Below are 57,671 nucleotides of genomic sequence, written 5' to 3'. Positions count from 1 at the left end.
TATCAGGTCATGGTTTCTGCCAGAACACTGGCAGATGCCACGACACTGGCCGCGTCGCTGGGATCACTGGCCTCCGCAGGGACACCCGCGCAGGCGGCGGCTTTCGGGTCAATCGTTGTTCTTGCTGTTCCCTATGGAGCCATTCCGGCTCTGGGGCGTGATCTGAACAGAACACTGACCGACAAGGTCGTGATTGACGTCGCCAACCCTTATATCGGGCGTGATGGATGGATTGCAGATGTGGCATTGCGGGATGGGGCAGGCGTTACAACTCAGCGCTACTTTCCGTCCGCACATATCGTGCGGGCCTTTAATTCCATCGACATGGTCTCGCTGCGTGCCGAAGCGCACCGGCCAGACCCGAAACTGGCCGTTCCCATCGCAGGGGACGACACAGCGGCAGTATTGCAGGTCAAAGACCTTGTTTATGCCGCTGGACTTGATCCAGTTGTGACAGGTGGTTTGGCCACAGCAAAACTGTTCCAGCCGGGCAGCACGGGCTTCGAACTAGAACGTGATGCTGCTGGTCTTCGAAGTGCACTGCACCTTCATCATTAAGAGACGCTGAAAACATGCGCGCCTGACGAAAGAAAATCCGTTACGGTCGCGCCGTGTCCAGTCCTATTCACACTGACGATCCTTTTCTGCCTGAGGAAAACACGTTCTTTCCCGCGTCAGAAGACAGTTATCCGCCTGTTTCTGGGCTGGAGCGGATCATGGCACAGCAGGGACGTCGCCTGTTCGGGTGGCTTCCGGTCGTAATGGTCCTGGGCGCTCTTGCTTTTCTCATGTCCCGTTTCACACCGCCAGTCTGGCCTGCTTTGATCGGCTTCATGATGGCGGGAGCAGGAGGGTGGTTTTTCCGGACCCAGCCTCTTTTCCGTTTTGGAGCGTTTCTGCTTCTCGCGCTCACAGGTGGGTATCTCGATGCCGCATGGCAGACGAAATGCCAGTCACCAATGCCTGCCCTTCCCACACGCGCTACAATTCTCACCGGGCGCGTTCTTGCTCTGGAAAGTCTCCCTCCCCATTCCGATGACGACGAAGGAGGGCGGCGGATCATTCTGGCTCACGCCACATTCGACACGTCCGTAGATGCCGGAATGGCACCGCTTAAACGAACGCTCAGGCTGAAACTCCGGGACGATGATCCTGCCTCTCCCCAACCCGGAAGCCTCATCCGGATCCGGGCCATGCTCCGGCCTCCATCCCCACCCTCTTTCCCCGGAGGACGCGACCTTCAGCGGGAAGCATGGTTTTCCGGGACCGCAGGAAGCGGGTATGCGCTCGGGCAACTAAGTATTCTGAACAGTCAGTCTTCATCCCGTCTGGAGACACTCCGGGAAAAGACCGCTGCCCGAATTGAAGCGATACTTCCCGGTCAGACGGGCGCCATCGCTGCCACTCTTCTTGTCGGCGAAACCGGGCGCATCAATGCAACAACCCGGCAGGAATTTTCCGCTTCGGGTCTGGCCCATCTTCTTGCCGTTGCAGGCCTGCATCTGGGGCTGGTCATGGCCGCCGTTACAGTGTCTGTCCGTGCCCTTTTGACGGCATCCGAACGCCTTGCCCTCTATTGGCCCTGCCGTGAAATCGCGGCTTTGGCAGGGCTGACAGTGGGCGTTGGGTATGTCCTGCTGACTGGCGCGCACCTTCCAAGCGTCCGGGCGCTGGGCATGGCGGTTCTGGTTACGCTGGCTCTGCTGACGGGGCGGCGCGTTCTGTCCATGCGGTCTCTGGCTATCATCGCGCTCGCCATTCTGCTGGTCTCGCCGGTATCGGTGCTGGATGTGTCCTTCCAGATGTCCTTCGCTGCCGTGATGGGTCTGATCGCGGGATACGAAGCCCTTCGCGAACCCCTCACGAGGCTAAGAGGCGAGGGAGGAGCAGGGCGTGTCATCCTGTCGCACCTGACCGCACTGTCCCTGACAAGTCTGCTCGCAGGGTTGGCAACGCTCCCAGTCAGCATGGCGCATTTCGGGGCCTTCCAGCCGTGGTTCGTTCTGGCAAATCTTCTTGCGGTCCCAATGGCGGCCGTCTGGATCATGCCTGCCGGATTGATCTCCCTGCTGCTTATGCCGATCCATGCCTCCGCGCTCCCATTGACCATCATGGGGTGGGGCATCCAGATCGTTCAACGCATCGCCAGAACCGTCGCCGCGTTTCCGCTGGCGCATGAACCCGTGCCTCATATGCCCGGCTGGGCACTGCTCACCGTTCTCTTAGGGCTGTGCCTGCTCTGCCTTTGGAAAGGACGCGCGCGCCTCGCTGGACTTGCGCCAATTACAATAGGATTGCTCTCAATCTGGCTGGTGCCTCGACCGGACATTTTGGTCTCGTCTGATGCTGGCCTGATCGCTGTTCGGGCAGACGGCGTTTTGCAAGCTGGCCCTCATAGCAGTCTGGAACGCCTGACCTTGCAGGACTGGCAGCAGGCTCTTGCACTTCCGGCGGAGAGCTTGCCGCCAGATTGCCTGAACGGCCTTTGCCGCCTGACCGTCAAAGGACAGACGGTTCTTCTGCGCGCCAAGGATACCTCAGACGGTGCAACTCTGCCTTCTGCACAAGACTGTCAGGGCGTGAGTCTGTTCCTCAGTGCATCGCCCGCCCGGAATGCCTGCCCCGGCGTCCCGTTCATTGACCGTTTCTCCGTTTGGAGAAATGGTGCCTATGCCGTGTATCTCCGCCACGGCGCGCCTGTCCTGATTTCGGATCGAAGGTGGCGGGGAAACCGTCCATGGGTGCCAGTCATTGGCTCGCATGGAATGCCCAATCTGCCGCTGGCTCAGGCAGAATAAACTCGCATCAGGCGGCTTCTTTGGTCCGTGGTGGTGTCAGACGCTTGTCCGGATACAGGCACCACTGAGTGGCCGGGCAGCGCCAGCACTCCGGTGCACGGGCTTTGCAGACATAACGCCCATGCAGGATCAGCCAGTGATGAGCCGGTCGCAGCATATCCTTGGGAATACGCGCGACCAGACCATCCTCCACCTGCCGCGTCGTTTTCCCCGGAGCCAGCCCAGTCCGGTTCCCGATGCGAAAAATATGCGTATCGACAGCCATGGTATCGGCCCCAAACGCAACATTCATCACCACGTTGGCCGTTTTCCGCCCGACACCCGCCAGCGCCTCAAGAGACTTGCGATCCGCAGGGACCTCCCCGCCATGTCGCTCCAGAAGCTGCTCGCACAGCAGAGCCACGTTATGCGCCTTCGCGCGCCATAAGCCGATTGTCTTGATGTAGTGCGTGATCCCGGCTTCCCCGAGTTCCGCCATGCTTTCCGGATCGGGCGCGTGTTCAAACAGCCCCTTGGTCGCCTTGTTGACGGACTTGTCCGTCGCCTGAGCAGACAACACTACACTCACCAGAAGCTCGAACGTATTGCGGAAGATCAGTTCACTTTCCGCATCCGGATTGGCTTCGGCCAGAGCGGTAATGAAAGCCTTGGCCGCGGCCTTGCTCATGGGTCTGGGGGCGTCTGTCATGGCTGAAACTCCGCGCGGGCTGTTGCGTCTGATCCGGACTGTCCGGCAAGATACGCCAAACATCTGAAAATTTCATGCCATCAGGCCGTTGTCCTTGAGGGACAAAACGGCGGAGCTCTTCGTGTCCGATACTTCTACGCACCTTACCGGCCAAAAACAGGAAGGCCGGAAAATCGACGTTTCCTTTACAGAAGTCCTGTCCTTTGTCTGCCGCCGCTGGCTGGCACATCCGATCCTGCTTGCCTGGACACTGGCCGGTGTGGCCCTCGCCACACTGGCAGATGTCGTCACACCGATTCTGGCGGGCCGTCTCGTCTCGGATATTTCCAAACATGCCGCCGGGCCGACGATTCCAAAAACCGATGAGCTTCTGAACCTGCGCAACGATGCGTTCCTGATGGTTGGTGGGCTGATCGCGCTGGGCCTGATCGGTCTGTACGGGCGTCGTTCCTCCTTCGTCGGGATTTCGCACCTCACGCTTGCGATCATGCACAAGGTGCTCAATCAGGCCTTCGAGCGTGTGCAACGATTCTCGACGGACTGGCACGCCAACACCTTTGCTGGCTCAACCGTCCGCCGCCTGACCCGTGGCATGTGGGCGATTGATACGCTGGACGATACACTTCTGCTGATGATTGGTCCGGAAGTCATGGTTCTCGGCGGCACAACCGCCGTTCTTATGTTCCGCTCACCGCTCATGGGCTCTGTTCTGGCGGTGTCCGTCGTTCTGTTCGCATGGCTCTCGATTACCCTCACGCTCCGCTACGTTGCACCCAGTGCCCGTGCCTCGAATGAATGGGACACCAAAATGGGGGCAGCTATCGCAGATTCCGTGACCTGCAATCCAGTCGTCAAAGCTTTCGGTGCAGAACTCCGCGAAGAGAAACGGCTGGATACGATTGTGCAGGGCTGGCGGGAGCGCACGCTCCGTACATGGCTCCGGGGCACCAACAGCGCCAACATTCAGGCGCTGGCCTCTCTCGTGATGCGGATGCTCATGATCGGTCTGGCCGTCATGCTGTGGTGGCAGGGCAAGGCCGGTCCGGGTGATGTGGCCTATGTGCTGACCATGATGTTCCTCGTGCAGGGCTATCTGCGTGATCTGGGGCAGCAGGTCAGTCAGGTGCAGCGTTCCGTCAACGAGATGGAAGAGCTGATCGCCATTTTCCGACGTGATTCCGCCATTCAGGACGCGCCCAATGCGGAAGAAGCCCGCTTCACGCAGGGTGAAATCCACTTTGAGCACGTCATGTTCCAGTATCCAGGGCAGGACAAGCCGCTTTATCAGGATCTCAACATCGATATTGCGCCCGGCTCCCGTGTGGCCCTCGTTGGACCCAGCGGATCAGGCAAGACCACCCTGACCAAACTCCTTCAGCGCCTGTATGACGTGAACAGCGGGCGCATCACGGTGGATGGTCAGGATATTGCACAGGTCACGCAGTCTTCCCTGCGGTCTCACATTGCCATCGTGCCGCAGGAGCCTGTCCTGTTTCATCGGACGCTCGCGGAAAATATTGCTTATGCCCGGCCCGGTGCGTCTCTGGAGGAGATCAAGGAAGCAGCCCGTCAGGCCAATGCGGCGGCTTTCATTGAGCGTCTGCCGGAAGGTTACAATACGATGGTGGGTGAGCGCGGCGTGAAGCTGTCTGGTGGCGAGCGTCAGCGCGTCGCTATCGCCCGTGCGTTTCTCGCTGACGCGCCAATCCTGATTTTCGATGAGGCGACGTCCAGTCTGGACTCGGAATCGGAATCTCTCGTGCAGGAGGCCATGCGTCGCCTCATGAAGAACCGGACTGTCATCGTCGTGGCGCATCGTCTTTCAACCGTCATGGAACTGGACCGGATCCTGGTCTTCAGCCGTGGCGAACTGAAAGAAGACGGCGCGCATACCGAACTCGTGGCAAAAGACGGGGGCATTTATCGCCGTCTGTTCGAGCTTCAGTCGCTCGAAGGCTGAAGTTTCGCTCACATCTTCGCCCTCACATCTCCGAGAGTGTGAGCGTCTTTCTTGCATGACAGAACGTTTCCCCTCAGCCTGACTGCTGTTGAGGGAAACACATCATGATACTTCGTTCCGCCTTTGCCGGACTGCTTCTGGCTACGCCAGCCATATTTCTGGCACTTCCCGCACAGGCAGAACCCGTGGCGTTCGATCATGCCCGCCTGATTGACGGAACGGGCGACCCGGTTCGCGAGAACGTCACGGTTGTCATTAACGACGGGCGCATCGTGTCCGTTGGAAGTCTCGCTCCCGCAGAAGCACAGCATGTCGATCTGAGTGGCAAAACGCTTTTACCCGCTCTCATCAGCGATCACAGTCATGTCGGCATCATCAAGGGAACGTCTGGCGGGAGCGACAACTATACCCGTGAGAACATTCTCGCAGCCCTCAAAAAGTATAGTGACTACGGTGTCCTGACCGTAACGTCCCTCGGTCTGAACCGCTCTCCGCTTTTCGACGATCTGCGCAAAGAGCAGCATGCCGGAAAAAATCCGGGAGCCGATCTGTTCGGCGTGGATCAAGGAATTGGCGCGCCAAATGGTGCTCCTCCGGCAGCAATGGTCAAAGGTCTTGGTCCCGATCAGGTCTATCGCCCCTCAACGCCGCAGGAAGCCCGTCAGGATGTGGATCGTATGATCGCGGAACATACGGATCTGGTGAAACTGTGGGTGGATGATTTCCGGAATGGCGTTCCGAACGGCAAGACGCTTCCCAAAATGTCGCCGGATATCTATCGCGCCGTCATTGACCAAGCCCATGAACACAACACCCGCGTCGCAGTGCATATCCACGATCTCGATATTGCCAAGGCCGTCGTTGATGCCGGGGCCAATATCCTTGCCCATGGCGTCCGGGATCAACCAGTCGATCAGTCGCTCATCAGCGCCATGCAGGCAAAAGGTGTCTGGTACATTGCGACGCTGGGCCTGGATGAGGCGAATTATCTGTTTGCCGAGCATCCGGACCTGCTCAATATTCCCTTCGTTGCCGCCGCGATTGACCCTGCTCTCATGGCTCAGCTTTCCAATGCTGAATGGCGCCAGAAAACACTGGCCAATCCTCTGACCGCGGCGTCTCACAAGGCTGTCGCCATGAACCAGAAGAACCTGCTTGCCCTTTACCGGGCTGGTGTAAAAATTGGCTTTGGTACGGATTCAGGCGCTGCCCCGACGCGCCTGCCTGGCTTTGCCGAACATCGTGAACTGGCTCTGACAGTAGAAGCGGGTCTGACCCCCTTGGAAGCTATTCATCTTGCAACGGGGAATGCCGCGGAACTTTTGGAGCTGGACGACCGTGGCGTGATCCAGCCGGGGCGTCGGGCCGATCTGCTCATCGTGCGAGGCGCACCAGACAAAACCATTGCCGATATCGATCAGGTGGATCAGGTCTGGCAGCGCGGCGTTCTGGTCAGTCATGGTCCTGTGCATTGAAGGACATTCTGTCCGACTTTGAACGGACCAGAAGCCGCTCTCACATGGATCATCAGGAATAACGATTGCGTAGAAATGTCATTAATCTTCAGTAAGAATCGTTACAGGAGCACCTTTTACGGTAGCAGTGTTCTGTTTTATATCCCTCGTTGCCGTTTCCACTCCGGGACGGCCTCGTTTCTGCGGAGTGGGCAAGACCCGGATGCTGGCTGAGAATGACAGCCTTCCATCGGATAACCTTACCCATGATCTGCAACAGAACTGTCACCGGTCTGAGATTTGCGCACTCGACCGCAAGAAAAAGCCATATCCCCTATGGCTTGGAAAGAGCGCATGCCTGCTATCGAACACTTAACGCCTGACCCTGACCTCCATCTTCTTCTGGAGGATGGAGCCCTTATTCGTCCTGCCCGCTGGCAGGGACATCATGCTCTGTTCATGCTTCCCGAAGTTCCTCCGCGCCTCTGGATCCTTTCCCGATTGAACAGTGGTTTCAGCCGGTTTGAGGGCCGTGGGGTGCTGATAGGGGACCTTACTTTTTATGATGGGTTTGGTGCCCATCGTCTCACCAAGCATCTCACCTCCTGCCCTGTGGATGGGTGGGGGCAGCAGCAAGGCCCTCTGGCGCGCTGGACCAATGGCAAAGCCCTGCTGGAGTTCGACTGTCCTCCCAGCAGCACAGCCGTCATGATGTCTATGGAGATCTGTTCAGAAGGCCCCTATCGTTTGTGGCCTCACGAAGAGCCCCAGTCTTCTGTTACATAGAAGGCGGTTCAGCCTTCTACGCACTCTTTTAGAAACAGCTCAAAAGCGCGGCCACGATGGCTGAGGGCGTTCTTTTCGTTCTCAGCCATCTCAGCAAAAGTCCGCGTTTCGCCTTCCGGTACGAACATGGGATCGTAGCCATGCCCCTGTTCCCCGCGCGGAGGCCAAACCGTCTGGCCATGACACTCACCGACAACCGACTGCGTTTCTCCATCCGGCCATGCAAGACAGAGGGCCGCGACGAAAGACGCACCATGATCGGTCGTATCGCCCATTTCCCGATGCACCCGCTCCATGGCAATGCTCATATCCTTGGTCGGTCCACCCCAGCGTGCTGAATAGACGCCGGGCTGGCCGCCCAATGCGGAAACACAGAAACCGGAATCATCAGCCAATGCGGGCATGCCAGAAGCTCGCGCCGCAGCAAGAGCCTTGATTTCGGAATTACCAACGAAGGTATCAGCCGTTTCTTCCGGTTCCGGCAGGTTCAGTTCCCCAGCAGACACGACCGTAATGCCGCTTTCTGCCAGAAGGGTAGAGAATTCACGCAGCTTCCCGGCATTGTGGCTGGCAAGAACAATTTTTGATCCACGGGACAGACGACGCATCACAGGGTCTCCAGTGCAGCATTCTGGGCTTCGAACAGTTTGGCTGTGCCAAGACGTGCAAGGCGCAGCAGTTCAAAAAAATCATGGTCCTGAAAGGGAGACGTTTCCGCCGTACCCTGAATTTCCACGATGCCACCCTCGGCCGTCAGAACAAAATTCGTATCGGCCTGTGCTGCGCTGTCTTCAATGTAATCCAGATCCAGCACGGCCCCTGCCTCTGTCAGCCCGCAGGAAACAGCAGCGACCTGTGATGTGATGACGGAAGACAGTTTGGCTTTCCGCAGCGCCAGGGAAAGCGCCACCCACGCACCGGTAATGGACGCACACCGCGTGCCACCATCAGCATTCAGGACGTCGCAATCCAAAGTAATCGTCCGTTCGCCCAGCTTCTTGAGATTGACGCACGGTCGGAGGGAACGGGCGATCAGCCGCTGGATTTCCTGTGTGCGGCCTGACTGCTTGCCCTTGGAGGCCTCTCGATGCCCACGTTGATGCGTGGCGCGGGGCAACATGCCATACTCGGCATTGATCCAGCCCTGTCCCTTGTTGCGCAGGAAAGGCGGCACTTTGTTCTCGATCGACGCCGTGCAAAGCACTTCCGTTCCACCAACCCGGATCAGCGCAGACCCTTCCGCATGGCGGGCGAAGCCTGGCTCAATGGATACGGGGCGACCTTCGTCGCTGGCGCGGCCAGACGGACGCTTTGTCATGCGAAAAAATCCTCTCTCAGAAGCGAGCCCTGCCTCTAGCGCGTTTGACGAGAACGCTTCCAGCCCCGACATACAGTTTTACCATGATCAGACCTGACCCCTCCTTCTTTCGCATGTCGAACTCCTTTCCGTCCGGGCTTGGGGACAGGGAAGCTGCGATCCTGCGGGAAATCGTCGAGGAATATGTCGAAACAGGTGCGCCGATCGGCAGCCGAACGCTGGCACAGCGCCTCAATCCAGCCTTGTCCCCTGCGACGATCCGCAACGTCATGGCTGATCTCGCACGGGCTGGCCTGCTGTTCAGCCCTCACGTCTCCGCAGGGCGCCTGCCAACAGAAAAAGGCGTCAAACTCTTCGTAGAGGGTCTTCTTCAGTTTGGTGCCCTGACGGAAGAAGACCGAGCCAATATCGACAGTCGTCTGGACATCCACGGTCGCTCCTATCAGGAGACGCTGGCGGAAGCGTCCTCCATGCTGTCCGGCCTGTCATCTGCGGCAGGGTTGGTGCTTGCTCCCAAATCGGATGCCACTCTCAAGCATATCGAGTTCGTTGCCCTCGGTCCGGGCCGTGTGCTGGTCGTGCTCGTGAGTTCTGACGGGCAGGTGGAAAACCGGATCATCGAAACACCGCCAGGCCTTCCGCATTCCGCCTTGGTTGAAGCGGGAAACTATCTGAACGCCCATCTTGGAGATTTGACGCTCGGAACGCTCAGGGAGCGGGTCAGCAAGGAAATGGATGCCAACCGTCATGAACTTGATGCTCTGACGGCCAGCGTGATTGAGAGCGGCCTCGCCACATGGGATGCGGATGGCGGCACCCTGTTCGTGCGTGGTCAGGGCAAGTTGCTGGCAGACATCACCGAAATCGAGCGCCTGACAACCATCCGGATGTTGTTCGACCATCTGGAAACGCAGGAAACCATGCTCCAGCTTCTGCAACTCGCAGACGCGTCGGAAGGGGTGCGGATCTATATCGGTAGCGAAAGCGGCATGTTCGGTATGTCCGGCGTGTCCATGATTGTGGCCCCCGCCCGGAACGAGGCCCAGAAGATCGTGGGTGCCATCGGGGTCATCGGCCCGACACGCCTGAATTACGGACGGATTGTTCCCGTCGTCGATTACACAGCCCGGATGGTCGGACGCCTGCTGGGATAGTTGACTGCAACCCTTCCGCCTTTGCGTTGTTGAATCCCGCGTCCATCGGAAAGGAAAGAGTCCATGGCTACGATTGACGCAAAGAAGTCCGGTACGTTCCTCATTGGTGGTGACCTCAAGGTCCATCGCCTCGGATTTGGTGCCATGCGCATCACAGGCAAGGGTATCTGGGACGAGCCACCAGACCACGAGGAAGTGGTTCAGACCCTCGAAAGCCTTCCAAAATTCGGTGTGGATTTCATCGACACAGCGGATTCTTATGGTCCCTTCGTTTCAGAAAACCTGATCCGCGAAGTGCTGTATCCCTACAAGAAGATGGTCATCGCCACGAAAGGCGGCCTGATCCGACATGGCCCGGATATCTGGAAACCAGTCGGAAATCCGGACTATCTGCGACAGTGTGTCCTTATGTCCATGCGACGACTGGGCGTAGAACGCATAGATCTCTGGCAGCTTCATCGCATTGGGCCGGACTGTCCGGCAGAAAAGCAGTTCGAGGCGATCGCCAAATTTCGCGAGGAAGGCCTGATCCGGCATGTCGGCCTGTCGGAAGTAAGCGTGAAAGACATCAAACTCGCGCAGAAATACTTCCCGGTCTCCACCGTTCAGAACCGTTTTAACCTTGTGGACCGTAAGTCCGAAGACGTGCTGGATTTCTGCACCAAGGAAAACATAGGGTTCATCCCGTGGGCACCTCTGGCTGCCGGAGAACTCGCCAAACCGGGCACCGACATGGACAAGATCGCCCATCGGCATCGTGCGGATGCGGGCCAGATTGCCCTTGCCTGGCTGCTCAAACGCTCGCCAGTCATTCTGCCTATTCCGGGGACAGGCAGCAGAGCACATCTGGAATCCAATGTCCGGGCAGCGTCCCTGAAACTCAATGATGAAGAGTTTGCTATGCTGGATCGGCAAGGTAAGGACGTCTGGCAGAAAACCGCAGCGTAACCACAATGATCACGAGCCGCTGAAAACCGTCACAAAATGACCCTTTTCAGCGGGGGCGACGAACGGCTCGTTTCAGTGCTATGCAGATTTCATGACGCGCCGTTTCATTCGCTCCCGTAATCCGCAGGACCCCAGGGCCAGTATGCCCCGTGGGCCACGTTTCCGTCGTTTCCGCCAGTCTCTTGCGATTGTTGCCGGCGTTGGGCTGGTTGGCATTGCGGGCGTGGGTGTGCTCGGCTGGACCACATACGCCAAACTTGTGGCTGATCTGCCAAGCGTGGACAGTCTGCGGGCCTACCAACCGCCTACAGTCAGCCGCATCTATGCGTCCGACGAGCGGCTCATGGCCCAGCTTGCCAACGAACGGCGGATTTTCGTTCCGATTGATGCCATTCCCGACAAGGTGAAGCGCGCCTTTCTGTCCACGGAAGATCACAACTTCTACACCCATGGCGGTGTGGACGTGATGGCCATTGCCCGTGCCGGCATGACGGACGTGTTCGCCCGTCACGGACGTCGCCCGCTTGGTGCCTCCACCATTACGCAGCAGGTCGCCAAGGTCATGCTGCTCAACAGCAACGTCCTGACCATTGATCGCAAGATCAAGGAAGCCCTGCTGGCGATGAAGATGGAGCAGGTCCTGTCCAAGGACAAGATTCTCGAAATCTACCTGAACGGCATTTACCTGGGGAATGGTGCCTTCGGTGTTGCAGCCGCCGCCCAGACCTATTTCAACAAACCGCTCGATCAGCTGGATGATGCGGAAGCTGCCTCTCTGGCTGCTCTTCCCAAATCCCCGACGAATTATAACCCGTTCCTGCACCCGCAAACGGCCCTGATGCGCCGGAACATCGTGCTGGATCTGATGGCCGATAACGGCGTCATCAGCCGGGAGCAGGCGGAGCAGGACAAGAAAGAGCCTCTGGTTCCGCAGCAGAAGCAGCGGTTCGGGCCTCTTCCGGATTCCGAATGGTTCGGCGCGGAAGTTCGCCGCCAGTTGATTAGCCAGTATGGCGAAGACAAGGCCCTTCAGGGTGGCCTTGAGGTTCATACAAGTCTGGATCAGCCGCTTCAGGTGTCGGCCACGAAGCTGCTGCATGAAGGGCTGATGAATTATGACCGCAGCCGGAGCGGCTGGCGCGGCCCTGTTCGTCATCTGGACGGAATTGACGCTGAAGGGTGGGAAGACAGCCTGAACAGGGTTTCGTCCCCAGCCGGAATGCTGCGTGAGTGGCGTCTGGGCGTTGTTTTGCCAGGAGGCTCCAAAGTCGGCTGGATCGAAGAGGGTGTCTCAAAGACCGGTCCGCTTCTGGCGACGGATCTCTCCTGGGCCAGACGGATGCACCCGCTGCGTGCTGGCGATGTCATCATGATCGAACCGCAGGAAAGCGGTTCCGCCGCCCTGCGTCAGATTCCGCAGGTTGAAGGCGCTGTCGTGACGATGGACGTCCGCACCGGGCGCGTGCTGGCCCTTGTCGGTGGCTGGTCCTTCCACGAAAGCCAGTTCAACCGTGCGACACAGGCGCTGCGTCAGCCGGGTTCGTCTTTCAAGCCCTTCGTCTATCTGACGGCCATGGAGCAGGGGATTTCCCCTTCCGAGAAGTTCGATGATTCGCCGGTGTCTTATGGAGACTGGCACCCTAAGAACTACGAGCATGACAACTGGGGCCCCACGACCCTTCATGACGCGCTGCGTGAGAGCCGCAACCTTGTGACGATCCGTGTCGCTGCCCATCTGGGTATGAAGGCTGTGGCGGATACGGCCATCAAGGCAGGTCTCGTGGATCAGATGCCGCATGTGCTCCCCGCTGCTCTGGGCGCGGTCGAAACGACAGTGCTCAAGGAAGCGGCAGCCTATGCCAGCATCGCCAATGGCGGCCATGTCGTGACCCCTACGCTGGTGGACGATATTCAGGACCGTCTCGGCAATATCGTCTGGCGCGCACCCGGTCTGACACTGGGCACAACATTGCAGGCCCCTCCTGCGCCGCCGGTTGACCCGGCATCTCCCACGGTCACGCCGACAGCGCCGGATGGCCAGCCTGCGACAGTCCCGCCAACCTCGGCCGTGCCTGCACAGCCTGTTCCGGGAAGCGTGTCCGTGCCGTCGCTCACCGATACGCGTCCTGTTCTTGCAAGCGAAGCCAGCACCTATCAGATCACGGCCATGCTTCAGGACGTGATTGCCCGTGGTACGGGCCGCATGGCGGGCGTCGGGATTGATCGCCCCATCGCAGGCAAGACGGGCACCAGTCAGGACTTCCATGACGCATGGTTCGCAGGCTTTTCGCCGGATATCGTGACAGTCGTCTGGGTTGGCTTTGATACGCCACAGACTTTGGGTAAAAATGCAGATGGCGGCCGTATCGCTGGCCCGATCTGGAACAAGATCATGAAAGTCGCGCTGGCCGATCGTCCAAGGCTCGATTTCCGGGTCCCGGCAGATATTACGCTGGCGTCCTATAATACGGGTCGCATCACGGCAACGGACGGATTCAAGGCGGATCAGGTTCCGGGCGCCTCTGTGGCTCTGCATGGCTTCGGCGCTGGCACGGAAGCGCTGACAGCAGCGGATACGGGAGCTGATGCCGTTATTTCCGATTCCGAGAGCGATATGGGGGATGCTGGTCCGCAGAGTGCTGGTCCGACGTCCAATCCCAAGGCGCAGGCTCAGAAACCTGCTCCCTCTGATGGTGACATTGGTGTAGGTGGTCTGTACTGAGTGCAGCCATATCACCTCGATGGAATGGAGGAATTATTATGTCGGCCGAGACTGAAGCGCTCTCCGAACAGATCAAGCAGTCGGTGGCACTGCTGAGGAGGCATCTTTAACTGGGATGTCGCTACAACACGCCTCGCGGAACTGAACCACCGCGCGGAAGACCCAGACCTTTGGAATGATGCGGATGCTGCCCAGAAGCTGATGCGCGAGCGGACAACGCTTGCCAATCAGATCGAGGGTGTCCAGCAGATTGAACAGGATGTCGAAGGCACTCTGGAACTTGTCGAACTCGCTGAAATGGAGAACGACACGGATCTGGTGCAAGAAGCCATCACAACCCTGCGCGGACTGGCCGCAGAGGTTCAGAAGCGCGAAATCGAAAGCCTTCTCTCTGGCGAGGCAGATTCCAACGACTGCTACGTTGAAGTGAACGCCGGCGCAGGTGGAACGGAAGCCCAGGACTGGGCGGAAATGATCCTGCGCATGTACACGCGCTGGGCCGAACAGCACGGCTACAAGGTCACCTTCATTGAAAGCAGTGAAGGCGAACAGGCAGGAATCAAGTCCGCCACCATCCAGATCAGTGGCCACAACGCCTATGGTTGGATGAAGACGGAAGCTGGTGTGCATCGCCTCGTGCGGATTTCACCGTTTGATGCTGCTGCCCGTCGTCAGACGTCCTTCGCCTCTGTCTGGGTCTATCCGGTGGTCGATGATTCCATTGAAGTGGAGATCAACGATTCGGACCTCCGTGTCGATACCTTCCGGGCCTCTGGCGCGGGCGGTCAGCACGTGAACAAGACCGACTCGGCTATCCGTATTACCCATATTCCCACCGGGATTGTGGTGGCCTGTCAGACGGACCGTTCCCAGCATCGTAACCGTGCCAAGGCAATGGAAATGCTGAGAGCCCGGATGTACGAGGCCGAACTGCAAAAGCGTGAAGCCGCGGCTGCCCAGACAGAAGCTGCCAAGACAGATATCGGCTGGGGCCACCAGATCCGTTCCTACGTCCTTGCCCCGTATCAGCTAGTCAAAGATCTGCGCACAGGTGTGGAGAAAGGCAATCCGGACGCTGTTCTGGATGGCGCGCTGGATGATTTCATGTCAGCGTCCCTCGCCCAGAGAGTAGGGGCCACACGTTCGGAAGCAAGCGCATCGGCCCAGTAAAGGTCTGCGCAATAATATGAAACAAAAGACTGGTGTGGCGTAATGAATGTGCTGCCCAGTCTTTTGTATTATAATTCTGTTACAGGCCTTGAGAATTTTGATTTTTTCAGGGCAAAAAAGAAGCAGAAAAGTGTACTTTTCTGCACCCTCCCGCGCATTGATTAGTGGCAAACGATCGAAAGATGAGAGTTTTTCGTTTCGGGAAGGGCAATAATCAGCTTGACACCATGGCCTGAAGGCTGCCCAATCAGCATATCGGGTATGTTCTCACGACATGCGACGAATCACACGTCCGTGAGGTGAGGGAACTCGATGCAAACACAAGATCGAGATTTCACACTCTTGAGGTGTGGATCGATTGTCGGTGTCAGTGAGGGGTAAGAAGGTTACGACATGAAGAGCTACGCCGCACAGCAGCGCAAGCCGACGGACTACATTGTCGCGATCGTCGTGGCCGTGCTGGCTATGGGCGCGGTAATCTATGCGCTCATGAGCGGTGCTGTGGGCAAACTCGTCCACGAAAAGCCGCCCATCAAGACGGAAGTGATCAAGGAGCAGCCCAAGCCGCCTCCGCCACCTCCGCCGCCGCCACCGCCGCAGATGGAGCAGCCGCCGCCGCCGTATATTCCGCCACCGAAGATCAGCGTTCCGCCGCCGCCAAAGGCGATCCAGCGGGTCACGCATGCCAAGCCGCCGCATCCGGTTCCGCCGAGCCCGACGCCTGCACCTGAGCCCGTCCCGGCTCCTCCGCAGGGCCCGCCAGCTCCGGCAGTTCCAGATCACACGGCTGGTGCGTCGCCGATCAACGGTGCAAAGCCGGAATATCCGGAAGAAGCACAGGAAGAGAACCGCGAAGGTAAAGTCACGGCTTCCTGCGATATTCTTCCGAACGGTCACACAGCGAACTGCTCGATCGTCAGCTCAACGGGTGGTCACGAGTTTGTGGAAAGTGCGCTCGACTTCCTTCGTCGGGCCCGGTACCAGCCTGCCGTCGTTAACGGCGCTCCGGTCACCGAGCATCACCACATTCTGCACGTCGACTTTACGATGGGCGACGAGTGATCCGTCAGCCAGTAGTCTAAAATAAGATTGTCCTTCCGGTTTCCCAGAATCCGGAGGGGCTCAGGAAAGGGCCGGTCCCCATATGGCCGGCACCCCAGACAGCTCCGAAAACGGGCATCTCTAACGAGGATATGGAGTTCATGACCAGACTGTTCCGCCTTCCTGCTCTTGCCGTTCCGACGAAGGCGCGCGCCGTCCGGGCCAGCGCCATGGCCCTGACGCTGGCCCTGGCCTCGGGTGCGATCGCTCCGGCTATTGCTTACGCCCAGCCAGCTCCTGCTGATCAGAGCGCACCGGCTGACCCGTCCGCCACGCCGCCGGCTGCTCCTTCAGACCCGTCTGCTGCTCCGGCTGCTTCCGCACCGACCGATGCTGGCGCCCCTGCTGCAACGCCAGGCGACGCTCCGGCTGCTGATTCGTCGGCTCCGGCAACGGCTCCTGCTGACCAGACGCCTGCTGCTGCTGCGACCCCGGGTGAAAGCGCCTCCGCTGCTCCGGAAGCTCCGGCTCCTCAGGGCAACCCTTATGGCCTCGGCGCCCTGTGGGCCAATGGTGACGTGATCGCTCGTGGCGTTCTGATCATCATGGTGATCATGTCCGCTGGTACCTGGATCATCATGGTCATGAAGTTCCTGGAGCAGGGCCGTCTGTTTGCGGCTTCCAAGGAAGCATCCCGTGAATTCTGGACCAAGCCTTCCGTCCAGCAGGGTGCAGCTTCCCTGAAGGCGTCTTCTCCGTTCCGCTACATTGCCGAGACCGGCATTGTTGCTGCTGAACATCACGAAGGCTCCATGCGTGATGCCATCGACCTGCATTCCTGGACGGAAATGTCCATTGGTCGTGCGGTTGATACGATCAACACCCGTCTGCAGGGCGGCCTCGCCTTCCTTGGTACGGTTGGTTCCACGTCTCCGTTCGTTGGTCTGTTCGGTACGGTTTGGGGTATTTACCACGCTCTGACAGCTATCGGCATTGCCGGTCAGGCTTCCATCGACAAGGTTGCTGGCCCGGTTGGTGAGTCCCTCATCATGACGGCTATCGGTCTTGCAACGGCTGTTCCTGCTGTTCTCGGCTACAACCTTCTGGTTCGCCGTAACAAGGGCGCCATGGACCGCGTTCGCAACTTTGCTGCTGACGTCCAGTCCGTTCTGATCGGTGGCTTCCGTCACGGTGTTGCTCCGGAAGATCACACGCCGACCACCATCACCACCAGCCAGCGGGTCTGATACTATGGGAATGAACGTCGGAGGAGGCGGCGGTGACGACGAAGTGGTGTCGGCAATCAACACCACTCCCCTCGTCGACGTCATGCTGGTGCTGCTGATCATCTTCTTGATCACCATCCCGGTTGCCACACACTCAGTGAAGGTCAAGCTGCCGGTTGATGCGAATCAACCGACACAGACCAAGCCGGGGAACGTTGTTCTGGCTGTGACCTCAACAGGTCAGGTTTACTGGAACACCACCCCGGTCAAGACACACGATGATCTGCTGAACCGCCTCGTTGAGGTGGCCAAGCAGAAGCCGCAGCCGCAGGTTCAGATCCGCGGTGACGGCGCTGCCAAGTATCTGGCAGTAGGCCAGGTGGTCGCTACCGCTCAGGAAGCCGGTATCGCCCATGTGGACTTTATCACCGAGCAGCCTCACTCGAACTGAGGTTTTGCCGGTCCGTCTGAAAACGGGCCGGCACCCTCTTTTACGTCACCCTTTTGGAGAACCGCCGTCATGGGCATGAGCGTCGGATCGGACAGCACGCACGAAGACGAAGGTATCGTCGATATCAACACCACGCCGCTGATCGACGTGATGCTGGTGCTGCTGATCATGCTGATCATCACCATCCCGCTGCAGACTCACTCGGTGGCCATTGATCTGCCCCAGGGCAATCCTCCGCCATCCACCGAGCAGCCCAAGCTGGTTACAGTCAGCATTGGCTACGACAACAGCATTTCCTGGAACAGTGAGCCGGTTACGTCAGAAGCAGCACTGCAGGCCCATTTTGAAGCCGCAGCTGCAGAAGGTGACCAGCCTGAAGTCCATATTCACCCTGACCGTCTTGCAGACTACAAAACAGTTGCCCACGTCATGGCTGATGCACAGCGTCTTGGCGTGACCAAACTGGGTATCGTTGGTCTGGATCAGTTCATGGAAGGACAGTAATTCGTGTTTTTGTCCCTTAACCGCCGTCTGGGCGCCCGCTCCCTTCTGCTGGCTGGCGCTATTGGTACCGCTCTCATTGCTGGGCCTGTTGCCCATGCAGACGATGTGCTGGGTCAAGCTGTCGGCAAGGATCTTCAGCAGGCGCAGAGTGCTCTTGCCTCGAAGAGCTACGATAAGGCCATGGCTGCGGTAGATGCTGCAGATGCGGTCAAGGGCAAGACGGATTACGAGTCTTACACGATTGCCCAGATGCGTGCGGCAGTTGCAGCTCAGTCCGGTAATGTGGACGCTGCGACGAAAGCGTATGATGTTCTCATCAACAGCGCCCGCACGCCGAAGGCGGCTAAGGGCCAGATGCTGATGGCTCAGGCGACGATGGCCTACAGCGCCAAGAAATACGCCGCTGCCATCCCGCCGACAGAGCGTTACCTGAAAGAACATGGTCCGGATCCCCGCATGCAAACCATGCTGATCCAGTGCTATTACTTGCAGAGCGACTGGAAGGGCACGGCCAAGGCGGCTCAGGAGCAGGTGGATGCCACGATCAAAGCTGGCAAGACGCCCGCTGAGAACCAGCTTCAGATGCTTGCTACGGCCTACACGAATCTGAAGGATGCGGACGCAAAGACGCATGCCTATGTTCTTCTGGCCAAATACTATTCCAAGCCTGATTATTGGGCTGTTCTGATCCATGATCTGGTGGCGAACCCAAATCTGGCCCCCCCGCTCGTGTTCTATGTTGAGCGCCTGCGTCTTGCGACTGGCGTCCTGAAAGATCCGTCCGATTATCAGGATATGGGCGAGCGCGCTGTACAGATGGGTCTTCCCCAACTGGCACTCAACCTGCTCAATCAGGGTTACGCCAACAAGTCTCTGGGGAATGGCCCATCAGCTGCAGCTGATGCCAAATTCCACGCTTTCGTTGCTCAGCGTGCTGCAGCTGATCGCGCTCAGTTGGCGCAGGCTGCCGCTGCGGCTCCTACAGCTCCAACTGCAGGTCCAGCCCTGACGACGGGGTACAATCTTGTGCTGAATGGTCAGGCGGATCAGGGCCTTGCTCTGATGAAGACTGGTCTTGGCAAGAACCCGCGCTATCCGGATCTTGCACAAGTCGAATACGGTATGGCGCAGATGGATGCTGGGCAGAAAGCCGAAGCCATTAAGACGTTTGAAAGTGTCTCGAGTAATGGTCCTGCAAAGGACGTTGCAGAGCTTTGGGCCCTTCTGTTGTCTCGTCCTGCTGCTCACTGACGACAGTTGCGATCTTGGGTCATGGAAAGCGTCGGGAGGAATCCCGGCGCTTTTTTTGGTTCAGAATGGCAAGATTGAATCCATGACCTGCTGTCCGTAACGCGGAGTCTGGATCTGGGTGATGGTGCCCCGGCCGCCGTAGGAAATCCGTGCCTCTGCCATGCGGTCATGGGTTACGGTATTGTCGGCCGTAATATCCTGTGGTCTGACAATGCCACTCACGCCGAGTTCCCGCAGTTCGCTGTTTACCCGGACTTCCTGTTTGCCCATTACCACGAAGTTTCCGTTTGGCAGAACCTGCGTAATGGTTCCTGCCAGACGCAATGTGACCGTCTCGTTGCGGATGATCTTGCCTGTCGCACTGCTGTCGCTACTGCTGGCTGTGTTGAGACTGTCGGCACCCGTTACAGCGCTGATAATTTTTCCCTTGATACCAAACAGATTCGGGATTCCGAATTTCTCATCAGCCGCTCGGTTTGCTGTCGTACCATTATTGAAGGCAGCATTATCAGTAATGTCCACAATGATGGTGACCAGGTCTCCAACCTGGGAAGCCCGTTGATCTTTGAAGAAGGCGCGGCTTCCACTACGCCACAGACTTGAAGCTTCCGGTGGGGGGGCTCTCAACGGAGGCATGGGCATCGTCACAGGGCGATAACTGGCTGCCAATGTGGGATCGCTGATGGACGTCATTCTGGGTGGTCGGCCTACTTCCGACAATTGAGCCAGAGAATTGCAGGCAGACAGTGCCGGGAGCAGGCTCACTAGGCCCAGACAGCGCATAACACTACGAGATGGAAGCAACATGTGTGGGATAATTCCGCCTGTTCCGAACAGAAGTATCCAACCATAAGCTTTGTAAAAAACAGGTTAACTCGAGAGGATTTCAGCCTCTAAGTCGCGTTTTTTGGGTATTTGTGAAGATGTAAATATCCACATTCAATATCCGTATCGAAAACGATATTCCCCGAAAAAAAATCGTTTCTGAGCAACTGAAGGCAGGCTGTTTGGGGTGCAAAAACTCCAATTGGGAACCGGGAGCATGACAGACCGTTTCTAAGGCTTCAATTCGCTCTGCGGAGGATGACCTAAGTGCGTAAATCAATTCTGCTTCTTCTTGCTCTGTCTGTGTCCTGTGTCACACTGACGGCTTGTGAACATCACCGGACGTTTGGTGAAAAAGTACGTGACACTGTAGACCCGCCAAAGGGGCCGATCGAGAAGGCAGGGCGTTCAGTTGACCGGACGCTTGGAAACTAAGCTCTTTTAATGGGCTGGAGCTTGTCTCTTGCCCATTTGCGGAATGTGGTCGAAAGAAGGGGGATGGCGGAACGGCCGTGCCCCCTTTTTGCTGTCGTCTGGTCGCCCGCAAAGGAGAATGATCCATGCCGTCCGTTCTGAAAAAACCCATTTTGATAACTTGTAGAGCGATCCGTTTTTCTCCTGGGCAAGGATGAAAGCGGTTATGCGTATTCTGCTCACTGGTGGTCATGGGTTCGTCGGAACGCACCTGAAAATACGTCTGAAAGAGCGCCTTCCAGATCATGTGCTGATCGAGGGGCAAATGGATATTCTGGACCGCCAGGCTGTAGAGCGCGTTGTTCAGGATACCCGGCCGGACGCCTGCATCCACTTGGCGGCAGTGTCATCCGTTCTGGAAGCCAGTCAGGATACACGTCATGCCTGGCAGGTGAATCTTGATGGCACCATGAATCTTGCTGAAACATTTCAGCAGCATGCACGGCATATCCGCTTTGTTTTTGTGTCTTCCGCCGAAATTTATGGAGCGTCTTTTGCAGAGGATAAACCCCTGGATGAGACAGCGACAGTCGCACCGCTGAACACCTATGCCGCAAGCAAGGCAGCGGCTGATATGGCTGTGGGGATGCTCGCGAAGGAAGGTTTGCATGTTGTTCGGATGCGTCCCTTCACCCAAGCGGGGAGTGGGCAGGATGCGAATGCTATTCTTCCATTTCTGGCGGCTCAGGTCGCGCGTATTGAAGCGCATCAACAGTCTGAAATCGTTCTTGGCCATCCAAATGCTGGTTACGACATCCTGAATGTCCGCGATGCCTGCGATGCTTATATTGACGCTCTGGCACTCTCGGAACCACCGCTTGATGGTACGGTGCTGAATATCTGTAGTGGTCAGACAAGAACTGCCAGTTCTATCCTGAGTGATCTGATGGAGTTGGCGGATATAAAATCAGAGATCCGGATTGACCCGACGCATCCTGTGCCTTCAGGTCTGGAAAACATGCAGGGTAATCCGCAGGAAGCGGAACAGCTTTTAGGATGGACGCCTCAGATTTCGTGGAAAAATACGCTTGAGGAAGTTTTGAACGACTGGCGGTGGCGCATTCGATCCTGAAGTCTCAGGGCAACAATTCCATCGTCCAGTCGAGAAGAGTTTTTTCCGACGTGACCTGATAGGCCGGCATGCCTGCGGCTGCAGCGGCCTGAAGATCGGTTTCCTGATCGCCGATCAGGAAACAGTCGGCAGGATGGACATCCCATTTCATCAGCAAATCCTGAATCATTCCTGGGGCAGGTTTTCTCCACTCACTGTCCTGTCGATAGTGTTCAATCGCTGCGGTGGGATGGAAAGGGCAGTATCGCCAGTCATCAATGGTGGCCCCTTCTGATCGGATAGAGGCAATAGCCCAACTCATCAGGCTTTTGACGTCATCTTCGCTGTAATATCCCCGTGCCACGCCAGACTGGTTGGTAACGATGAAAATATGGTGCCCACTGCGGGCAATTCGGCGGAGAGCGGAAAACGTGCCGGTAATCCATTCAAAGCGTTCCCGCGTGCCAATATAACCATGATCGTAGTTCAGCACTCCGTCCCGATCCAGAAACACCGCAGGACGGTGTAGGGGATAGGCGGAGAAGGGAAGGGTGTCCGGCGACAGAACCGGGGACGCTACGGAAATCGTCTCACTGTGTGTGTGCAGCAGGCTCATAAGGGAGTCTGAGGGAGGCACAGTTCTCAGTGTGCGCTGGTTCAGAAGCGTCAACGCTGGTGTTCCATTCGGGTCCACGATACTTCGTGGCGTCTCCAGATGTGCGGTCATCAGTGGGAGCAGCGGGAAGACAGCGCCATCGCAAAGACGGTCCCCTCGTGCCAGAAAAAACGTCTCCGGCAGCAGAGGGGCAACCTGCTGCAAGGCTTCAACCGTGAAGGTTGGAAGGATGTATGTTGTCAGAGTCCCCTGTAGAGGAAGTTTCTCATAGAGGCATGGGAGAAAGTCTGACGTTCCCGTCGTTGTGAGCAGTGTAACATCAGTTATGCCGAAGCGCTGATAATCCCGGAGAACGCGAAAAAGAAACGACTGTCCAGCGTAGGGCCGCAATGCCTCTCCAATGTTGGGAAGAAGCAGGACGCATTGCGGAACTCTCGAAATCATACGTCAGGCGTTTGAGGGCATAGAGCGCGTTCTACAAGAGCACAGACAATATGGGCTGCTGCGATATGCATCTGCTGAATCAGAGGTGTCCATCCAGACGGAACACGCAGGACGAAATCGGCATCCGGAAGCTCGACACAGTTTTCGCCGGTGAAGACGACGGTTGTGATGTTCTGTGAACGCGCGGCTTTGAGCGCCTGTACGATATTCGGGGAGCGGCCCGAGGTCGTGATGCCCAGAAAGACGTCGCCTTTCCGCCCTAGCGCCAGAACCTGCCGGGAAAAGACATGATCAAACCCGTAATCATTTCCAATGGCCGTCAGACCGGACGTATCCGTCGTCAAAGCAATGGCAGCAAGCGGGCGACGGTCATACATCAGACGGGCCGTGAATTCGCCAGCAATATGCTGGGCATCTGCTGCGCTGCCACCGTTACCGGCTACCAGAAGTTTTCCATCTTTTTCCAGTGCGGAGGTGATGGTTAAAGCAATGCCCGCCATCATGTCCGCACAGGCTTCATGCTTGGAAAAGGCGACCATGGTTTCAGCAGACTGGCGGAGGTAATCCTGCAGATAGTCCCGCTCGGAGGCTGGGAGACTGTTCAGCAGGTCGGATGTCGGGAACTGGGACATCAGGAATGGAAACTCCGCAGGTCAGGTCAAAAAAAGGTGTGGAGACCTTTTTCAGGTCGCCTCATGATGAGAGACAGAGGGTTTTGAAGAGCATCTGTCAAGCAAGGGCTTTTATGAAACTGCCTGTTTCTTTCGCGCTCAAGATCGGAACAGTTGCCTGAGGCAGGGCGTTGAACGGGTCTATCCGCCAGGAGACGATCCCGATGTCGCAACACCTTGCCGAAAATTCTCCCAACAGTTCCGTGATGGCTTTGAAAGCGAGTGAAACTAACACCCCGCAGAAGGAAAAATGGTGGAAAGAAGCTGTTGTCTATCAGGTGTACACAAGGTCTTTCAGCGACAGTAACGGTGATGGCATAGGCGATCTCCCCGGTTTGATAGACAGGCTGGATTACCTGAAATCCCTTGGGGTGCAGGTCATCTGGCTGGCCCCGCATTATGATACGCCCAATGTCGATAACGGCTATGATATCCGTAATTACAGAGCGATTGATCCTCTCCAGGGCACTATGGAAGATTTCGACCGGCTTGTTGCAGGCCTGCATGAGCGGGGAATGAAGCTGATTGTGGATCTGGTCATCAATCATACCAGCGATCAGCATGAGTGGTTCCGCCAGAGCCGATCGGGGCCGGATAACCCTTACCGGGACTTCTATATCTGGCGCGATGGGCGTGATGATGGGCCGCCCAATAACTACCTATCGATATTCGGAGGCTCTGCCTGGGAAAAAGACGAGGCGAGCGGGCAGTATTATCTGCACTATTTTGCCAAGGAACAGCCTGACCTGAACTGGGAAAATCCCAAGGTCCGTCAGGAAGTGTATGACATCATGCGCTTCTGGCTCGACAAGGGAGTGTCTGGGTTCCGGATGGATTCCATCTGTTTCATCTCAAAACTCCCAGGACTGCGGGATCTGACATTAGCCGAAATGGAAAGCCTGGAGCATGTGTATGTTACAGGTCCCAAAATCCATGATTACCTTCAGGACATGCACCGTGAAGTTCTTGCCGGTCGTGATCTGCTGACGGTTGGGGAAGCATTTGGCGTGTCTTTTGAGAACACACCTGCGTTCGTTTCGGAAGCCCGCAACGAACTGACGATGGTGTTCCATTTTGAAATTGTTCGCCTTGGCCGACATGACTGGCGGGTACAGGATTGGACGATCAAAGATCTGAAAGCGGTTTTGCGAGGAGAAGATACCTCTTCAGGGCCGGATGGCTGGTTAACGTCTTTTCTGGAAAATCATGATAACCCACGTTCCGTATCATGGTTTGGCGATCCGTCTCCAGAAGGTCATGGCCCGTCCGCCAAGGCGCTGGCCATTCTCCTGATTATGCGTCGCGGGACGCCCTATATCTATCAGGGTGAAGAAATTGGCATGACCAATATTCATTTCGATGGAATAGAGGATTTTCAGGACATCAACGCAAAAGGGATCTGGAACAACACGGTTGGCATCGGGAAAATGCCTGCTGAAGAGGTTCTTCATAGCCTGCGGAGAATTAGTCGTGACAATGCCCGCACCCCTATGCAGTGGGACGCTTCGGATCATGCCGGGTTCACGACAGGCTTACCGTGGTTCCGCGTGAACCCCAATTATACGGATATCAACGTCGCACAACAGGACGCTAATCCTCACTCCATTCTGAACTATTACCGGGCGCTCATTCAGCTTCGCGCCAGCGAGAAAGCTCTGATTTACGGAGATTTTGAAGATATTGATCCGGATCATCCTTCTGTCATCGCTTTTACGAGGACGCTAGGGAGCGAGCAGTTTCTGGTTTTGATCAATATGTGCGGTGAAACCGAGCACTATATTCTGCCTCACGGGCTGAAGATTGCAGAAGTGCTGTTGGATAATATGTCCGCATCAGTCGGGAACGTCCTGCCAGATCTCAAGCCTTGGCAGGCCGGCATTTACCGTCTGGCACCGCCAGCAGAGATCTAAACAGGTATCAGGCGCACTACATGCTCTCTGATACGGAAAATACCAGAGAGCAGGAGAAGGATCAGAAGCCCGTGGACACGGACACCAGAGCCGCAAAGCCACCACCAACAACATAAACCGGGCTGGCACCTTTGATCGTGCTGCCATAGACGCCTTTGGTCGCCTTGGCGTTTCCGGTCGCACTGGATGCGCCGGAAAGATAATTATTGTCACCCAGATTCACCAGATTGAGCTGAATGGTTGGGTGTTTTGCTGGACCAAGCTTCTGCATCCGATACCCTAACGTCATGTTGGATGTGACGTAGGAGTGAAGGGACTGATCGTTCATGAATGTTGTGTATTGCGTATCCACATAACGGAGCGCAAAATTCCCGAAGAACGTGCCGTCATCGTAACGCAATCCGATTGAGCCTGTGAATTTCGGAGAACTCGGCGCTTTTTTTCCTGCAGTCGGCAGATAATCCGATCCGGCATTATAATTATTGTCGATCGTGGCATGCAGATACTGGCCGGACAGATACGGGCTAAAATGATGCCAGTTACCGAGTGCCAGTTCCGCCTGTACGCCACGCGCTGTTTCACCCCCCACGTTCAGAGGCTCTGAAACAAGACTGTTGGTCCCTGGGAGATAGCCGTAGGACGTAACCTGATGATTGGTGATGTTGTAATTGAAGAACGAAATTGCAGCATTATAGAAGCCATGATGGCGATAGCCGATTTCTTCCCCAATTGAATATTCAGGCTTCAGGTTGCCCGGCTGCTCAACAGCTGTACTAGAGGATGGATCGAATAGCTGGGAGTACACTTCCACGGAACCCGGCGCACGGAAAGCGGTCGTTCCGTTGATATAGATCTGGTCGTGGTCCGTCAGTTTGTAGGATGCATAGAACTCCGGCATCGGCTCGAAGTAGTTCTTGGCGTTCTTATAAGGGTCTGCGCCAGGAACGAGGTTTGTCCCCTGACGGGAGAGCATGGTTGCTTTGAAACCGCCGGTAATTTGTAGTCTGTCATTTAGAAGATGAACGGTATCTGCCAGATACAGCGTGTTGGACTGCTGCTTGAAGTTCAGATCCCACGGCGTCAGAATCCGGCCATCCGCCACGCGGATAGGGTCATTGTTGAACCCGGATACAGAATTGCCCTGAGCGTCGGTCTGAATGTAATTCGCCAGCTCTTCATGCTGGGTGTACGCATACCAGTAGCCGAATGTCAGCGTATTGTACTTCGTGGACCAGACCAGAGACGTGTTCAGACCTGAAGACTTCTGGTTCCAGGGATCAACAGCCTGTGTCGTCGCCATTCCATCGGACGTGAGATTGGAAAGGTTGAGGTTACCTGCTGCTCCCGTCCCGAAATAGCTGTTGGCACTGCTGATGTTCTGACCCCAGACGGAAGGTCCGAACATATGGACGTAATAAGGCGCCACATTGAGCTTAAGATGATTGCTCAGGGTAAAATGGGAGGGTGCCATGACGGTCATGGCGTTGTTGATGGTTTGGTTCAGACCATAATAATTGGCATCACCCAGTGTATAGTGACCGTCATAGTTATAGCTGCGGCCGTATTTGTTCCAAGCTGCCATCGTGGGGTTTAGATACCCCGTATATTTGGTCGCGTTATACCCAAACACTGCGGAAACGGAGTTCCCGTCGCCCCACTCCTTGATGAATTTTGCATCGGTATGATGGCGGGTACCACCACCTGGACCGCGCCAGTTGTTCCAGGACATATGGGAATAGGAAACGAAGCCGCGAATACCGGTATGACCGATCTCGCCGGTTTCAAGGCGCAGGAATTCCTTGTTTGTGCTGTGCGTTCCGCCAGTGAGGGATAGATAACCGCCAGCTTTATGGCTGGGGTTGATTTCCGACATCGTGATCTGGCCGCCCACCGCATTGTAGAGCGGAGCATCAACATCTGGAGAGCCCTGCGAAACCGTCACGGAGCCCAGATTTTCGGTATCAACAATCGTGCCCGTATAAGGGGCATATCTGATGGGGTCGGCAATCGGAATACCTTCAAAAAGATAACCGATCTGCTCTTCATTCATGCCGCGGATATTTAGGGAGTCACCGGAAACGCCCAGAGGGTCCTGACTGTAGGTTACAACACCAGGCAGATTCCCAATCAAGGCCTGAACATTCGATGTCGGGCTCATCTTCGCAATGAAGTCGCGGGTGATGCCGCTTTGTGAACGGGGCGCAGTCTGCACCGGCATCAGGCCACCGCCGGGCGTCGTATTGCTGACACCGTCTCCATAGGCCGCGCCAGTGACGTGTACGCTTTCGTCGCTATGGGCTTCAAGGGTGGAAGGACTATGGCGGAGCGCAGGTTCGGTTTTGGTACCCGTCTGAGGAGCTGAACTTTTGGAAACAGCGTGAACCCGCTGCGTATGAGACGTACGGGCTTCTGCGTATTCGCTGGCGGCCCCAATCACGACAGTTGAACACAGGAGGGCGATGCGGAAGCTGGTTTTGTTCATCGGCTGCTCATGAAATCTGAGGACGACCGCGATCCCGTAACGGTTGCGGAACATCAGCAGCGTATGAATTGTGTAAAATTGTTGTCAATCAAAAACGATCAGATTTGTTCTTTTTTTTGATTTTGTTTTGATCATCCAGTCAGATTGCTGATTGAACAATGACGGTAAAGGCTCAGTGGGTCCTTTTTCCGTCCACCCAGACTTCCGTAACGCGTAGATTTTCATCCAGAATCGTGAAATCTGCCAAAAATTCAGGAGAAATCATGCCTCGATCATGCAGTCCCAGATAGGCTGCCGCATTGGTGCTGACGAGTTTTGCTGCTTCCGGCAGGGATTTTCCGGCCTGGACGGCATTGCGCAAGGCCTGATCGAGTGTGAGCACACTACCCGCCAAAGAGCCGCCTGGCAGACGAACAACACCATCCTGAATGAGCACATCCTGTCCACCCAGACTGCTTGGTCCTTCCGGTTTCCCCGTGCCCCGCATAGCGTCTGTTACGAACAGAAGGCGATCTCCCATCACGCGTGATGCCAGACGGAAACTGGCGGGATGAACATGATGCGTATCGAAAATCATCTCGGCATAAGCCGTGTCACTGCACATCAGCGCCGTAACGGGACCAGGCTTGCGCCCTTCAATGGGAGACATGGCGTTGAAGAGATGCGTCGCACCAATCGTGCCGCCAGCACCGCACACCAGACAGATAGCGCGCTCCGCCCCATCATGGTCCGTCGTAGTATGGCCGAGACTGACGCGCACATCAGCCTGAGCGAAACTGCGCATTGCGCTTTCGGCATGTTCAAGTTCGGGTGCGAGAGTGACGACACGAACACATCCCGTTGCAATCGCGTCCTGAACTTTGTCGGGAGAGGGGGGAATTGCGAACGGAGGTTGTGCACCGAGTTTGTGCGGGCTGACGAACGGCCCTTCCAGATGCGCGCCATGAATGCGCGGCCCGTTCTCGATACCGCGTTCACAGACTTCTGCCACAGCCTTCAGGGCGCTTATGACGTCGTCCCATGGCGCAGTGATGGTCGTTGGCAAAATGGTGGTTGTGCCGTGGGTCATATGAAAGCGGGCCAGAGTCTCAATAGCCTCAACACCATCCATGGTGTCAGCGCCGCCACCACCATGAACATGCCCATCAATGAAGCCGGGAAGAATATAGCGCTTCCCGGCGTTTTTCAGAGGTTCCAGATCACGGATATGGCTGTCGAAGGTGACACGTCCCGGAACAATGCGATCACGGAGAACGAGGTTACCATCGAGATGAGAGGTCATTTTTTCTGGTCCAGTGGCAGGAGGCCCGTCTGTCCGTAACGGCGGGCGTAGAAAAGAACTGCGAGATAGGATGGCAGGACGAGGAGTGCAAACATCGCCTGAAAGCCGACATAGGGCTTCAGCAGAACATAGATCTGCGGAATGATCGCGCCACCGCTATACGCCATGACGAGCAGGGCCGAGGCTAGTGGTGTCCATGGGCCAGCACCCCGAATGGCAATCGGGAAGATCGTCGGCATGATCATGGCGTTTGTGGCACCCAGCAGAGCGACGCAGAGCACCGAGGGGTAACCATGCGTCAGGAAGGCCGCAATGGTCAGGATGCAGCCGCCAATGCAGGAGAACTCAAGAAAGCGTTCCTGTGTGATAATGCGTGGAACAACGACGAACCCGGCAACATACCCCGCCAGCATTCCGGCGAGGGTCAGGGAGGTGAAGAACTTGGTCTGACTTAGTGGAAGACCAAAACCCTGCCCGTATGTCCCGATGGCGTCACCGGCCATGACTTCGATGCCGACATAGAGGAACATGGCCGCAATGCCGAAGACGAGATGCGGCCGGAAAATCTTTTCCCTGCTTCCGCTCACGCTTGGAAGGGAGGGGGCCTGAAGTTCTGGCAGGGGGAAGAAAACCACGCCCGCCGCAGCCACCATCAGAACGACAGCCATGCTCATATACGGCGCATAAATGGCATGAACAAAGCTGTTCAGAATGGCGTCTCGTGCTTCTGGCGTTGCAGCAAGCTGTGCGTTCTCCGCGACATTCCCGATATCGCCCATGACGACTGTGGCCAGTACGATGGGTGCCAGAATACCGGCGAATTTATTGCAGACACCCATGATGGAGATACGCTGGGCAGCCCGTTCGGACGGACCAAGCAGACTGACCAGCGGGTTGATGACGACCTGCATCAGCGCAAGGCCTGAACCCAGCACCAGAAGCCCGGCCAGTGCGCCGCCATAAATGCGCATGGAGACGAACTGCCCGAACAGAGCCACGCCCGCCGCACACAAAACCAGAGCCCCGGATAGGCCACGGCGCAAACCTAGTGACCGGGCGACAAATGATGCGGGAATGGAGAACAGGAAATACGACAGGTAGAAGACCAGAGGCACCAGAAAGGCGCTGACGTCTCCCAGGGAGAACGCAACCCGGACAAATGAGATCAGCGGCCCGTTCAGCCAGGTCACAAAACCCATCATGAAGAAGATGGCGGCGGCAACACCAAGTGGACCAAGGCCGTATGAGCCAGTCAGGCTGTCCGGGGAACGGTTCATGTCACTTCGGCTCCACAGGCCTGATCGTACAGGCCAAGAACTGTGTCGATTGCGGAAAGAATGAGTGCGCGCGGATGTCGTGGAAGCAGTCCGTCGCGGATTTTTTCGTACTGCACAGGCAGGAACTGGCTCAGAAGCGGATCTGGCAGCCCTGTTTCCTCAAGCTGGCACAGAAGCGTTTCAACAGCTGCTTCCGCATCCGGCTGAGGCCAGTAATAGCGGATGCGGTCGCTATAAGCATAGTGACGGAGAATGGCGAGCTTGCTATCCGTGCCTTCGTAATGGCCACGCCATTGTGTAGGCTGCTGCGTCATGATCCGTTCCATGACCGCCCGCAGGCTTTCCTGCTGCGGCAAAAGGACAGAGCGGATGCTGTCCAGCCCATACAGGGCTTCACGCAGGGCAAAGGTCAGGCCTGGTCCGACCTTCAGGAGCAGGAAGCCGTCTTCTACAAGTGCGCGCAGGGCGGCGAGGGGCTGATAATCTGTCGAATGAGCTTCGAAGATTTGGCCCGGCATCCTGTTCAGCGTGGCCGAGAGGGATTGCGCGCGTGGCCGGTCGTAAATCACGACATCTTCCACACCGAATTCCACGCCCGGCTGAACGACAAGCCCGATCACACGGTTCCAGACGTCATTGCCCAGAACGCGGCGGAACAGCGTTTCGTGAACCTGAAGTGTGGCCGTGGCAGCGTCCGGAGAGGTCGGCTCCAGATGATCCAGAGCCTCAGCCGCACCGCCTGGAACAGGTACTTCTGTTCCGATGATATAGACGGCCTGACCGGGAGCCGCGCTTTCAGCGCGCTGTGCAAGGGCGCAGGCGCGTTCGGCAACAGTTTCATCGGACAGCGCAACCGGTTCGCCCGCACAGCCCATGCTGGCATCGAGATGCAGTTTGACGAAGCCCGCTTTCGCAAAGGCTTCAATCATGGTCAGGGCCTTCTCCATGGCCTCCTGCGGGGGCAGGGATTTCCATGGATTGGGCCCAAGATGGTCACCACCAAGGAGAACAAGATGTGCCGGGCAGCCGACCTTCGCAGCAATGCCCAGCACAAGATCCCGGAAATCTGCCGGGGTCATGCCAGTATAACCCCCATCCTGATTGACCTGATTGCAGGTCGCCTCGATCAGGACAGGCCGACCGGTTCTGGCCGCGCGCTGCAATGCGGCTTCCAGCACCAGCGGATGCGCGGAGCAGACGGAGGCCAGACCCTTGCGCTGTGCTGCGGGAACGGCTGGGTCATGGGCCTGTTTGACGAGGTTCAGAAAGGGAGAAATGCTCATGATCAGGCGATCGTCACGACTTTGGTGAGGTGACGCGGTGCCAGGGTATCAAGGCCCTTGGAGCGGGCGACATATTCACCGAAAAGCTGCAGCACGGGCAGAACGATCAATGGGCGCACATCCGCGCCTTCCTTGACGCAGAGAGAGACTGTGCCAGGACCACCAAGGCCCAGAACGCGGGCGCCCTTAGCCATCAGATCCTTGGCCAGAATGCTCTCTTCTTCCAGCGTGTCCGGGTGGTACAGGAACACGACGAGGGAACTGTCATCAATCAGGCTGATCGGGCCGTGACGGTATTCCAGCGGGTGATGCGCTTCCGTCTGGCTCAGGCTCATTTCCTGAAGCTTCAGGGAACCTTCGCGTGCAACACCATAAAGCGCACCAGCGCCTAGAAACACGAAATGGGACCGGTCTTCGATCAGGGCCTTGAGCTGTGGGTCAGCCTCGTTAAGGAGCTCCTCGGCAGCCTTCGTCGTCTCCGGCGTAACGGCAATACCCGCATAACGCAGGCCCATCAACAGCATCAGACTGGCCGACGCCGTCATGACGATCCCTTCTTCAGCGTGCGTTTCAGCCAGAACGGTCTCGTCCGCGTTCTTTTCCAGACTCGTGTCTTCCGCACAGGTGAACGCCGTGACGTGCAGTCCGTTCTTGCGGCTTTCGATGGCAGCGGCAACGGTTTCGGTGGATTCACCACTGCGGGAAAGCGCTAGAATGTTCGGGCGAATGTTTGAGGGCACGTAGTCCTGCGGGCGACGGGTCCATTCATTGCCCGCGACAGCGCGGGAGAACACTCCGTGTGCGTTCAGGCTGGCGGCAATAGAGTCCGCAATATGGACGGATGTGCCACAGCCAACAACGACCGTCACGGTTTCAGGGTCCGGGTGGACATCCCGCATGTCCACCTTGTTCCAGAGAGGAAATTGTTCGCGAATACCGCGTTCGGTAGCGTTCATGAGAGAGCCTTTCAGGAGCCAAGACCCGCAGCGCCAAGCGTGCGAGCAAGAGATGTGATCCAGGACGCGTCAGGCGCCCATCCAGCTTGACGGGCCGCAGTCAGGAGACCGCCGCCGATAGGAGGTAAAAGCGGAGAGACAGGCGTACCGCACTGCGCCGCGATGGCGTTGCGCAGGAACGGACTTTGAAGCGTGCCCCCCGCGTAGCTCCAGGGCAGTTCTACGTCCGGCATTTTGGTGCGTGCCGCCCGAATATGCACGGCCAGTTCGGCTGCGGCAGTATTCAGAAGGGCCGCAGCGGGTGTGCAGCCGTTTTCAGCCAATGTCGAAACATGGCGTGCCAAGGCAGCAACGGCGGAACGCGGATGCTCCAGATTGCCGTACCACTCAAGAAGGGCAGGGGTGCAGAGCTTTGGATCCGAGGGCAGACCCATGGCCTTGCAAAATGGTTTCAGAAAAACGGAATCCTGCGTGTTTCGGCCATCAAGAATATGGGTCAGAAGCGTTAGAGCATTGCGGCCGATCTGATAGGCGCTTCCTTCATCACCAAACAGGCTTCCCCATCCGCCAACGCGGCAATGTTGACCTCGCCCATCCGAGGCCCAGGCCATGGAACCAGTACCAGACAGGACAAGTACCCCAGGTTCGCCACCAAAAGCAGCGGAACAGGCCATATCCACATCGTTCGTCAGGGAATAGGGGATTTTGCCAAGACTCTCCGACACAGCATCTTCTTGCCGTGCGCAGAGTGTTGCGCTTTCACCGTAACCTGCAAGTCCCAGACCAACGGCCTGTGTCGAGGTGGGAAGTAACTTGAGCAATCCCGTCAAACGGTCCCGCCAGAGCGGCTGATCGAACGGATTTGTGCCACCGGTCTGCTCAACATTAGCGATTGCGCCGTCAGAGTTGAGCACCACAAGAAGGGTCTTGCTGCCGCCACCGTCAATCGCTGCGATACAGGGTTCAGTCACGGCAAAACTTTCCGGGGCCATTTGATCCTTTTCCGATATGACCGGTCGTAACGCGGTCATGTCAAGTCATCTTTGTGATCGAAACGTTCCAATTTCGATCATTTCATGCGTGCTTCCCAAAAAGCCTGAGCGTGACTAGAGTGGCTGCGTCATGGCCCACAGGGGAGAGCGACCTTGGCTTCCGACCGTCTGACGCAGATTCGTCACTATCTTTATCTGAACGGCATGACTGGCGTTCACGAACTGGCCGAGCAGGTCGATGCATCGCTTGCAACGATCAGGCGTGATCTCCAGCGACTGGAAGAGCAGGGCATCGTCATCCGGACGCATGGTGGGGCGTCCCTCGCCGAGTCCGTTGATCGTGAAGTGGCGTTTGAAACCCGCGAAAATCAGGCTCTGGATCATAAGCGCGCCATTGCGGATGAGGCTTTTTCCTGTCTGAAGCGCGGTTCGGCGGTCTTTTTCGATGCTGGAACGACGGTATTGCAGCTCGCCCGGCGTCTGCGGATCGACCCGATGCCCCTTACGGTTTTTTCTAACAACATCACGGTGTCAGAGGCGCTGAGTGGAGTTGAAGGCGTCGAAATGATCCTTCTGGGTGGCCGTCTGCGTCATGCAAACCGTAGCCTTGTGGGGATTCTGGCGGAACAGGCCATCGAAAATCTCTGGTTCGATCAGGTGTTTCTTGGTGCCAGTGCCGTACAACCTGACGATACGATTTCGACCCCGGATGGTGAGGAAGCCAGTCTGAACGCTGCCATGATGCGGCGTACGGAAGAGTGCTTCCTTCTCGTAGACAGTATGAAGTTCGGGCGTCGTTCTACCTACAAGGTTGGACATCTGGACCAGGTGTCCTGCGTCTTTACGGATACGGAACTGGACCCAGGACAGGTTCAGGCGTTGCGGGAGCGCGGGCACAAGCTTGTTCTTGCCGGGCATGCAGAAGGAAACAGCGATGACACTGAATGATCCGCGGATTATAGCGGAAGTTGAGCCTCTGGCTGATCTTTATGAAAAGGCGCTCGGAGAAAACGATCTTCAGACGCTGGATGATCTCTTTTACGCTGGACCAGAGACAGTTCGTTATGGCGTTGGCGAAAATCTGTACGGCATTGAGGAAATTCGTGAGTTCCGAAAGAAGCGGCCCGGCGGTTCGCCCTCACGAGATGTTCTGCGGCGTGTGATTACAACGATCGGCCAAGATGCGGCTGTCGTGGATCTGGAGTTCCAGCGAAAGGGCGGCACGAAAATTGGCCGTCAGAGTCAGACATGGTTTCGCACACAGAACGGCTGGAAAATTCTCGCTGCCCATGTTTCCCTGATGGCAGACATATCCTGAGATTGCCTCTAAAGGAGCGAAAGTGGCGTCATGAGCCTGTCAGAAGATACCGAAATCAAGGTCCTTGCCGCCGCTAACGGGCTTGCGATTCCTACCGAATTCCATGAGGGCGTGCGTATAAACCTCGACCTTCTGCGGTCGTACGCGACGCTGATTGAGGGCATGGACCTGTCCGACCGACTTGAGCCAGCTTTCGAGTACGAGCCATGAGCGGTCTGCAGTTCCGGACGCTGGATATCGCCGCAAAGGTTCGGGGTGGCGACATTTCTGCGACTGAAGTCACCAAAGCCGTCTTCGCGGATATTGCCCAGCGCGATGAGCGCCTGAATTGCGTTACGCGGCCGTTGACGGATCGTGCCCTGGCGGCTGCGGCTGCGGTGGATGCTGCTGTTGCGGAAGGTCGTGATCCGGGTGCTCTGGCAGGTGTGCCGTTCGGGATCAAGGATCTGTTCGATGTGGCCGGTCAGGTGACAACGGCTGGATCGAAAGTTCTAGCCAATGATCCGCCTGCTACGCGGGATGCTGCGCTTGTCACGCGCCTGATTGATGCGGGCGCCATTCCTGTCGCGCTGACGAATATGGACGAGTTCGCCTACGGGTTTGCAACGGACAACGCTCATCATGGCGTCACGCGGAATCCGCACGCGCCGGATCATCTGGCGGGTGGATCTTCGGGTGGGTCCGCCGCTGGCGTGGCGGCGCGTCTGTTCTCTCTGGGGCTGGGATCCGACACGAACGGGTCCATTCGTGTTCCGGCTTCGCTGTGCGGAATCTGGGGACTCCGTGCGACGCAGGGACGGCTTCCTATTGAGGGGAGTTATCCGTTTGTCGCCAGCCTCGACACTGTTGGCCCGTTTGCCGACAGTGCGAGCGGTCTGCGCGCCTGTTTTGAAGCGCTGGTTCAGACCGAAAACGCTCCTGTCGATGTTGGGGCGCTGAAAGTGGCTCGTCTGGGCGGATGGTTCGCGGAGAACATGTCGGCTCCGATGGCAGATGCTGTGGACGCATTGGGCGAGCGTCTGGGTGCAACACAAACAGTCGAACTGCCGGAAGTGGCCCGTGCGCGGGCGTCGGCATTCGTCATCAGTGCATCGGAAGGTGCGGCTCTTCATCTGCATCGGTTGCGCACCCAGGCGCAGGATTACGATCCCGCCGTTCGCGATCGCCTTCTGGCAGGTGCGCTTTTGCCCGCATCCCTGATTTTTCAGGCCCATCGTCTGCGGAACTGGTTCCGTGCCCGGATGCATGAGGCTTTTGCGGATGCGGATATCCTGCTGGCTCCAGCCGTTGTGGGTGAAGCGCCGCGTTTCGATCAGCCTTTGATTGAGGTGGGGGGCAAGATGGTCTCGGCACGCGCGAACCTTGGGCTTTATACCCAGCCGCTTACACTGGCGGGTTTCCCGGTTCTGACGGTCCCTATGAAGACGGCGGCCCTTCCGTTGGGGGCACAACTTATTGCGCGCCCTGGCCGGGAAGACTTGCTTCTGGCTCTGGGCGAGTCCCTGGAACGGGACGGCAGCGCCGTTGCTCGTCTGGCCTGAGGATTAAAAAGAGAGCCCTCATTGAGGCGGCTCTCCTGCCAATTTTACCAGGCTGCGACAGCCCCATCACTTCTCGGGTCTGTCGCCCCTTCAAAACGTCCATTGCTGTGGCGAACGATCGCACCCGCATGTCCCATGACAGAGGACAGAGCGGGAAGTTCTTCAATGACGTGACCAGCTTTGTGGAGCGCCTGTACGACCTCCGGCGCAAAACCCGGCTCCAGTTTCAGGGACGTGCTTTCTTCGCCCCATGTCCGGCCAAGCAGCCAGCGCGGACGGCAAATGGCCTCCTGCAATGGCACCCCATAGCGTGCATATCGGCTGAAAATGGCAGCCTGCGTCTGTGGCTGTCCTTCCCCACCCATTGTTCCGTAAACCATTGTGCGTCCGTCGTTCAGGCGAGCAGCGGCAGGATTCAGGGTATGGAATGGTTTGGAACCCGGAAGCAGGCAGTTCCAGCCTGAGGGTTTGAGACGGAAAGATGAACCGCGGTTCTGCCAGAACAGACCACTTTGGGGCAGCATTACACCAGAACCGAACTCAAAATACAGACTTTGGATCATGCTGACTGCGACGCCGTTGCTGTCAATCGCGCCCATCCACGTCGTATCGCCCCACTGGGTTTCTTCGGTCCAGGGGAAGGCTTCGGTCATCGAAATACGGGCAGCCATGCCATCCAAGGCGTTCTGATCTGCCAGAAGAGCGCGAATGTCGGCTTCAGCGGTAGAGCGTCCGTCAATCTCGCGATTGCGATACCGGAAGGCCTGCTTGGTGGCCTCGATCAACCCATGCAGATGTTCAAAGGTTTCCGGTCCGTCATGATGGGGGAGGCGGTCTTCCAGGGCCAGAATTAACAGCGACGCTGCGCCCTGTGTGGGAGGCGCCATATTATAAAGCGTGCCCAAAGAAGTCTGGACTTCCAGAGGGGCTTTGACTTCGGCTTGATGAGTCAGAAAGTCGTCCAGACGGAGAGGGCTGCCTGCGACTTCAAGATCGGCGGCCATCCCCTTTGCCAGATCGCCTTCATAGAAGCTCCGTAGGCCATGTTGCACAAGACTGCGAAGCGTTGCGGCAAGGAAAGGAGATGTCTGAATGCTTCCTTCTACCCATGGGGCATCCCCCGGAAGGCAGGTAGCGCGGAAGGTTGGATCCCCAGACAGTTCAGCCTGTTTTGACTTGAGAAGACCCGCTTCACTCTCGGAAACCACGCGCCCTGTGCTGGCATAATGAATGGCATCGCGCAGAAGCCGCTCAAGGGGCAGATTGGGCTGATGTCCTGCGCTCTCCTTCAGTGCGGCTTCCCAGCCAGAGACCGTTCCCGCAACCGTATTTGCTGCCAGACCACCACGCCAGGGAATGATGCTGTGTCCAGCCTGTGCATAAAGATCAAGCGTTGCGTTGCGCGCGAGGCGACCACACGCATCAATCGCGATCGTTTTTCCATTGGGATATGAAATTACCCAGAACCCATCCCCGCCGAGACCAGTCATGTGCGGATAGACAGCGGCCAGGGCCGCGGCGGTTGCGACCACAGCTTCAATGGCTGTACCGCCATCTTTCAGAACATCAAGGCCCGCCTGACTGGCCAGATGGTGAGGAGATGTCACCATCCCGCGGAGAGAATTGGGTGTCTGCATGGGAAATACCGTCATGAGAGAGGGATGGGACGAAGGCGGGAAATGTGGTCACACAGCGTTCGAATCAGGAGGTCTTCCGGCCCCTGTGCTGTTTGATGGCGCGTCGCGGCGATAAAATCGACGTCCGGAATAGGGGGTAGATTGTCAGGCTGGTAGACGGAGAGGCCATCGGTTCCGCTAAGGAAGCTGGGTTGAGCTGTGACGCCATAGCCAGCGCGCACCGCAGCAAGAATGGCGCTGAGATTGCTGCTGGTGAAAGCAATATGCCAGGATTGCCCAGCACGATTGAGGGCCTCAATGGCAAGACGCCTCGTGACGCTGCCTTCAGGAAAAGTCACGAGGGGGAGGGATGCGCCTTTTTCTGGCAGGGTTTCTTCCGGTCCAAACCATCTCAATTCTTCCGTCCAGAGCTTCTGGCCATGCGTTTCAGAAGATCGACGCATCCCACAAAGCAGATCGATTTCGTCGTTTTCCAACAGGCGCGTCAACGACGCGCTGAGGCCAACGGTCATGGTGATCTGAAGGGACGGATGGGCGGCACGGAACGTCCCCAGGATTTCGGGAAATCGCGTCAGGAGCAGGTCTTCCGTGACGCCCAGACGAATCGTGCCGCGTGGGATTCCCTTCCGAAAATAGGCAAACAGGTTGCTTTCAACCTGCAACAGTCTCTGGCCCAGCGAGACAAGGGCCATCCCGTCGTCCGTGAGCCTTACAGCCTTCGTACTGCGAGCAAGTAGGCGCGTTCCAAGCTGTTCCTCAAGCCGGCTGACATGCTGGCTGATGGTGGACTGGCTGAAACCAAGCGTCTGGGCCGCAGATGTGAAATGCAGGGTTTCTGCGACAGCCAGAAATGAACGCAGATGCATGGGATCAAGATACGTTTGATCTTTCATGCGAATATGTGAGGGTAGTTTTATCACGCGGTCAACTTGATCTGATTCCGTTATGAGCGCACAGTTCCTGCAAGACATGATTTCCTTCCGGCGGAGACAGAATGACAGTTCACGGAGCCCGCGCCGTTCAACGGTGTCGTACCCTTGTTGAACCCCCTTTCAGCGAGATGGCGGGTCAGCTTTTCCGTTACTGGCTCGGAACATCCTATCGACATACGCTCGCCCAGGTCCAGATTTGGATGGAAGAGGCGGGAATGTCTGTTCGGACGGACGCCGTTGGCAATCTGATCGGCCGATATGAAGGAACAGATCCGGCTTCACCGGCGCTTGTGATCGGCTCTCATCTGGATACCGTGCGCAATGGTGGAGCCTTTGATGGCAATCTGGGCGTGATGCTTGGAATTGAACTGGTCTCTGCACTGCATGACAATAATGAGCGCCTGTTGTTTCCCATCGAAGTCATTGGCTTTGGGGATGAGGAAGGCTCCCGCTTTCCAATCCCCATGATCTGCTCCCGCACGGTGACAGGATCGATCACGTCAGCCCCGCAAGGGGTGACGGATGCGCATGGCATGACTGTTTCAGAGGCTATGATTGCATACGGTCTCGATCCGGCAAGGTTGAAAGAGGCTGCGCGTCGCCCGGAAGAGATTCTGGCGTTCATTGAACCTCATATCGAACAGGGACCATGCCTCGAAGCGGCTGACAGGCCCTTGGGCGTTGTAACGGCGATTGCTGCACAGACGCGCCAGCGTGTGGTCGTCAAAGGACAGGCTGATCATGCCGGGACGACGCCCATGCTTCTGCGCCGGGACGCTCTGGCCGGGGCCGCCGAAATGATTTTGGCGGTTGAGAAGCGCGGTGCTGCAGGGACAGGAAATCAGATGGCGACTGTCGGGCAGATGGATATTGCTCCCAACACGTCCAATGTCATTCCTGGCGATGTGTGGTTCTCGCTGGATATGCGTGCAGCTTCCGATGATGTGCGGAACAGTCTCGTGCAAGAGATCCATGCCGATATCCGGCAGATTGCCGAACGCCGTGGACTGGACGTTTCATTTACCGCACCGCAGGAACTCGCGGCTTCAGCTTGCTCTCCAGAAATTATGGGTCAGTTTGCCAGCGCCATTGAAAAAGTAACCGGGCAACCCGCTCCTCAACTTCTGAGTGGTGCAGGACATGACAGCATGGTCATGACGGGATTTTGCCCGATGGGTATGCTGTTCATTCGCAGTCCGGGTGGGTTGAGCCACCATCCGGATGAAACGGTGCTTGTGGAGGATGTCGAACTCGCCCACCGCGCCCTGCTTGCTTTCGTCAAGGAATTCCAGTCATGAGCCTGACTTACTCCCAGATTGATCCTCCCTCGCGCCTACTGATGGGTGCTGGGCCAGCCAACGTTCATCCGCGTATCCTGCGGGCCATGGCAACGGATGTGATCGGGCAGATGGACCCGGAAATGACGGCATACATGGACGAAACCATGGCGCTGTATCGGGAAGTGTTTCAGACGAAGAACCACTGGACGCTGCTGGTCAATGGTTCGGCCCGTTCCGCAATCGAGGCAGCTCTGGTGTCGCTGGTTTCACCGGGCATGAAGGTTGTGATTCCGCGAATTGGCCGGTTCGGTCTGTTGCTGACGGAAATCGTTCATCGGTGTGGCGGTATTCCCTGCACAATTGATGTTGAATGGGGGCAGGTTGTCGATCCGGCCGCGGTTGAAGCGGCGATCATTGAACACCAGCCGGGACTGGTCGCGGCAGTGCACGGTGATACGTCCACGACGACAGCCCAGCCACTCGCTGAAATCGGCGCCATCTGCCGTCGCCATAACGTACTGTTCTACGTGGATGCGACGGCAACGCTGGGCGGCATGGAGTTCAAGACGGACGCGTGGAACATCGACGTCGCCACGGCAGGTCTGCAAAAGTGCCTTGGTGGGCCGCCGGGCTCCGCGCCCATCACGCTCTCTGACCGTGCCGTAGAGGCCATTTTGCGTCGTCGCCATGATGAGGCCGGGATTGCGACAGGTCAGCCACAGGGCGATGGACCGGTCATCCAGTCGAACTATTTCGATCTGGCGATGCTGATGAATTACTGGTCTCCGGCCCGGATGAACCATCACACCGAAGCGACCTCCATGCTTTATGCCTCGCGCGAAGCCGCCAGGATTGTGGTTGAGGAAGGTGTGCAGGTGCGGATTGAGCGTCATACCCGTGCCGGACGCGCCATGGTGGCTGGTCTGCGGGCGATGGGCCTGCGTGTTTATGGTGACGATGCAACGCGCATGGCAAATGTGACAGGTGTGTGGGTGCCAGAGGGTGTGGACAATGCGCGCGTCCGGGAACTGATGCGCAAGGATTTCGAGATCGAGATCGTATCCTCTTTTGGTCCGCTGACAGGCAAGATCTGGCGGATTGGTGCCATGGGCGTGAATGCGCAGAAGCACAAGGTGCTGCTCACGCTCTCTGCCTTCGAGGCGGTGCTCGCGGGTGAGGGCGTCAGCCTGCCGCGTGGTGCTGGTGTCGATGCCGCGCGTGCGGCGTGGGACGCAGCCTGAAGGGCATTATGTCTTAGGGTGGTTCTTCCGACCTGAACCACTTTTCTTGCCGCCACCGCTTTCCTTGTTGACGGTGGCCCAGGCGCGGCGTTCGGCTTCTTTCTCCGAAACGCCGCGTTCTTCATAGCTTTCTTCGATATGTTGAGCCTGCCGTTTCTGCTTGTCCGTATAGGCCGACTTATCTCCGCGTGGCATGAGGATGCCTCCTGAAAAGCGCGTTGCTGTTTCAGGTGTACGCAGGCTAGGCGGGCCGGTTTCCCCAACTCTGCGCCAAAGCAGCGCCGTTTTCACGAAATGTAAGTAATTTTTCCCTTTTCAGGGCTTGCCAAGAAAAAAATCGTCCGCTAGAACGCGCCTACCTCGATGGTGCGCCGGTGTAGCTCAGCTGGTAGAGCACGTCATTCGTAATGATGGGGTCGGGAGTTCGAATCTCTTCTCCGGCACCATCGAGGTCTTCCTCAAAAATTCAGCCTCACTCTAGCAGTGCCAAGTGCTGCAATAGCTGAATTTTGTCATATTATTTCAAAAATAATCCTTCCGCAGCGTGCAAATCGTACGAAATGGTCCTACCTTGATCTTCGCATCCTGATGCGTAAGCCATGATGTTGCGTGCTGCACTGTCCTCTGATGGCTCCATGCGCTAGGGTAGGAGCGTCATGACTGACCGTTTTCACAAGCGCCTCTGGCAAAATGCCGTCAATCTTTCCCGGACGTCCCAGAAGCCTCACGACTCTCTTCACGTTGTAGAGGGGCTGCATGAGTGTTCGGTCTGCGGCCTATTCCAGCGTGTTCCGAAGCTAAAACCCGGGTTTTTGGCGGAATGTCAGCGGTGCGGATCACAGATTGTCCGTCGTCGAAAAACATCCGTCATCGGGGCTCCTGCGGCGTTCTGTGTGGCATCTGCTGCTTTATATGTGGCTTTGTTGATCAGTCCGCTCATGACCCTGAATGTTTATGGGCGGGAAAATACAGTCGCCCTGATGTCGGGCCCGATAGAGCTGAGCTACCAAGGGTATAATACCATGAGCCTCCTCGTGGGGCTTACAACACTGGCTATGCCCGGCGTTGTGATTGTTCTAATGGCGGCTGTTCTTTACGGCGCTTCGCGGCCTCATATGCCGGACTGGGCCCCTAGACTTCTGACCTGGTACGATCGTCTGCGAGGCTGGTCGATGGTGGAAGTGTATGTTTTGGGTGTGCTCGTCGCCTATACCAAATTGGTTGACCTTGCTCTCGTAGATTTACAGCCGGGCGTTTATCTTCTTGGTGGCCTGATGCTGACCATGGCGGCGATGGATTCCACTTTTGATGATGAGCTGATCTGGAACAACCGGGATTTGCGCAAAAGGGTAGATGGTCACCGCGGCAAGGTGCTGAACGTTGCGCAACTCGATGCGCATAAAGACCCGTTGCCTCCGGTAGAACACATGCTCTCCTGTCATGCCTGTGGGTTGGTCGTAGCCTTCGATCATGCGGTTCCGCAGGAAGCGGATATGGGGGACTGCCCTCGCTGTGACCAGATCCTTCGTCGCAGAAAGCGCCAGAGTTTGGCCTCTGCGAGTTGCTTTCTGGTTGCGGGCATTATCTTTTATATTCCGGCAAACATGCTGCCCGTCATGACTTATACGAAAGTGGGGCATGGCGCGCCGAGTACGATCATCAGTGGTGTGATTGAACTCTGGCAGGCGGGAATGATCCCGCTTTCGCTGCTGGTGCTGTTTGCCAGCATTACCGTACCGGTTCTAAAGATTCTGGCACTGAGCTTCATGATTATCAGTACCAAGCTCAGATCTCGCTGGCAGCTTCCGCTGCTTGGGAAACTGTATCGTCTGGTGGATATCATTGGCCGATGGTCGATGATCGACGTGTTCATGATTTCTATTCTTTGCGCTGTGGTGCATTTCGCTTTTCTGGCTAATGTCACAGCCGACCCTGGCATGATCTGTTTTGCGCTCGTGGTTATTCTCACAATTTTTGCGGTTGAACTGTTTGATCCGCGGAGCATGTGGGATGCGGCCGGGCTGAACCAGTCTGTGCCTGAGGATGCTGCTGGGCAGATTCTTCCGGATGCACCGATTCCTGATGGGCCTGCCCCGTCTTCCGATACCCTTCATATGGAGTCTGAACGCGCGTGAGCGATTCCCGAAATGATCGCGGGCAGCAGCCGGCATTGCCGGAGGAAGCTCCGGTGCGTCGTACCCGCTTTTCTCTGATCCTGCTGATTCCCGTGCTGGCAATTCTCATCTCCGGATGGCTTGCCTGGAAGCATTTTGCGACGCGCGGTCCGGAAATCACAATCACCTTCGATACGGCTGACGGGCTGACGCCAGGTCAGACGCAGGTGAAGAATAAAGCTGTGACTTTGGGTACGGTTCAGGAAATTACCCTGAGCAAAGACATGCGGCATGTGAACGTCAAAGTTCAGATGAATGCTAACAGCGCTCATATCCTGACAGACAACACACGATTCTGGGTTGTTCGTCCCCGGATCAACGGAGCGAGCATCACAGGTCTGGATACGTTGATTTCCGGTGCCTACATCGCCATTGATCCTGGAACGCCCAATGGGCATTACCAAACGGAGTTCCGGGGGCTTGAAGCGGTTCCTGGAGTGCGTTCTGATCAGCCTGGAACGACATTCTGGCTGGTGTCACCTGCTCTTGGCTCGCTGGGGCAGGGGGCTCCAGTCTTCTTCCGTGATGTTCCTGTTGGCGAAGTTCTTGGCTACACGATGCCTCCCGGCGGAGAGGGGCCCATCGTCATACAGGTTTTCGTCAAGGCGCCTTATGACCATTACCTGCGGACAGACAGTCGGTTCTGGAATGTGTCGGGTATTCAGGTTGGGCTCGGTGCCGGTGGTCTGAAGGTGCAGATGCAGTCCATTCAGGCGCTGTTCTCTGGCGGTGTTGCGTTCGGGTTACCTGATCGTCGTCGGGAGCTTGCCGCGCCTGTCGCGCCAGCCAATTCCGTTTTCAAGCTGTATACGAGTCAGGAAGACGCAGACAGCGCGCGTTATCATCAGCGCCTGCGTGTCGCCACTTACATCGATACGTCTGTAAAGGGTCTTGCAGCCGGTAGCCAAGTCAGCATGTTCGGGTTGCAGGTGGGAACGGTTACGGCCGTCAAGCTGCAGATTCCTTCGCCGCAGGATAAGCCGCGCGTTCGGGTGGAAATGCAGATCGAACCCGAGCGTATGATGCCGGAATGGAAAGAGAGCCAACTCGCACAGGCCAAGGAATATCTTGCGGCTTTTGTGGCTAATGGCATGCGAGCATCGGTGCAGAGTGCCAGCTTCCTGACGGGAGAGTCCATGATTGGGCTCCAGTTCGTCAAGAATGCCCCTCCTCTGGCACTGACCTACGAAGGCGATGTTGCAATCATGCCGAGCCAGCCAGGCGGGGTTGATGGCATTATGGATTCCGTCTCGACGATTACGGACAAGATTGCTGCGATGCCGCTCACCCAGATCGGGGAGCACGTCAATGATCTGATTGCTCATGCTGACGGGCGACTGAACAGTCGTGAAGTGACGCAGTCTCTCGTAGCGTTGCGCAATTCTCTTCAGCATCTGGATACGCTGACCAAGAATGCCAACCAGCACCTGCCGGAGCTTCTGGCATCTCTGCAGGGAACGATGAATAACGCTCAGTCCCTTCTCGGAGCCTATGGTGGTGATACGGACTTTCATCGCAGCCTTCAGGGGATGATCACCCAGATGACACAGATGGCTCGGTCCCTGCGTCTTCTGACAGATTATCTGGACCACCATCCTTCCGCACTTATTACCGGCCGCAGGAACTGACCCATGGCACAGTTTTCGTCTTCTTCTACTCGTTTGCTGCTTGCAGGGTGCATGCTGGGTCTGATGGGTGGCTTGTCTGCCTGTAGCAGTGATCCAAAGCTTTATACCCTGGCCCCGCTGCCGGGAGCCTCTCAGATGGGAGGCCCGGCAGTTGTTGAGGTTCGGACACCCGTGGTTGCGATGCGTCTGGATCGAGACACGATTGTCCGGGCAAACCAGGATTATCAGACCAAGCTGGCATCGGGGGATAGCTGGAGCGAGGCTCTGCCGAATATGATCGCTCACACATTGACGACCGATCTGGCTCAGCGTCTGCCGGGGACGACCGTGTTTGCTCAGGACGATGCGGTGACAACAACGCCGTCAGCTTATGTCGAAGTGACGGTTCGTAATTTTGAAGCGGATGCGGCTGGGCATGCTTTGATCATGGGAATGCTGTCAGTGCATCCTGCTGGAAAGATGATTGGCCCGGTTCTCACGCAGCCCTTCGTCTGGAAGTCTTCTGAGACGGTGGACAAAGACACGGTGAAACTGACTGCCGCTTTGAGTCAGGGGCTGTCCGTGTTGGCGGACCAGATTGCGACTCAAGTAAGAGCGCTGCCAGCGCCTGTGAAGTGAGACTTTCGTATATAATCCAATAAAAAAGGCTCCCGGGTGGGAGCCTTTTTTTGTGCAGTGCAAACTACAATGGTGGAAGCCTAGAGCTTTTCGACCTGATTGTAGTCCAGATCCACTGGAGTCGAACGACCGAAGATGGAAACGCTGACCTTGAGACGCTGGCGCTCTTCGTCGACTTCCTCGATCATGCCGGTAAAGGACGTGAAAGGGCCATCGGCCACACGAATCTGTTCGCCGATCTCGAAGGTCAGAGCAGAACGCGGACGCTCCACACCTTCCTGAGCCTGCTTCATGATCCGGTCTGCTTCTGCAGAAGTAATAGGTGTCGGACGGTTGCGGGTTCCGAGGAAGCCTGTGACCTTTGGAGTGTCCTTGACGAGATGCCAGGCATCGTCCGTCAGTTCCATCTTTACGAGAACGTAGCCCGGAAAGAACTTGCGCTCGGCATTGACCTTACGGCCACGGCGCATCTCGGTAACGTCTTCAGAAGGAACAAGAATCTGTTCGAAATGGTCAGACAGGCCTTTCTGTGCAGCCTGTTCCTGAATGTGGCTCGCGATCTTTTTCTCGAAGCCGGAATAGACATGCACAACGTACCAACGCTTTGCCATGGTGCGGACCTAGCCTCCAACGCCAAAAAGTTCGCGGACGCCCAGGCCGATAACCTGATCCACGATGAAGAAGAAGATGCAGGTCACAGCGACCATGGCCAGCACCGCACCCGTCGTGATGAGGGTGTTGCGACGTGTAGGCCAGGTAACCCGTTTTGCCTCATTGCGCACGTCCTTGAGGTACGTGCCCAGATTGAAGCCGGATCCGTTTTTGTGAGGCGCCGTCTTCCGCGACTCGTCTTTCGGGGTAGTGACCGACACCATCGTCCTCGAATCAAATGAAAATCCGCATCCCGGTGCCGGAAAAGCCATCCGGGAAAACGGGGTGGCAGGGGCGGAGGGTCTCGAACCCACAACCTTCGGTTTTGGAGACCGACGCTCTAGCCAATTGAGCTACGCCCCTATCATCGTGCGTGATCATTTACATGATACGCCAACGACAGTGGGCGGAAAAGATAATGTTCGGAGATGAAAGTCAAGTGCCTGACGTGAAAATGGTATCATATTTTCATTTCCGACATTCACCTCTTGCGGACACATCGAAAACTGGAGTATGACACCGGCGACCTAAGGGCGGGCGTAGCATAGTGGTAATGCAGTAGCCTTCCAAGCTTCTGAGGAGGGTTCGATTCCCTTCGCCCGCTCCATCAGGTCCATCTCCTGACAAAATGTTTGATCCCCGCCCCATAGCCGAGGCAGTGTCGTGGCTTGTTTGAATTGCCTGACAAGTAGGGCTTTCTTATTTCCTGCTGCGCGGTCATGAGGCCTTGAGAAGGCTGGTGACGCCCAAGTTGTGTCTTGCACACATTTCCAAACAATTTTTGGGTCCAGTGAAGTTCCATGTGGCGATGCCAGCTTTTGACCTGGGCTGTCGCACCCGTGTCGTCACACTTGCGGAACCGAAGTGTCCGTTCGGGCAACATTTTGTCCGCTGAGGGAAAAAGGTCTCCTCGCGGAGACTGGAAAATTGCAGTGCATAAAATACATCGCACCATCAGTATTGGTTAGCGATCTTGGCGGGGTCGGTGTGTGGCTGTGGTAAGTGTCATATGGAAAATTGATATGGCCAATGATGCTTGCACGACCCAAAACGGCAGGCAGAACCCGAAAAATGCAAACATGTGTAGTTCAGGGATCGGTTTGCGGGCTCCTCTCGGTTGCGCTTGATCGTGATCGCGTGCTAGAGGCGGCGCCAAGTGGAGGACCGGGTTTCAGACGAATCCTGTGCAGGGTCGTGTGTGCCTGATCCTATTACGGATTTGGAAGCAAGGGACCGGATAAGCCGGTTCCGGCCGCATCCTGCGGCGGAAAAGTGAGACGGAACACGCGTGTGACGGTGACACAGGTGCCGCAGATGGGACCCACAGGGGGCTTGGCTCAACGCTATGCCCGGGCGCTTTATGATTATGCCTCGGAACAGGGAGCACTCTCTGACGTCCTGGCTCAGGTTCAGGGGCTTCGCGATGCGATTTCCCAGAGTGCTGATCTGCGGACATTCCTTGCAGATTCCCGCCTTGATGCGCACCGCTCCAGCGAAGTCGCTGGCGCCCTGACTGAAAAGCTCGGTTTTGGGGATGCTGTCCGTCGTTTTGTAGGCGTCATTGCCGCAAACCGTCGCCTTGCTGATCTCGCTGCCATCCTAGATGGCGTGCTGGCTCTTGATGCCAGCCTTCGTGGCGAGACCGTTGCAGAAATCCGTTCCGCACAACCTCTTACAGACATGCAGCGTAGCCAGCTTCAGGCCCGTCTGGCCGAAGCCGGCTACAGCCGCGTGTCCATGATCGAACGTACTGATGCTTCCTTGATCGGTGGCATGACGGTACGTGTCGGTTCTACACTGTTTGATACTTCGATCGCCGGGCGCCTGACCCGCCTGCAGAACGCCATGAAGGGAGCCGCGTGATGGATATCCGTCCCGCTGAGATTTCGGACATCCTCAAGCAGCAGATCGCGTCTTTCGACAAGGTCGAGACCGTTTCCGAGACGGGCACGGTCCTGTCGATTGGTGACGGCATTGCTCGCGTGTACGGCCTGACGAATGTCATGGCTGGCGAAATGGTCGAGTTCGAAGGAACTGGCCTCAAGGGCATGGCTCTGAACCTCGAAGCCGACAATGTTGGCGTCGTGATTTTCGGTGACGGCGACGAAATCCGCGAGGGTGACACGGTTCTTCGTACGAAGGCTGTGGTCGAAGTCCCGGTTGGCAAGGGCCTTCTTGGCCGCGTTGTCGATGGTCTTGGTAACCCGATCGATGGTCGTGGTCCGCTGGTGGACGTGGAATACCGTCGCGCCGAGGTCAAGGCTCCGGGCATCATGCCGCGTCAGTCGGTCAGCGAGCCGATGCAGACGGGTATCAAGGCTATTGACGCCCTGGTTCCGATCGGGCGTGGCCAGCGTGAGCTGATCATTGGTGACCGTCAGACCGGCAAGACCGCAATTCTGGTGGACACGATTGTCGCCCAGAAGCCGGTCAATGCTGAAGGCGACCCGAAGAAGTCCCTGTACTGCATCTATGTTGCAGTCGGTCAGAAGCGTTCCACGGTTGCAAACCTGGTTCGTACGCTGACGGAACAGGGCGCAATGGAATACTCCATCGTTGTGGCTGCTACGGCCTCTGACGCTGCCCCGATGCAGTATCTGGCACCGTACACCGCCTGCACCATGGGCGAGTACTTCCGCGACAACGGCATGCATGCTCTGGCCTGCTACGATGACCTGTCCAAGCAGGCTGTCGCTTATCGCCAGATGTCCCTGCTTCTGCGTCGTCCGCCGGCACGTGAAGCGTTCCCGGGTGACGTGTTCTATCTGCACTCGCGTCTGCTCGAGCGTGCTGCCAAGATGTCCGACGCCAATGGCGGTGGCTCTCTGACGGCTCTGCCGGTCATTGAGACGCAGGCTGGCGATACGGCTGCATACATCCCGACGAACGTGATCTCCATCACGGACGGTCAGATCTTCCTTGAGACGGATCTGTTCTACAAGGGCATCCGCCCGGCTGTGAACGTCGGTGGTTCCGTGTCCCGTGTTGGTTCTGCCGCCCAGATCAAGGCGATGAAGCAGGTCGCTGGCAAGATCAAGCTGGAGCTGGCTCAGTATCGTGAAATGGCTGCGTTCTCGCAGTTCGCTTCCGATCTCGATGCCGCAACCCGCAAGCAGCTTGAGCGTGGTGCACGTCTGGTTGAGCTCCTGAAGCAGCCTGAGACGTCTCCGCTGCCAGTTGAAGAGCAGGTTGTGGTTCTGTTCGCTGGAACACGCGGATATGTCGATCCGGTTGCCGTGGATAAGGTTGTGGCTTACGAAGCTGCCCTGCTGACAGAAATGCGTGGCGCTGGCGCCTCCATCCTGACGGCTATCCGCAACGATCGCCAGATCAAGCCGGAGACGGAAGGTAAGCTCAAGGAGCTGCTGGAAGCTTTCGGTAAGCGCTTTGCAGCCTGAGGATAGTCCATGCCCTCGCTGAAGGAACTGCGCGGTCGGATCACAGGCGTCAAATCGACGCGAAAGATCACGAACGCCATGAAAATGGTCGCAGCTTCAAAGCTGCGACGCGCCCAGTCCCAGGCTGAGGCGGCTCGTCCCTATGCTGAGGCCATGGGCCGCATGATGGCGGAACTGGCAGCGGCAAGTCGTGGGTCAGATGCGTCCAGCCTGCCGAAGCTTTTGGGCGGAACCGGTAAGGATCAGGTTCATCTTGTGGTGATCCTGACGTCTGATCGTGGTCTGGCTGGTGGCTTCAACGCCAATATCGTCCGGAGTGCGCGTCAGCTGATCCGCACGTTGCAGGACGAAGGTCGGACTGTTCGTCTCCTGCCGGTTGGTCGCAAAGGTGCGGATATTCTTGCGAAGGAATATCCGGATCTGGTTGTCGAGCGTGTGGCTGGTACGGAAGGGCGTGATGTCGGCTTCGGCAAAGCCGAGTATGTGGGCAAGAAAATTGTCTCCATGCTTGAGGCTGGCGAAATCGATCGCTGCACGTTGATCTACAACCGCTTTGTCAATGCGATGTCGCAGATTGCCATCCAGCTTCCGCTGGTGCCGCTGTCTGTTGCGGAAAATGACAACGTGGATACGTCTACGGATGCAGCCCAATACGAATTCGAGCCCGATGAGGCCACGCTGCTGGCCAACCTCCTGCCACGCAATCTCCAGGTACAGATTTTCTCTGCCCTTCTGGAAAGCGCAGCGGGTGAGCAGGGTGCACGGATGACTGCCATGGACAATGCGAGCCGGAACGCCAGCAAGGCGATCGACCGTCTGTCCCAGAAGTACAACCGTACACGCCAGGCCAACATTACCAACGAACTGATCGAGATCATCTCCGGCGCAGAAGCCGTTTGAGATCACGCAGGAGACGAACCGATGTCTGAGACTCTTAACCCTTCTGCCCCGGCTGCAAACAATGTCGTCGGTCGTGTCACGCAGGTGCGTGGCCCGGTTGTCGATGTGCAGTTCGAAGGCACCCTCCCGCATATCCTGAACGCTCTTCATGTTCAGAACGGCGATCAAACGCTTGTTCTGGAAGTCGCGCAGGAAATCGGTGAGCGCCAGGTTCGCTGCATTGCCATGGACACGACGGACGGCCTGAGCCGTGGCGCCGAAGTCCGTGACACGGGCACGCAGATCATGGTTCCGGTTGGCCCGGCTACCCTCGGCCGTATCCTGAACGTGATTGGTGAAGCCATTGACGAGCGTGGCCCGATTGTCAGCGACAAGCATTTCCCGATCCATCGCAAAGCCCCGGCTTTCGAAGATCAGGCTGCTGCTTCCGAAATTCTCGTGACCGGCATCAAGGTCGTTGATCTTCTCTGCCCGTACCTGAAGGGTGGTAAGATCGGTCTGTTCGGCGGCGCTGGCGTTGGCAAGACGGTTATCATCCAGGAACTCATCAACAACATCGCGAAGGCACACGGTGGCGTGTCCGTGTTCGCTGGTGTGGGTGAGCGTACCCGTGAAGGTAACGACCTGTATTTCGAAATGCAGGACGCCGGCGTTATCAAGATCGGTGAAGACGGTTCCACGGAAGGCTCCAAGGTTGCGCTGGTCTATGGCCAGATGAACGAGCCGCCGGGAGCACGTGCCCGCGTTGCCCTGACGGGTCTGTCGCTTGCGGAATACTTCCGTGACGAAGAAGGTCAGGACGTTCTGTTCTTCGTGGACAACATCTTCCGCTTCACGCAGGCTGGCTCTGAAGTGTCCGCCCTGCTGGGCCGTATTCCTTCCGCCGTGGGCTATCAGCCGACGCTGGCAACGGAAATGGGCGCCCTTCAGGAGCGCATCACGTCCACAAAGAAGGGCTCCATCACGTCCGTTCAGGCCGTGTATGTCCCTGCTGACGATCTGACCGATCCGGCACCTGCTGCGACCTTTGCTCATCTTGATGCCACGACGGTTCTGAACCGTTCGATCGCAGAAATGGGCATTTATCCGGCTGTTGACCCGCTGGACTCCACGTCTCGCTCGCTCGACCCGAAGATCGTCGGTCAGGAACACTACGACATCGCTCGTAAGGTTCAGCAGACGCTCCAGACCTATAAGGGTCTGCAGGACATCATCGCGATCCTGGGCATGGATGAGCTGTCTGAAGAAGACAAGAAGATCGTTGGCCGTGCACGTCGCATCCAGCGCTTCCTGTCCCAGCCGTTCCATGTGGCTGAAGTCTTCACGGGTGCACCTGGCAAGCTGGTGGCACTGGAAGACACGATCCGTTCCTTCAAGGCTGTTGTGAACGGTGAGTATGATCACCTGCCAGAAGGCGCATTCTACATGGTTGGCGACATCGATGAGGCCATCGCCAAGGCCGAAAAGATGAAGCAGGAGGCCTGATCCTGATGCCCCTACGCATCGAGATCGTCAGCCCGGAAAAGCGCCTTGTTGACCGTCAGGTCGACATGGCGGTGGTCCCGGGCATGGAGGGCGATATTGCAGCCATGCCGGACCGTGCACCGCTGATGCTTCAGCTGCGTGGTGGCGTTGTGGCCCTGTACGAAGGCGACAAGATCGTCGACCGTTATTTCGTGGGCGGCGGTTTCGCAGATATGGGCGCAGAGCACTGCACCATTCTGGCTGATTCCGCTCAGCTCATGAGCGAACTGTCGGCTGATGAAGCGCGTGACCGTCTGCGCGATCTGGAGACCACATGGGCCCAGATTGAGCCGAACGATGTTGATACGCATGACCGCCTCAGCCGTGAAATCCAGAGCGTTCGCGCAGAACTGGAAGCAGCTGGAGGGGATGCTTCGGTCTAAGGCCGAACTCATCATCTTTGAATAACAGAAAAACCCGCCCGGTCAGTTTGACTGGGCGGGTTTTTCTTTGTTTGGCACCTTCCTGTATGCTCCTCCCAACTTTACCGAGTGATGGTGGCGCGTAATGACGGACTCCTCTCCTGAGACTGCAATCCTGACTGAAGATCTGGCTCCTGCCTCTCCGCAGTCGATTGAAAGCGTGACGGAAGAGGCCTCTGCGCCAGAGACAGAAGAAACACCGAAGCTGCCTGCCGATCCCTGTCTTGAACTGAATGCGGTTCTTCGAGAGAGCGTCAGTAGTGCCCTTTGGGAAAACAGTGTTCCGGTTTTGCTGGAGCTTTCTCTTCGTAATCTCTCGGATCGTGAGTTCAGGGATCTCGAAATTACGTTGGATTGTCAGCCGAGTGTGCTGCGTCCCACATGCTGGCGGGTACAGTCTCTAGAGGCTGGACAGTTTCAGACGATAGATCGTCTGGATGTTGAGCTTGATGGCGCTTTTCTTGCGTCTCTCAGCGAGGCGACACGGGCAGAAGTCAGGCTGAGCGTTTCTGAAATCCAACCAGATGGCTCTCGGGAAGAGCTTCTGGACCGTGTTTTTCCCCTGACGGTGCGTTGCCGGAGCGAATGGGGCGGCTTGCAGGGGCTTCCGGATCTTCTGGCGGCTTTTGTCCTTCCCAATGACCCTGCTGTGGCGAAAATTCTTCGCTCGGCCTCTGCTCTTTTGCAGGACGCAGGTCAGTCACCGTCACTTGAAGGGTATCAGGGCGGTCGCAAACGCGCCTGGGAACAGGCACAGGCCATCTGGTGTGCGGTTGCTGCACTGAAGATCACTTATGTCAGCCCCCCGGCGTCTTTTGTAGAAAATGGGCAACGGGTTCGCCTTCCGACCCAGATTGTCGAGGAGCGTCTGGCCACCTGTCTGGATACGGCGCTTCTTTTTGCCGCCTGTCTGGAGGCTATTGGTCTAAGGCCATTGCTTGTCATGCTCAAAGGGCATGCCTTTACGGGCTTCTGGCTGTCGCGTGAGCAGTCCGGCACATCTGTGCTGCAGGACTTGCCCGGCCTACGAAATCGTGTGGCCCTTGATGATGTCTGTGTTTTTGAGACGACGCTGGTAACGGCTGCCTCTTGTCCGACGTTTTCCAAAGCCTGTGAGAATGGGTTGGCCCAGCTTCAGGATGGGGAAGAGCCCTCAAAATTCGAAGACGTCATTGATATCCATCGCGCCCGTTTGCGTCGTATTCGTCCGCTTTCACAGATTGTGGCGGCAGCAGAGACACCTGAAGCAGACCAGGCAGAAGAAAATGTTGCCCCGCTGTTGCAGGCAGCTCCGGCTCTTCGCGAAGAGCTGGGAGATTATGACGAGGAAGATACGCCCCAGAGTCGGCTGGAACGCTGGTGCAAGCGGCTTCTGGATATTTCGGGCCGTAGCCGGCTTCTGAATCTTCCTCGCTCTGAGAAACAGATTATCGAAATCTGCTGTGCGGACCCGGGGAAACTTGAAGATCGCCTTGCAGAAATGCGGGGAGGTGAGCGCAAGCCTGCTCTCAGGCTCCGTGCACGGCCAGAACTGATGGATGGGGCGGATCCCAGAAGCGCGAGTATCCATCAGCACCGTCATCATGATGATCAGCATCGTACGATAGCGGCAGAAGCGCTGGAGCATGGCGAACTTCTGGTGGCGCGTGAAGAGGCCGGACTTCAGCTCGCCCTGACCGAGATTTATCGCAAGGCGAAAGCAGCTGAGCAGGAGGGAGGCGCGAACACGCTTTTCCTGACCTTGGGTGAATTGGTGTGGGAGCCGCGCGGGAAAGACCGCAAGGCTCGGGCACCATTGATTTTGGTGCCGGTCATTCTGGAGCGCAGCAGTGTAAACGCGCCTTTCCGCTTGCGGGCGCATACAGATGAAAGCCGGGTCAACGGCAGCCTTCTGGAAGTTCTGCGGCAGGATTTTGCCATGCGGTTTCCGGAGCTTGAAGGAGAACTGCCTCATGATGAAGCTGGTCTGGATGTGGGGCGGATTTTCGATATTTTCCGGGCCAAGATCCGCCAGCTTCCACAGTGGGAAGTTGAGGAGCGCGTTTGCCTGACGACGCTGTCGTTCGCAAAATTCCTGATGTGGAAGGATCTGCAGGAACGTCAGGAATCATTGCGGATCAATCCGGTGGCCAGCCGACTTCTGGATGGTGTGTCGGAAACAGAGGACGCTGGATCTGCCTTTCCGAAAGCGATGTTTGATGAAGCGTCGCCGCTGGACGATGTGCTGGATGAGGCATCTCTGTTGTGCCCGCTAGAAGCTGATTCTTCTCAGCTGGTGGCTGTGGCCCGAGCGGCTGCGGGTGAGAATTTTGTTCTGATCGGGCCGCCGGGAACGGGCAAGAGCCAGACGATTGCTAATATCATCGCGGACACATTGGGACGTGGGAAAACGGTTCTCTTCGTTGCGGAAAAACGGACGGCGCTTGAGGTTGTGCGCAATCGTTTGCGCTCTGTGGGACTGGGTGAGTTCTGTCTGGATCTGTTTTCGCCTCAAGCCGGACGCGGAGCGGTCCTGGAACAGTTTCAGCAGGTGCAGTCCGTGCGGGAAGAATTTTCGGCGGCTGAATGGACGTCCGCTCAAAGTCGCCTCATGGCAGTGCGGCGCGATCTGAACGCTTATGTGCATGATCTTCATCGCCGATGGAACAATGGCTGGACGCCCTATCGGGCTATTGGCGCCGTGCTGGAGGCGGACAGAAATGGAACCTATCCGCTCGCTCTCAAATGGGCTGGCCCGGAAGTTCACACGGAGGAAGACTGGGAACGCCTGAAGAGCGTCACGAGCCTTCTTTCCAGTCTGTATCTTCGGTTTGGAAGAGAGGCGCTGTCACCGCGCCTTTCAGGGATCGAGCAGGAAGACTGGACGTCCCGTTGGCAGGACCAACTGCTTCAGCAGGCGCAGAAACTGAAATTGCAGGCGGAAAGTCTTTCCAAGGCAGCAGGCGAGGTTTGTCATGCGCTGGGGCTCGCGGGGGACGCTCTTTTATGGGCGTTTCTGCAGCGACTTGAGGGTTTGTGTCAGCTGATTCGCCGACCTGAAGCTACTGTGGGCGCTTGGGCGCTCTCGGACGATGCAGCGGAAAATGTAAAAGCTGTTCTTGCCGAACAGAGTCGTGTCGCTCGACATCGCAGTCTGGTGCATGAACTTTCGGTCGATTGGGAACAAGCCAAAACGCTTCCACTGGCTGAACTCCAGCGCGCCTGGAAAGACTCCGAAGAAAAATGGCTTTTGTCCCGACGCAGTGCTCAGAAAGCGGTTCGCCGACAGTTGGAGGGCAGTGCAAAAGGGGCATTGCCGGAAGATCTGGGGGACGAACTTAGCCGCCTGGTTGAACTGTCCGCGCTGGAACAGTCGCTGACAGCGGCATTGCATCGCGAACATGTGGGTCCATTGTGGCAGGGGCTTTCTACAGATTTCGCCAGGATCGAAGCGACGCTGGCCTGGGGGACGGAAATGCGGGTGGCCTTGGCCAGTTGTGTTCCGGATGTTTCGGGGCTTTTGTCCGTACGGCGTCATCTCCGCGAGCTTCTGACAGAAGGGCGAGACCTGCTGGCCGAGAGCGGCCCAGTCGGGCAAAAAATATCGGCGTTCCAGCAGGCTTTCTCGGAAGCTGGCGCGGACATGCAAACACTGAACGAGTTGGCGGGCAGTGATGTTCTGGCCATTGAACCTGATGGTGCGGATTGGTTGAGCCGTCTGGGGCAGCGCCTTTCTGGCTGGATTGAACAGGGGCGCGGTCTACGAGACTGGTGTGCCTGGCGTAAGGCCTGCCATGAGGCCGAGCATTTGGGCCTAGCTCCGCTGGTGGATGCGTTGCTTGCAGAGCGCGTGGCTGCGGAAAGTCTTCAGGCTGTTCTGGAAGCAGCATACGCCCGATGGTGGCTGGCGGCGGCCGTTGATGAGCAACCGAGACTGCGGGGTTTTGTCGCTGCTGCTCACGAGGAGCAGATCGGGCAATTCCGGGCGTGGGATAAAGATGCTGCGGGGCTGGCCAAACGTCTGATCCGCGCGCGTTTGTGTGGCAGTCTTCCCGGCGAAGAGATCCGCCGGCAGGATGCACAATATGTGATGATTCATCGTGAGGCGCAGAAAAAAGCGCGTCATATGCCCATTCGTCAGTTGGCTTCCGTGGCGCCGCGGGCGGTGCGCGCGCTGACACCCTGCTTGATGATGAGCCCTCTTTCTGTGGCGCAGTACCTGCCACCTGATAGCGAACCTTTTGATCTCGTTATCTTCGATGAGGCCTCCCAGATTCCGACATGGGATGCGATTGGCGCTATTGGACGAGGGCGGCAGGTCATTGTCGTCGGGGATCCAAAGCAGCTTCCACCGACCAGCTTCTTTTCCCGGAGTGAGAACGAGGAAGAGGACGGTGAGCTTTGCGACATGGAGTCGATTCTCGATGAATGTCGGGCCGCTGGCGTACCGGAAATCAGCCTGAAATGGCATTACCGCAGCCGACATGAGAGCCTGATCGCATTCTCGAACAGTCAGTATTACGGCGGGGATCTGATTACCTTTCCGTCAATCGTGACGAAGGATCAGGCTGTTTCGTTCCGGTTTGTGGAGGACGGCAACTATCAGCGTGGTGGAAGCCGAACTAACCCGGCTGAAGCGCGTGCGGTGGCGAATGCTGTCGTGGCGCATCTGAAGAGTGACGGTGCAAAATCCA

General features: G+C 57.1%; 49 protein-coding genes and 3 tRNA genes (2 of these 52 cut by a window edge). 34 read left to right on the top strand and 18 right to left on the bottom strand.

Annotated elements, in window-relative coordinates:
• Together AC3B6F_RS05430 and AC3B6F_RS05425 are read left to right on the top strand one after the other, a co-directional pair.
• Positions 1-558 carry the 3' portion of an NADPH-dependent F420 reductase gene (locus AC3B6F_RS05430; protein ID WP_010503641.1) on the top strand. It extends 168 nt beyond the left edge of the window, so the window shows 558 of its 726 coding nt (coding positions 169-726); its start codon lies beyond the left edge, outside the window; it ends in the stop codon at positions 556-558.
• Positions 559-716: 158 nt separating this feature from the next.
• On the top strand, positions 717-2,798 hold the full coding sequence (locus tag AC3B6F_RS05425) for a ComEC/Rec2 family competence protein (protein ID WP_489823626.1): 2,082 nt from the start codon (positions 717-719) through the stop codon (positions 2,796-2,798).
• A gap of 7 nt (positions 2,799-2,805) precedes the next feature.
• Here the strand turns inward: AC3B6F_RS05425 and nth are convergent, their stop codons facing one another.
• The gene (nth, locus tag AC3B6F_RS05420; protein ID WP_489823625.1) at positions 2,806-3,486 is read right to left on the bottom strand and encodes an endonuclease III; all 681 of its coding nucleotides are present in this window, start codon (positions 3,484-3,486) and stop codon (positions 2,806-2,808) included.
• A gap of 121 nt (positions 3,487-3,607) precedes the next feature.
• Between nth and AC3B6F_RS05415 the strand changes: the two genes are divergently transcribed.
• The 3 genes from AC3B6F_RS05415 to AC3B6F_RS05405 all read left to right on the top strand — a co-directional run bounded on the left by AC3B6F_RS05415 (position 3,608) and on the right by AC3B6F_RS05405 (position 7,686).
• Complete coding sequence (locus AC3B6F_RS05415) at positions 3,608-5,446, top strand: ABC transporter ATP-binding protein (RefSeq protein WP_489823624.1); 1,839 nt, start codon at positions 3,608-3,610, stop codon at positions 5,444-5,446.
• A 104-nt stretch (positions 5,447-5,550) separates the two neighbouring features.
• The gene (locus tag AC3B6F_RS05410; RefSeq protein WP_489823623.1) at positions 5,551-6,921 is read left to right on the top strand and encodes an amidohydrolase family protein; all 1,371 of its coding nucleotides are present in this window, start codon (positions 5,551-5,553) and stop codon (positions 6,919-6,921) included.
• A 333-nt stretch (positions 6,922-7,254) separates the two neighbouring features.
• Entirely contained in the window at positions 7,255-7,686 is a 432-nt protein-coding gene (locus tag AC3B6F_RS05405) for a hypothetical protein (protein ID WP_034881579.1), read from the top strand.
• An 8-nt stretch (positions 7,687-7,694) separates the two neighbouring features.
• Here the strand turns inward: AC3B6F_RS05405 and rdgB are convergent, their stop codons facing one another.
• Complete coding sequence (gene rdgB / locus AC3B6F_RS05400) at positions 7,695-8,294, bottom strand: RdgB/HAM1 family non-canonical purine NTP pyrophosphatase (RefSeq protein WP_034880898.1); 600 nt, start codon at positions 8,292-8,294, stop codon at positions 7,695-7,697.
• Positions 8,294-9,004, bottom strand: coding sequence for a ribonuclease PH (gene rph / locus AC3B6F_RS05395; RefSeq protein ID WP_023944556.1), 711 nt, complete (start codon positions 9,002-9,004; stop codon positions 8,294-8,296). Before rph ends, rdgB begins: the two co-directional genes overlap by 1 nt.
• 83 nt (positions 9,005-9,087) lie before the next feature.
• Between rph and hrcA the strand changes: the two genes are divergently transcribed.
• The 9 genes from hrcA (at position 9,088) to AC3B6F_RS05350 (ending at position 19,471) form a co-directional block, all read left to right on the top strand.
• Complete coding sequence (gene hrcA / locus AC3B6F_RS05390; RefSeq protein WP_023944557.1) at positions 9,088-10,158, top strand: heat-inducible transcriptional repressor HrcA; 1,071 nt, start codon at positions 9,088-9,090, stop codon at positions 10,156-10,158.
• Positions 10,159-10,221: 63 nt separating this feature from the next.
• A complete protein-coding gene (locus tag AC3B6F_RS05385) occupies positions 10,222-11,106 on the top strand; it encodes an aldo/keto reductase (protein WP_489823622.1) in 885 nt (294 codons plus the stop codon).
• Between the two features lie 91 nt (positions 11,107-11,197).
• Positions 11,198-13,828 carry a penicillin-binding protein 1A gene (locus AC3B6F_RS05380; RefSeq protein ID WP_489823621.1) on the top strand — a complete coding sequence of 877 codons (2,631 nt, stop codon included), beginning with the start codon at positions 11,198-11,200 and terminating at the stop codon, positions 13,826-13,828.
• A 38-nt stretch (positions 13,829-13,866) separates the two neighbouring features.
• Positions 13,867-14,998, top strand: a protein-coding gene (gene prfB / locus AC3B6F_RS05375; protein ID WP_211569159.1) for a peptide chain release factor 2 whose coding sequence is annotated in 2 segments (ribosomal slippage) — positions 13,867-13,935 and positions 13,937-14,998 — 1,131 coding nt in all. Because the reading frame shifts where the segments join, the coding sequence is not laid out codon by codon here.
• 393 nt (positions 14,999-15,391) lie between these two features.
• Positions 15,392-16,060 carry an energy transducer TonB gene (locus tag AC3B6F_RS05370; RefSeq protein WP_010503623.1) on the top strand — a complete coding sequence of 223 codons (669 nt, stop codon included), beginning with the start codon at positions 15,392-15,394 and terminating at the stop codon, positions 16,058-16,060.
• A gap of 140 nt (positions 16,061-16,200) precedes the next feature.
• Positions 16,201-17,286: a MotA/TolQ/ExbB proton channel family protein gene (locus AC3B6F_RS05365; RefSeq protein WP_010503622.1), complete on the top strand. Its 1,086-nt coding sequence runs from the start codon at positions 16,201-16,203 to the stop codon at positions 17,284-17,286.
• Positions 17,287-17,290: 4 nt separating this feature from the next.
• Positions 17,291-17,716 (top strand): ExbD/TolR family protein, encoded by a 426-nt coding sequence (locus tag AC3B6F_RS05360; protein WP_010503621.1) that lies wholly within the window; start codon positions 17,291-17,293, stop codon positions 17,714-17,716.
• Positions 17,717-17,785: 69 nt separating this feature from the next.
• The gene (locus tag AC3B6F_RS05355) at positions 17,786-18,220 is read left to right on the top strand and encodes an ExbD/TolR family protein (protein WP_010503620.1); all 435 of its coding nucleotides are present in this window, start codon (positions 17,786-17,788) and stop codon (positions 18,218-18,220) included.
• A 3-nt stretch (positions 18,221-18,223) separates the two neighbouring features.
• The gene (locus tag AC3B6F_RS05350; protein WP_489823620.1) at positions 18,224-19,471 is read left to right on the top strand and encodes a hypothetical protein; all 1,248 of its coding nucleotides are present in this window, start codon (positions 18,224-18,226) and stop codon (positions 19,469-19,471) included.
• A gap of 60 nt (positions 19,472-19,531) precedes the next feature.
• On the opposite strand, the gene flgH is transcribed toward AC3B6F_RS05350, so the two are convergent.
• Positions 19,532-20,278, bottom strand: coding sequence for a flagellar basal body L-ring protein FlgH (gene flgH, locus AC3B6F_RS05345; RefSeq protein ID WP_023944565.1), 747 nt, complete (start codon positions 20,276-20,278; stop codon positions 19,532-19,534).
• Positions 20,279-20,563: 285 nt separating this feature from the next.
• On the opposite strand from flgH, the gene AC3B6F_RS05340 reads away from it, so the two are divergent.
• Positions 20,564-20,731 carry a hypothetical protein gene (locus tag AC3B6F_RS05340; protein WP_010503616.1) on the top strand — a complete coding sequence of 56 codons (168 nt, stop codon included), beginning with the start codon at positions 20,564-20,566 and terminating at the stop codon, positions 20,729-20,731.
• A gap of 205 nt (positions 20,732-20,936) precedes the next feature.
• Positions 20,937-21,842 carry an NAD-dependent epimerase/dehydratase family protein gene (locus tag AC3B6F_RS05335; protein ID WP_489823619.1) on the top strand — a complete coding sequence of 302 codons (906 nt, stop codon included), beginning with the start codon at positions 20,937-20,939 and terminating at the stop codon, positions 21,840-21,842.
• Between the two features lie 4 nt (positions 21,843-21,846).
• Here the strand turns inward: AC3B6F_RS05335 and AC3B6F_RS05330 are convergent, their stop codons facing one another.
• Both AC3B6F_RS05330 and AC3B6F_RS05325 read right to left on the bottom strand, forming a co-directional pair.
• The gene (locus tag AC3B6F_RS05330) at positions 21,847-22,827 is read right to left on the bottom strand and encodes a D-glycero-alpha-D-manno-heptose-1,7-bisphosphate 7-phosphatase (RefSeq protein ID WP_489823618.1); all 981 of its coding nucleotides are present in this window, start codon (positions 22,825-22,827) and stop codon (positions 21,847-21,849) included.
• 50 nt (positions 22,828-22,877) lie between these two features.
• Positions 22,878-23,513, bottom strand: coding sequence for a D-sedoheptulose 7-phosphate isomerase (locus tag AC3B6F_RS05325; protein WP_489823617.1), 636 nt, complete (start codon positions 23,511-23,513; stop codon positions 22,878-22,880).
• A 203-nt stretch (positions 23,514-23,716) separates the two neighbouring features.
• Between AC3B6F_RS05325 and AC3B6F_RS05320 the strand changes: the two genes are divergently transcribed.
• Complete coding sequence (locus AC3B6F_RS05320) at positions 23,717-25,462, top strand: glycoside hydrolase family 13 protein (protein ID WP_489823616.1); 1,746 nt, start codon at positions 23,717-23,719, stop codon at positions 25,460-25,462.
• 61 nt (positions 25,463-25,523) lie between these two features.
• Here AC3B6F_RS05320 and AC3B6F_RS05315 read toward each other — a convergent pair whose 3' ends face one another.
• From AC3B6F_RS05315 to AC3B6F_RS05290, 6 genes are all read right to left on the bottom strand, one after another.
• A complete protein-coding gene (locus tag AC3B6F_RS05315; protein ID WP_489823615.1) occupies positions 25,524-27,944 on the bottom strand; it encodes a TonB-dependent receptor in 2,421 nt (806 codons plus the stop codon).
• Between the two features lie 172 nt (positions 27,945-28,116).
• Positions 28,117-29,226 (bottom strand): N-acetylglucosamine-6-phosphate deacetylase, encoded by a 1,110-nt coding sequence (gene nagA, locus AC3B6F_RS05310; RefSeq protein WP_489823614.1) that lies wholly within the window; start codon positions 29,224-29,226, stop codon positions 28,117-28,119.
• The gene (gene gluP / locus AC3B6F_RS05305) at positions 29,223-30,503 is read right to left on the bottom strand and encodes a glucose/galactose MFS transporter (RefSeq protein ID WP_489823613.1); all 1,281 of its coding nucleotides are present in this window, start codon (positions 30,501-30,503) and stop codon (positions 29,223-29,225) included. Before gluP ends, nagA begins: the two co-directional genes overlap by 4 nt.
• Entirely contained in the window at positions 30,500-31,786 is a 1,287-nt protein-coding gene (locus tag AC3B6F_RS05300; protein ID WP_489823612.1) for a D-tagatose-bisphosphate aldolase, class II, non-catalytic subunit, read from the bottom strand. Before AC3B6F_RS05300 ends, gluP begins: the two co-directional genes overlap by 4 nt.
• Before the next feature lie 2 nt (positions 31,787-31,788).
• Positions 31,789-32,742: an SIS domain-containing protein gene (locus tag AC3B6F_RS05295; protein ID WP_489823611.1), complete on the bottom strand. Its 954-nt coding sequence runs from the start codon at positions 32,740-32,742 to the stop codon at positions 31,789-31,791.
• Between the two features lie 11 nt (positions 32,743-32,753).
• Positions 32,754-33,734: an N-acetylglucosamine kinase gene (locus tag AC3B6F_RS05290; protein ID WP_489823610.1), complete on the bottom strand. Its 981-nt coding sequence runs from the start codon at positions 33,732-33,734 to the stop codon at positions 32,754-32,756.
• A gap of 153 nt (positions 33,735-33,887) precedes the next feature.
• Between AC3B6F_RS05290 and AC3B6F_RS05285 the strand changes: the two genes are divergently transcribed.
• The 4 genes from AC3B6F_RS05285 to AC3B6F_RS05270 are packed head-to-tail and all read left to right on the top strand — an operon-like array spanning position 33,888 to position 36,593.
• A complete protein-coding gene (locus AC3B6F_RS05285; protein ID WP_023944576.1) occupies positions 33,888-34,682 on the top strand; it encodes a DeoR/GlpR family DNA-binding transcription regulator in 795 nt (264 codons plus the stop codon).
• Positions 34,669-35,052, top strand: a complete 384-nt coding sequence (hpxZ, locus tag AC3B6F_RS05280; RefSeq protein WP_489823609.1) for an oxalurate catabolism protein HpxZ — start codon at positions 34,669-34,671, stop codon at positions 35,050-35,052. The genes AC3B6F_RS05285 and hpxZ overlap by 14 nt, the downstream gene beginning before the upstream one ends.
• A gap of 30 nt (positions 35,053-35,082) precedes the next feature.
• On the top strand, positions 35,083-35,262 hold the full coding sequence (locus tag AC3B6F_RS05275; RefSeq protein ID WP_023944578.1) for a DUF4089 domain-containing protein: 180 nt from the start codon (positions 35,083-35,085) through the stop codon (positions 35,260-35,262).
• Complete coding sequence (locus tag AC3B6F_RS05270; protein WP_489823608.1) at positions 35,259-36,593, top strand: AtzE family amidohydrolase; 1,335 nt, start codon at positions 35,259-35,261, stop codon at positions 36,591-36,593. The genes AC3B6F_RS05275 and AC3B6F_RS05270 overlap by 4 nt, the downstream gene beginning before the upstream one ends.
• A 44-nt stretch (positions 36,594-36,637) precedes the next feature.
• On the opposite strand, the gene AC3B6F_RS05265 is transcribed toward AC3B6F_RS05270, so the two are convergent.
• On the bottom strand, positions 36,638-38,203 hold the full coding sequence (locus AC3B6F_RS05265) for a gamma-glutamyltransferase family protein (RefSeq protein WP_489823988.1): 1,566 nt from the start codon (positions 38,201-38,203) through the stop codon (positions 36,638-36,640).
• Between the two features lie 38 nt (positions 38,204-38,241).
• Entirely contained in the window at positions 38,242-39,123 is an 882-nt protein-coding gene (locus tag AC3B6F_RS05260; protein ID WP_489823607.1) for a LysR family transcriptional regulator, read from the bottom strand.
• Positions 39,124-39,224: 101 nt separating this feature from the next.
• Here AC3B6F_RS05260 and AC3B6F_RS05255 point away from each other — a divergent pair, with 101 nt between their 5' ends.
• Both AC3B6F_RS05255 and AC3B6F_RS05250 read left to right on the top strand, forming a co-directional pair.
• Positions 39,225-40,460, top strand: coding sequence for an allantoate amidohydrolase (locus AC3B6F_RS05255; protein WP_023944582.1), 1,236 nt, complete (start codon positions 39,225-39,227; stop codon positions 40,458-40,460).
• Complete coding sequence (locus tag AC3B6F_RS05250; RefSeq protein WP_489823606.1) at positions 40,457-41,683, top strand: pyridoxal-phosphate-dependent aminotransferase family protein; 1,227 nt, start codon at positions 40,457-40,459, stop codon at positions 41,681-41,683. Before AC3B6F_RS05255 ends, AC3B6F_RS05250 begins: the two co-directional genes overlap by 4 nt.
• A 6-nt stretch (positions 41,684-41,689) precedes the next feature.
• Here AC3B6F_RS05250 and AC3B6F_RS05245 read toward each other — a convergent pair whose 3' ends face one another.
• Positions 41,690-41,878: a hypothetical protein gene (locus AC3B6F_RS05245; protein ID WP_010503592.1), complete on the bottom strand. Its 189-nt coding sequence runs from the start codon at positions 41,876-41,878 to the stop codon at positions 41,690-41,692.
• Between the two features lie 175 nt (positions 41,879-42,053).
• On the opposite strand from AC3B6F_RS05245, the gene AC3B6F_RS05240 reads away from it, so the two are divergent.
• The 4 genes from AC3B6F_RS05240 (at position 42,054) to AC3B6F_RS05225 (ending at position 46,103) form a co-directional block, all read left to right on the top strand.
• A tRNA-Thr gene (locus AC3B6F_RS05240) sits at positions 42,054-42,129 on the top strand.
• A 210-nt stretch (positions 42,130-42,339) separates the two neighbouring features.
• Positions 42,340-43,818: a paraquat-inducible protein A gene (locus tag AC3B6F_RS05235; RefSeq protein ID WP_489823605.1), complete on the top strand. Its 1,479-nt coding sequence runs from the start codon at positions 42,340-42,342 to the stop codon at positions 43,816-43,818.
• The gene (locus AC3B6F_RS05230; protein WP_282860129.1) at positions 43,815-45,485 is read left to right on the top strand and encodes a PqiB family protein; all 1,671 of its coding nucleotides are present in this window, start codon (positions 43,815-43,817) and stop codon (positions 45,483-45,485) included. Before AC3B6F_RS05235 ends, AC3B6F_RS05230 begins: the two co-directional genes overlap by 4 nt.
• A 3-nt stretch (positions 45,486-45,488) precedes the next feature.
• Positions 45,489-46,103 (top strand): PqiC family protein, encoded by a 615-nt coding sequence (locus tag AC3B6F_RS05225; protein ID WP_489823604.1) that lies wholly within the window; start codon positions 45,489-45,491, stop codon positions 46,101-46,103.
• A gap of 80 nt (positions 46,104-46,183) precedes the next feature.
• On the opposite strand, the gene nusG is transcribed toward AC3B6F_RS05225, so the two are convergent.
• From nusG to AC3B6F_RS05210, 3 genes are all read right to left on the bottom strand, one after another.
• The gene (nusG, locus tag AC3B6F_RS05220) at positions 46,184-46,714 is read right to left on the bottom strand and encodes a transcription termination/antitermination protein NusG (RefSeq protein ID WP_010503588.1); all 531 of its coding nucleotides are present in this window, start codon (positions 46,712-46,714) and stop codon (positions 46,184-46,186) included.
• 9 nt (positions 46,715-46,723) lie between these two features.
• Positions 46,724-46,978, bottom strand: a complete 255-nt coding sequence (gene secE / locus AC3B6F_RS05215; protein ID WP_489823603.1) for a preprotein translocase subunit SecE — start codon at positions 46,976-46,978, stop codon at positions 46,724-46,726.
• Positions 46,979-47,040: 62 nt separating this feature from the next.
• Positions 47,041-47,117: transfer RNA gene (locus AC3B6F_RS05210), tRNA-Trp, on the bottom strand.
• Positions 47,118-47,287: 170 nt separating this feature from the next.
• Here AC3B6F_RS05210 and AC3B6F_RS05205 point away from each other — a divergent pair.
• The 7 genes from AC3B6F_RS05205 to proA all read left to right on the top strand — a co-directional run.
• Positions 47,288-47,361, top strand: a tRNA-Gly gene (locus AC3B6F_RS05205).
• 683 nt (positions 47,362-48,044) lie between these two features.
• Positions 48,045-48,617 carry an ATP synthase F1 subunit delta gene (atpH, locus tag AC3B6F_RS05200; RefSeq protein ID WP_034880916.1) on the top strand — a complete coding sequence of 191 codons (573 nt, stop codon included), beginning with the start codon at positions 48,045-48,047 and terminating at the stop codon, positions 48,615-48,617.
• On the top strand, positions 48,617-50,152 hold the full coding sequence (gene atpA, locus AC3B6F_RS05195) for a F0F1 ATP synthase subunit alpha (RefSeq protein ID WP_010503583.1): 1,536 nt from the start codon (positions 48,617-48,619) through the stop codon (positions 50,150-50,152). Before atpH ends, atpA begins: the two co-directional genes overlap by 1 nt.
• Before the next feature lie 9 nt (positions 50,153-50,161).
• The gene (locus AC3B6F_RS05190) at positions 50,162-51,052 is read left to right on the top strand and encodes a F0F1 ATP synthase subunit gamma (RefSeq protein ID WP_489823602.1); all 891 of its coding nucleotides are present in this window, start codon (positions 50,162-50,164) and stop codon (positions 51,050-51,052) included.
• A gap of 21 nt (positions 51,053-51,073) precedes the next feature.
• Positions 51,074-52,537 (top strand): F0F1 ATP synthase subunit beta, encoded by a 1,464-nt coding sequence (gene atpD / locus AC3B6F_RS05185; protein WP_010503579.1) that lies wholly within the window; start codon positions 51,074-51,076, stop codon positions 52,535-52,537.
• A 5-nt stretch (positions 52,538-52,542) separates the two neighbouring features.
• Positions 52,543-52,959, top strand: coding sequence for an ATP synthase F1 subunit epsilon (gene atpC / locus AC3B6F_RS05180; protein ID WP_010503577.1), 417 nt, complete (start codon positions 52,543-52,545; stop codon positions 52,957-52,959).
• 124 nt (positions 52,960-53,083) lie between these two features.
• Positions 53,084-57,671, top strand: partial view of an anti-phage protein ProA gene (gene proA / locus AC3B6F_RS05175; RefSeq protein WP_489823601.1) — the 5' portion only. Its footprint extends 1,412 nt past the window's final position; the window shows 4,588 of its 6,000 coding nt (coding positions 1-4,588); it begins with the start codon at positions 53,084-53,086; its stop codon lies beyond the right edge, outside the window.

This window comes from Gluconobacter sp. ESL1110 (assembly GCF_058107395.1).
This window is presented reverse-complemented; position numbering and strand designations above follow the sequence as displayed.

Bases quoted from the DNA above. Each gene is read 5' to 3' on its own strand.
- AC3B6F_RS05425 (WP_489823626.1), top strand. From the start codon at position 717: ATGGCACAGCAGGGACGTCGCCTGTTCGGGTGGCTTCCGGTCGTAATG.
- nth (WP_489823625.1), bottom strand. From the start codon at position 3,486: ATGACAGACGCCCCCAGACCCATGAGCAAGGCCGCGGCCAAGGCTTTC.
- AC3B6F_RS05410 (WP_489823623.1), top strand. From the start codon at position 5,551: ATGATACTTCGTTCCGCCTTTGCCGGACTGCTTCTGGCTACGCCAGCC.
- AC3B6F_RS05405 (WP_034881579.1), top strand. From the start codon at position 7,255: ATGCCTGCTATCGAACACTTAACGCCTGACCCTGACCTCCATCTTCTT.
- rdgB (WP_034880898.1), bottom strand. From the start codon at position 8,294: ATGCGTCGTCTGTCCCGTGGATCAAAAATTGTTCTTGCCAGCCACAAT.
- rph (WP_023944556.1), bottom strand. From the start codon at position 9,004: ATGACAAAGCGTCCGTCTGGCCGCGCCAGCGACGAAGGTCGCCCCGTA.
- hrcA (WP_023944557.1), top strand. From the start codon at position 9,088: ATGATCAGACCTGACCCCTCCTTCTTTCGCATGTCGAACTCCTTTCCG.
- AC3B6F_RS05385 (WP_489823622.1), top strand. From the start codon at position 10,222: ATGGCTACGATTGACGCAAAGAAGTCCGGTACGTTCCTCATTGGTGGT.
- AC3B6F_RS05380 (WP_489823621.1), top strand. From the start codon at position 11,198: ATGACGCGCCGTTTCATTCGCTCCCGTAATCCGCAGGACCCCAGGGCC.
- AC3B6F_RS05370 (WP_010503623.1), top strand. From the start codon at position 15,392: ATGAAGAGCTACGCCGCACAGCAGCGCAAGCCGACGGACTACATTGTC.
- AC3B6F_RS05365 (WP_010503622.1), top strand. From the start codon at position 16,201: ATGACCAGACTGTTCCGCCTTCCTGCTCTTGCCGTTCCGACGAAGGCG.
- AC3B6F_RS05360 (WP_010503621.1), top strand. From the start codon at position 17,291: ATGGGAATGAACGTCGGAGGAGGCGGCGGTGACGACGAAGTGGTGTCG.
- AC3B6F_RS05355 (WP_010503620.1), top strand. From the start codon at position 17,786: ATGGGCATGAGCGTCGGATCGGACAGCACGCACGAAGACGAAGGTATC.
- flgH (WP_023944565.1), bottom strand. From the start codon at position 20,278: ATGTTGCTTCCATCTCGTAGTGTTATGCGCTGTCTGGGCCTAGTGAGC.
- AC3B6F_RS05335 (WP_489823619.1), top strand. From the start codon at position 20,937: ATGCGTATTCTGCTCACTGGTGGTCATGGGTTCGTCGGAACGCACCTG.
- AC3B6F_RS05325 (WP_489823617.1), bottom strand. From the start codon at position 23,513: ATGTCCCAGTTCCCGACATCCGACCTGCTGAACAGTCTCCCAGCCTCC.
- AC3B6F_RS05320 (WP_489823616.1), top strand. From the start codon at position 23,717: ATGTCGCAACACCTTGCCGAAAATTCTCCCAACAGTTCCGTGATGGCT.
- AC3B6F_RS05315 (WP_489823615.1), bottom strand. From the start codon at position 27,944: ATGAACAAAACCAGCTTCCGCATCGCCCTCCTGTGTTCAACTGTCGTG.
- nagA (WP_489823614.1), bottom strand. From the start codon at position 29,226: ATGACCTCTCATCTCGATGGTAACCTCGTTCTCCGTGATCGCATTGTT.
- gluP (WP_489823613.1), bottom strand. From the start codon at position 30,503: ATGAACCGTTCCCCGGACAGCCTGACTGGCTCATACGGCCTTGGTCCA.
- AC3B6F_RS05300 (WP_489823612.1), bottom strand. From the start codon at position 31,786: ATGAGCATTTCTCCCTTTCTGAACCTCGTCAAACAGGCCCATGACCCA.
- AC3B6F_RS05295 (WP_489823611.1), bottom strand. From the start codon at position 32,742: ATGAACGCTACCGAACGCGGTATTCGCGAACAATTTCCTCTCTGGAAC.
- AC3B6F_RS05290 (WP_489823610.1), bottom strand. From the start codon at position 33,734: ATGGCCCCGGAAAGTTTTGCCGTGACTGAACCCTGTATCGCAGCGATT.
- hpxZ (WP_489823609.1), top strand. From the start codon at position 34,669: ATGACACTGAATGATCCGCGGATTATAGCGGAAGTTGAGCCTCTGGCT.
- AC3B6F_RS05275 (WP_023944578.1), top strand. From the start codon at position 35,083: ATGAGCCTGTCAGAAGATACCGAAATCAAGGTCCTTGCCGCCGCTAAC.
- AC3B6F_RS05270 (WP_489823608.1), top strand. From the start codon at position 35,259: ATGAGCGGTCTGCAGTTCCGGACGCTGGATATCGCCGCAAAGGTTCGG.
- AC3B6F_RS05265 (WP_489823988.1), bottom strand. From the start codon at position 38,203: ATGGTGACATCTCCTCACCATCTGGCCAGTCAGGCGGGCCTTGATGTT.
- AC3B6F_RS05260 (WP_489823607.1), bottom strand. From the start codon at position 39,123: ATGAAAGATCAAACGTATCTTGATCCCATGCATCTGCGTTCATTTCTG.
- AC3B6F_RS05255 (WP_023944582.1), top strand. From the start codon at position 39,225: ATGACAGTTCACGGAGCCCGCGCCGTTCAACGGTGTCGTACCCTTGTT.
- AC3B6F_RS05250 (WP_489823606.1), top strand. From the start codon at position 40,457: ATGAGCCTGACTTACTCCCAGATTGATCCTCCCTCGCGCCTACTGATG.
- AC3B6F_RS05245 (WP_010503592.1), bottom strand. From the start codon at position 41,878: ATGCCACGCGGAGATAAGTCGGCCTATACGGACAAGCAGAAACGGCAG.
- AC3B6F_RS05235 (WP_489823605.1), top strand. From the start codon at position 42,340: ATGACTGACCGTTTTCACAAGCGCCTCTGGCAAAATGCCGTCAATCTT.
- AC3B6F_RS05225 (WP_489823604.1), top strand. From the start codon at position 45,489: ATGGCACAGTTTTCGTCTTCTTCTACTCGTTTGCTGCTTGCAGGGTGC.
- nusG (WP_010503588.1), bottom strand. From the start codon at position 46,714: ATGGCAAAGCGTTGGTACGTTGTGCATGTCTATTCCGGCTTCGAGAAA.
- secE (WP_489823603.1), bottom strand. From the start codon at position 46,978: ATGGTGTCGGTCACTACCCCGAAAGACGAGTCGCGGAAGACGGCGCCT.
- atpA (WP_010503583.1), top strand. From the start codon at position 48,617: ATGGATATCCGTCCCGCTGAGATTTCGGACATCCTCAAGCAGCAGATC.
- AC3B6F_RS05190 (WP_489823602.1), top strand. From the start codon at position 50,162: ATGCCCTCGCTGAAGGAACTGCGCGGTCGGATCACAGGCGTCAAATCG.
- atpD (WP_010503579.1), top strand. From the start codon at position 51,074: ATGTCTGAGACTCTTAACCCTTCTGCCCCGGCTGCAAACAATGTCGTC.
- atpC (WP_010503577.1), top strand. From the start codon at position 52,543: ATGCCCCTACGCATCGAGATCGTCAGCCCGGAAAAGCGCCTTGTTGAC.